This window comes from Gallaecimonas pentaromativorans, from assembly GCF_003751625.1.
Lineage (GTDB): Bacteria > Pseudomonadota > Gammaproteobacteria > Enterobacterales > Gallaecimonadaceae > Gallaecimonas > Gallaecimonas pentaromativorans.
Map to the genome: position 1 here is coordinate 114,721 of NZ_RJUL01000003.1, position 54,867 is coordinate 169,587.

A 54,867-nucleotide genomic window follows, 5' to 3' on the forward strand; every position below is an offset into this window, starting at 1 on the left:
GTGCTGCTGGTGAGCCTGGTCGGTGAAGCCGGCAGCCTGGTTGCTGGAGGCGGCACCGTTAATAACGACGTGACCAATATCACCACCGCCCGTTACGTGCTGGCGGTAGAAGCCAATGGCGGCGAGATAACCTCCAACAGCGAAATGGCCAGCGCCGAAGATGGCATCGACGCCGACAAGCTCTTGGAAGTGGCGGCAGTCATCAAGGTGATGCTGGACAATCCTGATTACAGCCTGCCAGAAGGTTTTGATAATGTGCTGGATTTTGTAGCCGATACCGAAGCCTATAACGACTTTGTACAAGAGGTCACCAGCACCAACCCAGACGACAACGCCCTAACCCAGGCCATGGCCGCCATTATCAGCGATCCGGCCCTGACCACCGCCTTTACCAGCGACAACCTGGCCAGCCACTACTATGTAACCAGCGCCGCTGCACCCGGCTTTTTGGCCAGAGGCGGCGACCTCATCACCCTTGCCAGCGACAACAGCTGCCTCTTTGCCAACGAATACAACACCCAAAGCTGCACCTGGGCCATCAGCGACGGCAAGCTCAACGTCACCTTTGCCACGCCGCTGGAAAACTACGGCTTTTATAACGTTTACGATCTGCTGCCTGCCGCCCAGGCGGATCAGTTCATGGACGAATACGGCACCTCCCAACTGGGTGGCACCCGCTATGACAAAGGCTACAGCTACACCCTGCTGGTGAGCGGTGATGTCATCGACAGCGTCAACGTCGCGGTAACCTATGACATCGTCTACGACGAGGTCTGGATAGGGGGCGAGAAAATCGACCTGCCCAACCTGACCGATGACAGCGACGATTTTCGCCAACTGCTGCGTAACGGCGATGGCTCGGTGCCCATGGACATCGACCAAGACGCCTTGGCCGACGACTGGGCCGTGCCCACCTATTACGACAGCGCCTATGGCCTTACCTACAACGGTGACCTGCTGGTGTTTAACTCCAACGGCACCGCCACTAGCGGCACCGGCCATGCCGACCTCTCGGACCGGGATTTCAGCTGGAGCCTGAGCAGTAATACCGTCACCCTCACCTTTACCGACGGCACCGTGCTTAGCGTCGTCAAACTTGATGAGGAAGGGGAGCTTAACGGCCTGGCCCTGACCACCCGAGATAGCACCGGCAAGGTGCTGGCTTTTAGCTACAACTTTGGTACCTGGAAAGACGAAACCAATCCCTTTACCGCCACCAACGTCCTGACCCCAACGGGCCACCACTGGGCCACCTTTGTTAACGCCTGGGACGCCAGCTACTGGCAGGACGGCGAGCTGGACTACATGGCCATCTCCGCCTTTGGCTGGGAGTTCTATGCCGACGGCACCTCTGACAACCTGCAGTACTACTACGACGGTGGCGATGAAGACGGCGATGGCAACACCAGTGAAGTCATGGACCGCCGCTACTACGGCACCTGGTCCATCGACGAAGACGATGTACTGAACTTCAACCGCTGCTTTATGGCCGGCAACTGCGAGCGCCGCCAGTGGTTGTCACTGCACAACGACGGCGAAGAGCTTATCGTGCTGGAGCGCGCCTATCGCGATGACGGCAACGGCGAGTATTTATCCATACCGCCGCGTCTTAACATCTACCGCGACTGGCAAAACTTGACGGTAGACAGAGCCGTTAGCAGCAATAACCGGGTGGTGGCCTACCCCAGTAGCCGCAGCAAACGCCCCCGCAATTAAGGCGGTAATTGACAAGGCCCCGCCTCGGCGGGGCCTTGTCTTATCAGCGCACAGTCTGCCGCGCTTTTCCTTGCACTCTTAGGCGCCTTGGTCCATGTTGTCTGCCGCCTATGCCCCAGCCGTAACGGGGCTGACCAAAACAAGAGGACCTCCAGGTGAAAAAATCCCTTATCGCCCTGGCCCTGGCCGGCCTGATGGCCGCGCCCGCCTTTAATGCCAGCGCCGACACCGCCAGCAGCAGCTATAACCTGCAAGCCCAGCGCGACAAAATCGTGCCGGTGAAAATGCAGGTCAACACCGCCTTTTTGAACGCCGAGCAAAAGCAGGTGGTCAATAAGCTGATCCAGGCCGCCCAATTGATGAGCGCCATCTATCTGCGCCAGATCAATGAGCAAAACCCGGCCATCCGCGCCGAGATTGCCGCCTCCAACCGCCCGGACAAAGCCCTGCTGCTGAACATGTTCGACGAACATTTCGGCCCCTGGGACAGCCTGGCCGCCGGCCACCCCTTCTTTGGCAACAAGCAAAATTCCCTGGGCGCCGGCTTCTACCCGGCGGACATGACCAAAGAAGAGTTCAACAGCTGGATTGCCAAGCACCCGGAAGATAAAGAAGCCTTTACCAGCCTCTATACCGTGATTCGCCGCGACGGCGACAAGCTGGTGGCCATCCCCTATTCCCAGTACTACAAAGAGTGGCTGGAGCCGGCCGCCAAGCTGCTGGATGAGGCCGCCGCCATCACCAGCAACCAGAGCCTGAAAAACTTCCTGAGCCTGCGGGCCAAGGCCTTCCGTACCGACGATTACTTCGCTTCCGAAATCGCCTGGATGGATCTCAAGGACACCCCTATCGAAGTGGCCATCGGCCCTTACGAGAACTATACCGATGGCCTCTTTGGTTACAAAACCGCCTTTGAAGCCTTCGTGACCATCAAAGATCCGGTGGCCTCCGGCAAGCTCGATCGCTTCAAGAAATACCTGCGCGACATGGAAGCCAACCTGCCGGTACCGGAGCACTACAAGAACTTCAAGCGCGGCTTTGCCTCCCCCATCGCCGTGGCCGACCAAATCCAGGGCGGCGGCGATAACGTACCCGGCGTGCAGACCATCGCCTTCAACCTGCCCAACGACGAGCGGGTCCGCGAAGCCAAAGGCGCCAAGAAGGTGCTGTTGAACAACGTGATGGCTGCCAAGTTCGAGCGCATCATGAAGCCCATGGCCGCCCACATCCTGGTGCCTGAGCAAGCCAAGCTGCTGGACCAAAAATACTTCGGCTACGAGACCCTCTTTCACGAGATGTCCCACTCCCTGGGCCCAGGCTCCATCGTGGTTGACGGCAAGCCCACCACCGTTGCCGCCCAGCTCCAGGAGCTTTATTCCGGCATAGAGGAAGGCAAGGCCGACGTAATGGGCGCCTACAACATCCTGTTTTTGATGAAAAAAGGCGAGCTGCCTGAGAGTGAGAAGAACAACCTGCTGGCCACTTACGCCGCCGGTCTGTTCCGCTCCATGCGCTTTGGCGTGCACGAGGCCCACGGCATCGGCGCCGCTTACCAGTACAGCTACTATGTGGACCACGGCGCTCTGAACCTGCAAAAAGACGGCCTGTACCGCATCGACTTCAAAAAGCTGGAAAGCGCCATCACCGGCCTGGTGCATGACGTAGTGGTGGTGCAAGGCGACGGCAACTACGCCGAAGCCAAGGCTTTCCTCACTCAATACGGCCATATCGACGATGGCGTGCGCCACGTCAATGCCAGCCTTGGTGATGTGCCGGTGGACATCCAGCCCATCTACCCCAGCAAGATTTAAGCTCGCTGATAAAAAAGCCGCCCTCGGGCGGCTTTTTTAATGGCCGATGGCCACCAAGAGCCGCTGGCAGGTCCACACCACGGCCACCAGCGACATCACACTGCCCGCCGCCGGTAAAAAGCGGCGCCGATAACCGGGGTTAAAGCGAAAGAGCAATAGGGGGGGCAGCACCAACAGCACGATAGCCAGCTGCCCCACTTCCACCCCCAAGTTAAAGACTAAGATGGCTGGCAGCCGGGCATCGGCCGGCAGGCCAAGGGCGGCCAAGGCGCCGGCAAAGCCCATACCGTGCAGCAGGCCAAAGCCGGCGGTCATCCACAACACTTGGCGGCACCAGGGCCAAATCAGATTGAGCGCCGCCGCCAGCACCGACACCGCGATGGCCAGCTCCACCCAGGGGCCAGGCAGCAGCTCAACGCCGAGCGCCGTCAAGGTCAGGGTCACCGAATGGGCCAGGGTAAAGGCCGACACTATCCACAGCACCTGGCGCCAAACGCGCTTGCGGTTGGCCTCCACCGCCCAGCCCCGTCCCCGCGCCACCAGCACCGCCGGCAGCAGCAATGCCAGCAAAAACAGCACATGGTCGATACCGGTCCAGATATGCCAAACCCCTTGCAGCAGGTACTCGGCCAACACCCGCCACAACGGCCTTTGGCCAAGGGCCACCTCGCCCTGGCCCGGGCTTATCATGCCCGCCGGGTGCCCAGCCATGGCCAGCAGCAGCTTATGGCCCGGGGTCTTGCTAAAAAGCCGGTAATCCAAAGCAAGCGCGCCAGCCTCTGGGCAATCAAGGCGCAGCGGCAGCCATAAAAACACCTCGTTGAAATGACGCTCGGCCTGCCAGTTGCCTGTAAGGCTCAGGGCGCAGGGCTGCTCGCCTCGGCGAAAACGCAGCCCCTGGCCAACCACTGCCGCCACCGCCGCGCGGTGCTGGGTGACTTCGCCCCAGGTCAGCTGGCCATCGGCGTCGCTGTCAAGGTTAAGGCGGCTGGCCAAATCCATCAGGCTCAGCTCCAGCACCCCTTGGTTGCCGTCCAGGCGCAGAAAAGCGGTGCTGGCCTGGTGGCCCCAGGCTGGCAGGGCCAGCAACAGCAGCAATAACCAGCCTTTCATTGCCCCTCCTCGACCCTGGCCAGCAGGGCTCTGTCTTTGGGTTCTTTAACCTGGCTGAGGTTTTGCTGCGCCCAGTAAAGGGCTGCCTTGGCATCAGGGGCCACCTCCAGGTAGTAACGGGCCAGCACCGCCGCATGCTGGTTGTCCTGGCGCCAACTGAGCCATTGGATGCGATCATCGAGCCGCGCCCGCCAGGGGCCGGCCGGGTCAGCCAGGGTCAGCTCAAGCAGCAAGGCATCGGCCAGGTTATTGATATCCTGCTGCCGAAAATACGCAGCCAGCGCCTGCCCTTGGCCGGTTTCGCGCATGGCCTGGGCCCACAACACCGAGGCCGGTAAGTCGAGCTGCCCGGCAAAGGGCGTCAGCCAATCAAGGGCCGCCTGCGGCGATTTGAGTTGCAGCGCCAGGTCGGCCGCCATGCTGGCCAGCCACAGCCCAATACCGTTCTGGGGCAAAGGAGCCTTGGCCAGCAAGGCCGATAAGCGCCGGTAGCTGTCGGCCAGATCTCCGGCATCGGCCCTGGCTTCCAGCAGGCAAGCGGCACTGATCTCAAGGGCCACCTGCCCCATCAAATGCCGACAGTGGCCCTCGGCGCGCTTAGGCTCGCCGCGCATCAAGGCCAGCCGCGCTGCCAATAGCTGGCCGCTGGGGTCCTCGGGGTGCAGCGCCAGCCAGCGCCCTAAAAAGACCCCGGCCTCCTCCAGCCGATGGCTGTGCTGCAAGAGTCTGGCCTTTTGCCACCAGTACCAGTCGGGCTTGGGCTCGGGTAAGGCGGCAAGGGCCGCATCCAGGCGGTCCATCAAGCGCGGATTGGCGGACAAAAAGGCCTGGTCCATGGCCTCACTGATGGCCGCGCGCGTTGCCGGCAAGGGGCTGGTATCGACCTTTGCCAGCACCTCGTCGGCGGCCGGTATCCAGGCCGCCTTGGCCAGCATCGGCAAGGCGGCCAGCCACCACAGTCTCATTGGCCCCCCTCCAGCAAATCGGCATATTCGGCGGTGTCGGTCACGTCCTGGGTAAAGGCCCGGCCGTTGATGGCCAGGGGCTCGGCATCCATATCCTGCATAAAGGCGGCGCGGGAATAACGGCTAAAAGCCACCTGCTGGGCGGTAATGGTGAGGTTGACGGTGGCGGTGTCGCTTTTGTCGCCGTCGCTGACGGTGAAAGAAAAGCTGTCGCTACCGGTGTAGGTGGCGGCCGGGGTGTAGCTAAAGGCGCCGCTGGCCGACAGGGTCAAGGTGCCGTTGCTGACACCGCTCGCCAGGCTAAAGCTCAGCGAGTCGCCGTTGGCGTCGCTGGCGCTTAGCCTGTCGCTAAGGGTGGTGTCGGCTTCCAGGGTAAAGTTGGCGTCCTGGGCCATGGGGGGCAGGTTGGTCTGACCGTCGCCGTCCGAGCCGCAGCCGGCCAGCACCAAGGTGAGCAGGCAGATAAAACGTTTCATGACAGGCTCCTTAGTTGGGTGAACCGGCAACCGGGGTTTTGAGGTACGGGAACTGGCTGTCAATCATGCTGGCATCCAAAGGCGCGCCATCGGTGAAGGGTACGTTGCCCACCGGGGCATCGTCACTGGTGCAAAGGCCCAAGTCGGTATCCACCCCGCCCACCGGAATGGGGTAGCAAAGACGGCCCATCATTACCCGCAGCGCAATGTCCACCACGTCGTCACCGGGGCGGCGGCCATTGGGGAACCCAGCCAGGTCGTCACCGGCCACGCCAAAGGCCGATTGCTGCGCAGCCGCTTTGGGGGCGATGGCGGTATTGAGGCGCAGCATCTCCGACGGGGTGACGGTGGCCTGCTGGTTGACCCCGGCAAAGCCGGTCAAGAAGGCCGCCACCAGATCGGTTCTTGGCAGGTTGCTGGGGGCCAGGTTGCTGATGCTGGTGCCAAGGGTGCTGTTCACCGCGTCACGGAACAGCAAGTCCAAAATGGCCGGCAAGGTTGGGTTGGTGACATAGGTGGCGAACTGGGCATCGTCTTTGGGTTCGGACGAGGAGAAGCGGTCTTTATCGGCCAGGCCTATCACCAGCTCATTGACCAGGGGGTTGGACAGGCGCGACACCTGTACCAGGGCCCCGCCCTGGACATTGGCTTTGGCGAAGGTGGCAGCAGGATTGAGGATCCGCGCCTGGGGCAGGCTGGCGGTGGTCCAGGCGCCAATCACGCCGTTACCGCTACCGATAATGCAGCTGATGGGCAGCTCCAGGGCCAGGGTAGTGACGTTTTTGTCTTTGAGATCGTCATTGTCGCTGCTTTGGCTGATGCCACCGGGAAAGCCGCCACCGTCACCGGCGCCAGGGGCTGAGTCCCCTTCCACCGGCACATAGTTGACCAAGTCAAAGGTCTCGCCCAGGTTCACCACAAAGGGGTCCTTGCGTTGGCCAACGAAGACCCGGCCACTGCTGGCACAACCGGGCAGGGACACCTCGGCGATATATTGCCGGGCGTACTGGCTGTAGGCGTCAGCCGAGCCAAAGGTTTTAAGGCCAACAAAGTCGTAAGGCTTGGTGAAATCCCCCAACTGGGTGCGGTTGCCGCTGCGCTGGGCACCGGTAACCAGGCTCAGGCTGTAGCTTTCATGGAAGTTAAGGGCGGCGGTGTTGCCGCTGGCCAGGGCGCCCACGTGTTTGAGGGGCACCGCCACCGACTGGTCGCCAATGGGCAGGGTGACGGCGGGGGTGCTTTCGGCAAAGCGGAACTCAAAGGTTAAGTCTTCAACGGCGTCGCCATCGTTATCAATCTTGATGGCGTAGACCGCCTTGGGATCCAGGGTGAAGTAGTTGGGGCCGCCGTAGGCATCTTGCAGCGGAAGGTAGTTGGCAAGCAGGGTGACAAAGCCTTCCCGGCCCGACTCATAACTGCGAAAGACATAAAAATCGGTGGAGTCCAGGGCCGGCATCCGGCTGATGGCCGGGGCTTCGCGGTGGCTGGAGGCCTGGCTGGCGCTTGCCGCCAGGCCCAGAGCCAAAGCGAGTGCAACGGAGCTGACTTTCATGACAGTGTCCTTGTTTGGATGAAGGTTCCTGTCTTAAACGCCCCGGTTGCCGCATCGGATGCATATTTTTTACAACTTTTTCACAACACCACCAGTTGGCTCAGGTAAAGCACCGGCCCTGTGGGTTGGCCTGTGGGAGAGCCGCCCACAGGTTCAAGGCTCACCGCCAATTGCTTGCCACTGTAGGACGATGGCCAGGCCAGGGTGCGGCTGCCCGCCTGCGGCAATAACCCCAACGACAATGGCCCACTGGTGCTGCTGACCAACCACAGCTGGTAATCTTTGTCGGGATTGGCCACCTCACCCAGCGCTTTTACCTGCAATTGCTGGCCTTGGCGTTTCACCGCCCACAAGGGTTGCGATTGACCGCCCTGGATCACCGCCACCTGAGGCGAGAGGGGCGCACCGGGTTTGGCCCATTGCCAAGTCAGCAGCACCGCCAACACGATGGCGGCGGCAGCCATCCACCAACTGGGCCGCGGGGCACTGTTGGCAGCGGGGGCGATTTGGTGCTGCAAGCGCTGCCAAACCCGCTCTGGCGGGGAAAGCTCAGGCACCAGTTCGTAACAGGGCGCCAGCCGCTGCTCCCAGTAAACCAGGGCCTGGCGGGCGCCTTTTTCGCTTACCAGCAGGGTTTCGAAGCGGTCCCTAGCCCGGCCACGCAAGGTGCCCAGGAAGTAGTGCCCCGCCAACAGCTGGATCAGTTCTGGATTTCGGTATCTTTGGTTTGCAGGCATTGTTGTAGTCTCATCAGGCCTCGGCGGATCCAGCTTTTTACTGTGCCCAGGGGCTGGTCCATGCGCTCGGTGATCTCCAGGTGGCTAAAGCCGTGAAAAAACGCCAGCCACAAGCTGCGGCGCTGGCGCTCGGCCAGTTGCCCCAGGCATTCATTGATATGGGCTTTAAGTTCCTGGTGCTGCCATTGCTCGCTTTGCTCCGGCGCGCCGCTGGCTAGCCAGTCTTGCTCTATTGGCACTTCACCATGGCGCTTCTCGGCGCGCAGCGCGTCCAGGCAGCGATACCGGGCAATGGCCATCAGCCAGCTCATCACCGTGCCCAACTCAGGCTGGTAACGTTCTGCCTGGTGCCAGATCTTCAGATAGGTGTCTTGCATCAGATCGTCGGCGCGGGCCCCCGGCCCCACCATGGACACGCAAAGCCCGTAAACCTTGCCAGAGGTGATGCGGTAAAAGTGGGAAAACGCCGCCTTGTCCTTGCGGACGATGCCGGCCATTAACTGCGGCAAACTGGTGTTTTCTTGCATAAGGGTTCCTTGCTGTTGGCCATATGAGCCTAGTTGCCTTCAACTCGAACAACCAACATCTTGATTACAAAAGAATCACCAGGCGGCCTACGGTTAAGACCCAACAATGGTTTACAGCCAGGTAACATTTGAGGGAGCATATCGGCAATCAGCCCTGTCTATCGCCCCATGAACCCAGAACAACTTCGCCAAGAAATCGCCCAGCTGCGCCGGGAAAACGCCCGCTTAAAGCGCCTTGCCGCCGACACCAAGGAAAAGCTCGATGCCGCTCTGGACGGCACTGGCCTGTGCCTTTGGCAGCAGCATGTGCCCAGCGGCAAGCTGGTGATCTTCAACCGCCGCTGGGGCGCCATGCTGGGTTTTGAGCCCAAGGAGCTTAACGCCCACTTTGATGTCTGGCGCGACCGCCTGCACCCGGACGACCGCGACCAGGTGCTGGCCGCCTTTCAAAGCCACCTCGATGGCGACAGCCCCTTTTACCAGGTCATGCACCGGATGCTGGGCAAAGACGGCACCGTCACCTGGGTGCTGGACCGGGGCCGAGTGGTGGAGCGGGATGAAAACGGCAAGCCTCTGCGGGTAATGGGTACCCATATCGACATCACCAAGGAAAAGGAATACGAGCTCAAACTCGCGGAGCTTGCCCATCAAGACCCGCTCACCGGCCTTGCTAACCGCAGCGCCCTGGCCAAGGACTTTGCCAGGCTCAAGGCCGCCGGCCCGCTGTGCCTTGCCTTTATCGACCTTGACGACTTCAAGACGGTGAACGATAACCTCGGCCACCGCAGCGGCGACGAGCTCTTGATACAACTCACCGAGCGGTTACTGGCCTTGCTGCCAGAAGACGTGTGCCTGGGCCGGATAGGAGGCGATGAGTTTGTGATGCTGTTGCCCCTGGACGCCGCCAGCCCCGCCCTTGAAACACTGGCCCAGCACTGCATCGACGCCCTGGAGCCACCTTTTGAGCTGGATAACGGCCAGGCGCGGGTTGGCATGTCCATCGGCATCGAAAGGGTGACGGCGGATGACAGCTTCAACGAAGTGATGGTCAGAGCCGATCTGGCCATGTATCAGGTCAAAAAGGCCGGCAAGCACGGCTTTCAGTGCAACCGCTGAGGCTGGCGATATCCGCCAAAATGCGGCAACAACCACAACCCCAGATTAAGCGTCGCAAGAAAAACAAAGTAAAAACAAAACATTAACAGCTGGCACGGGCATTGCTCTGATACCTTCTTTTTGCGAAAAGGACGTCCCATGAGCCTGCCACTTATCGCCCTCGCTTTAACCCTCACCGCCGAGCCGCCTCTAGAGCTGCGCATGGACCACTTCATTGACAACCTGCGCCAGGACTTTGCGGTGCGCTCAGGCATGGCGGTGGTGATGGTCAAGGGCGATAAGGTGATATACCGGGGCAACTTCGGCTATGCCGACATTGCCGCCCAAAAGGCGGTGACAGACGACACCCGCTTTTATATCGCCTCCATCACCAAACCGCTGTTTACCCTGGCCTGGTTGCAGGCCAAAGGCCCGCAGAGCCTCAACAGCACCCTAGCCGAGCAGTTCCCGGCCATTCCCTTTGCCCCAGCCATTGAGGCAGATAAAGTCACCGTCAAGGAGTTACTGACCCACAGCGCCGGGCTCAGTGGCGACTTGCTGGAAAACGCCGTAGCCATTACCGGCCTGCACGACCAGCCCCGGCGCCGCCAGATGCTGAGCCTGCTGACAGTCAACCCGCAGGCGCCCCGTGGCCAGTTCCAGTACACCAACCTGGGTTACGACATTTTGGGCGAGGCCCTTAGTCCCGACTGGCAGCAGGTGCTCACCGACCAGGTGCTTCGCCCCCTTGGCATGACCCACACCAGCGCCTCGGTACCGGCCGAGGCGGCCCTGCCCTATTCCTTTTTCAGCGCCCAGCGTTACCAGCCCCTTTACCTGAAAAAGACCCAACAGACCCTGCACCCGGCCGGCGGCGTTTTTGCCACCAGCGGCGATATGGCCAAGCTGTTGGCGGCAGAACTTAACCAGGGCCGGATTGATGGCCGCCAGGCCCTGCCGGCCGGCATCATCGCCCTGAGCCAAACCCCGGCGGTCAGCCTTGAGGCAAAAAGAGGCGACTTTGCCCGCACCGCCTACGCCCTTGGCTGGTATGTGGGCCAGTACAAGGGCCATCGCACCTACCACCATTTCGGCAGTTTTGACGGCTTTCGCCCACATCTGTCTTTTATGCCCGGCGCCGGGCTTGGCTTGGTTATTCTCGATAACGAGAGCGAGCTTAACGACAAGCTCACCGACCTTATCGCCGATTACGGCTACGGCCTGATGCTGGGCGAGGCGCACCTCGATGCCCGCCTTGGCCAACGCCAGCAGGCCCTTAAGGCCATGGTCTTTGGCTACCGGCAAAAGCTGCTGGCAAAGGAAGAGGCTTACCGGCAGCGGCCATATCAGTTCAGCCAAGACCCCAGGCGCTACACCGGCCGCTACCACCACCCGCTGGCGGGGGATATCGTCGTTACCGGCTCCCTTGCCAAGGGCTTTCACCTCAGCTGGGGGCCACTGCACTCGGCTGTTACCGCCTATGGCGAGCGCGACAGTATCAGGGTCAAGCTGCGCCCCACCCACCCCCAGGTGGTTCGATTTGAAGTAGCAGATGGCAAGGTCAACGCCCTTTTGCTGGGCGGTATGCGCTTTGAAGCGTTGGCGCTTAACGAATGAGCCCCGGTTTGCCCCCGCTCAAAGCCGGTATGGCGCAATGCCAAGGCGTAAGTAGGCGGTAAGTCTCGCCACCCCAAGATAGGTGCATCAACGCCAACAACAGGATTGTCTCAATGCACCGCTCTTACCTATCCGGCATGACTGCCGGGTTATCGCTGTTGACCCTCGGTTTTATCCAAATGGCCGCTGCCACGCCAAGCACGACGCAAGAGGCAGCAGAGTCTCATTGGAGGCTTGGGATAGGCGCCTCGAGCAAACAAAAGGCCTACAAGGACATCGACCGTAAAAACAGGGTGTTGCCACTGGTTAGCTATGAAAACCGCTATATCCAATTGCAAGGCCCAGAACTCGCCATCAAACTGCCGAAACCAGGGCCAGAGGGCAACAGCCTACTCAAAAACTTGCTGGAAAATGCCATCGAACATGCCCCGCCCCACTCCCAGGTGCAGGTCGCTCTTTTACCACACGAACTTAGCGTGCGTGATTGGGGAGCAGGGGTAGATGAAAGCCAATTGCCGCACCTTTTCGAGCGCTTCTGGCGAGGCGCCCATCGCCGTGACCGCGGCGCTGGCCTTGGCCTTGCCATTTGCCAGGAGATAGCCCTCGCCCACGGTTGGCACCTAGCGGCATCCTGCCAAGAGCCGGGGCTGCTAATAACGTTAACCGTCGCCTAAGCGGTTAGAGAAAAGCACCTCACAAGCAGCCCAAGCCCCGCAGGCTTTCCTCGACCGCCTGGTGCAGCGGCGTGTGCGGCTCAGCGCCCAACAGCGCTTGCAGCTGGCTGTTATCCAGGCGCACCGGTTGCTGCCACAGGTAACGCATTTCATTGAGTTCGCGCAGCGTTTCGTTAAAGAGCCCCAGCGCTGGTACCCATGCCCAGGGAAAACCCGTCATCTTTGGCGCTTTGCCGGTGTAACGGCGCGCCACATCGGCAATGGCATTGGCCATCTGCTTACCATCGCTATCCCAATGCCCTTCAAAATGCAGGTTGGAAAAAGCAGGCAGCTGCTGGCGCTTTACCAGTACCTCAACCATGGCTTTAGCCAGATCAGGCAGATAGGCCCATTGATGGCCGCAGCTACCGGGGTTGACCACCCGGGTCACCGCTTTGCCGGGGCGCACCCATTGGGCAAACCAGTTATTGCCTGCTCGCGGGCCGAAAAAGTCTCCTGCCCGCACCACAATGGCCTGCCCGCCTTCATCGGCAAAGGCTCGGAGCCTCTGTTCCATTGCCACCCGGATAACCCCTTTGCGGGTAAGTGGCTGCTGAGGCGCCGCTTCATCGATCAATGGAAAGCTGTCCGGCCCGTAGTTATAAAGTGTGCCGGGTAGTAACACCGTCGCCTTCTGAGCCTTGGCCGCCGCCAGGGTGTGCTCAAGCATTGGCAGGGCCAGGCCCGCCCAGTTTTTATAGCCCGGCGGATTCACGGCATGCACTATCACCTCGCAGCCCTTGGCGGCCTTGGCAACCGCGCTGGCATCCATGGCATCGCCCAGTAACCAATGCACGGCAGGGTGCTCGCCAACCACTTGCCGCCGGGCCAAAGCGCTGACCTGCCAACCGGTATCAGCCAAGTGACGCGCCACTTCACCGCCAATACCGCCAGTCGCTCCCAGCACCAACACCTTGCTATTGCTCATCATTTTTCTCTCATCAATACGTTCAGCACTAGGCTAACGCCCGGACTGAACAAACAAAATTGACGAAAACAAATGAGCAGCCATACATTAATGCATGGATGAAAATATCAGCTGGGAACGGTATCGCTCCTTTTTGGCGGTGATGCAGCATGGGTCACTTTCAGCCGCGGCCCGTGCATTGGGTAGCACCCAGCCTACCCTCGGCCGCCATGTGGCCGCCCTCGAAAAACAGTTGGGTCTGGTGCTGTTCACCCGTACCCAAGGCGGCTTGGTGGCCAGCAAAGAAGCGGCCGCTTTACTGCCTTACGCCAAGCAAATGGCCAGCACAGCGGCCGCTCTTAATCGCCTGGCAAGCAGTCAAGGTAAGGTGGTGCAGGGAGTGGTGCGTGTTACCGCCAGTGACATTATCGGGGTGGAATGGCTGCCGCCGGTGTTAAGCCGCCTTAATGCACAGCACCCCCGCCTACAGATTGAATTGGACCTTTCCGATCACCCCCAGGATCTGCTGCACCGGGAGGCCGACATTGCCGTGCGCATGTTTCGCCCCACCCAGACACAACTGATCGCCCGCAAGGTCGGCAACATTCCTCTTGGCCTTTACGCCAGCCCCCACTATGTGGCCAGGCGCGGCAAGCCATCGCGAATACAGGACTTGGCGCAGCACGCTCTGGTGGGATTCGACCAAACCACCGGTTTTATCCGCCAAGCGGGTAAAAAACTGGCCGTCACCAGCTATGACCGCGCACGCTTTGCCCTTGCCTGCGACTCCAACGTGGCACAAATGGCGATGATCAAAGCCGGCCTCGGCATTGGCTTTTGCCAGGCTCCCCTCGCCGAGCGATATCATTTGGAGCCGGTACTGGCAGAGCAAATGGGCCTTGCACTGGACATCTGGGTAGTGATGCACGAGGACCTCAAATCCAGCAAAGGCTGCCGCGCCGTGTTTGACGCCCTGGCAGAGGGGCTTGCCGAACCTGGCGATTATTCCTTGTAGTAAACCACCTGGTTGGTAGTAACCAGCAGCTCGCCATCGCTGCTCCAAAGCTCGGCGCTCTGGTCGAAATAACCGTTGTAAAAACGGTGGGCACGGGCTTCACCCAGCAGGTATTGCTCGCCCTGGCGGGCAAGGGTGTTGGCGTCGGCGTGAAAGATAATGTTCATGGACACGGTACCGATCAGGGCCGGGCCCTGGCGGCGCACGAAAAGCCGTGGAAAGAAGATGTCGCTCAGGGCGGCCAGGGCCGGAAAATCCAGCGGTCGTGGCGGGTTGTCCCTGGCCCAGAGCAGGGTGTCGGAGCAATGGGGCAGCCGCGCTTCGGCCTGGGGCATAGGCGCGATACCGCCGCGCACCAGGCGCAGATCGTAATTGGCAAAAAAACCAGGCAGCCCCGGCACCTTGGGCATGGCCGGCACCGACTCACTACGCGGCGCGCCGGGGTAAGGCGTTTGTGGCGCCGACCAGGTTTCGCGGCGCGTGGCAAAGACGGCGGTGGCGGTCAGGGCTACCTGGCCCTGCTGGCTCAGCTCCACGTACCAATGCTGGGTTGAACGGTTGGTGCGCACCGCCTTGGCATCCACCGTAAAGTCGCCGTCGGCCACCGGGGCCAGGAAGTTTACCGTCAGCGCTACCGGTTCGCCCTGGCACTGTGGGTGCTGCAGCACCGCCTTTAGCATCACACCAGCCAGCACGCCGCCAAAGGGGCCGACCATGTTGGCATAAGGCGCGGTGGTTTGGCCCTGGTAATGGCCGTTACTGCCGGTAAGGCGGATGGCGTTATCAAAAGGGTGGCTGAGGGGGCTTGCGGAACTGTCCATGATGGCCTCGGTGAAGGTTCTAAAACTACCGTATTGATAGTCACTCATCCGATGAGTCAAGTCAAACCAGGTAGAGGAATAGCGGACACAAAAAAGGGGCCATCAAGGCCCCTTTTCATTTGTTGGCGTTTAAGGCTGCTGACGGGCTTTTTTCACTTGTTCGGCCGTGACCTTGCCTTGCTGGTCACCAAAATGGGACAGCACGTAGTTGGAGATGGCGGCGATGTCCTTGTCGGAGTAAATCGCGCCAAAGCCCGGCATGAACTGGGTCGCGCCGCCCACTTTGAGCTGGGTACCGTTGAGGATCACCTGCACCAGGGCGTTGCCTTCGGGGTCGTTCACCGCATGGCTGCCTTTAAGGGAAGCGTATTGTGTCTGACGACCGGCACCGTCCCACTGGTGGCAACCGGCGCAGTCCCCTTCAAACAACAGCTTGCCACGGTTGTCGGCGGCCATGGCGGCGTTGGCCGGCAGCACGGCGGTGGCGCCTTTGAGAGTGGCCGGGTCCAGGTTTACCTCGCCGCTGCCTTCACTGGTGCGCGGTGACACGCTGCGAAGGTAGGTGACCAGGGCATGGATGTCGCTCTGGGTCAGGTACTGGAGGCTGTGCTCTACCACTTCGGCCATGGGGCCAGCGGCGGAGCTGCGGCCTGGGGCATGGCCACGGGACAGATAACCGGTCAGTTGGGCGTCGGTCCAATCGCCTAGGCCGTAAGCGTCGTCTGAGGTGGTGTTGTACGCCTTCCAGCCTTCAATCTCGGCGCCGGCCAGGTAGTCATGAGACTTGGTGGCAAAGCCGATATTGCGCGGGGTGTGGCACTCGCCGCAGTGGCCAAGGGCCCCGGCCAGATAGGCGCCTCGGTTCCAGTCTTCGCTCTTGGCCGCATCGGGCTGATAGCGCTTGGCATCGAGGAACACTGCGTTCCAAAACGCCATGCCCCAGCGCTGATTGAAGGGGAACGACAGGGTATTGGCAGGGGTAGCTTGCTTAACCGGCTCCAGGGTCATCAGGTACTTTTTGATGTCCAGCACGTCCTGGCGGCTCATTTGCACATAGGAGGTGTAGGGCATGGCCGGGTACAGACGGCCGTGAGAGCCGACCCCTTCGCGCACAGCGGCCACAAAGGCGTCGTCGCTCCAGTTACCGATGCCGGTTTCCTTGTCCGGGGTCAGGTTGGTGGCGTAGATGGTGCCAAAGGGCAGCGCAAAAGCGCGGCCTCCGGCGTAGGGCTTACCGCCGTCACGGGCGGTGTGGCAGGCCACGCAATCGGCGGCCTTGGCTAAGTACTCGCCGTGGCTCATGGCGCCGTTAAGGTCGGCTGGTACGCCGGCAACCGGCGGCACGGGGTCGGCGCCACGCGGGGCAAAGTGGCCGTAGGCCAACAGCCCGCCAGCCACGACCACCACCATCAATACCGCGCTACCCAGCAGTTTTTTCCATTTCATTGTCAGCTCCTGGGCCTGTTAAAGGTCGACTTCGTTGCCAAGGGGCAACTTGCGTGGGTATTTGCCGGTTAAGGACGCCAGGGCGTTGATCACCGCCGGCACCAGAGGCGGCACGCCGGGCTCGCCGATACCGGTGGGGTGCTCGGTAGAGGGCACGGCGTACACTTCCACCGCCGGCATGGCGTTGATGCGCAGCACCGGGTAGGTGTTGAAGTTGCCCTGCACGATGCGGCCTTTGTCCAAGGTGATCTCTTGGCGCAGGAACGACAGCGCAAAACCAATGCCCCCTTCAACCTGGCTTTCGAGGATGCCCGGGTTAATAACCTGGCCGCAGTCCACGGCGCAGTACACCTTGTCGACGCTGTAGGAGCCGTCGGCTTTGAGGGTGACTTCCGCTACCTGGGCCACGATGGTGTTGAACGACTCGCGGATGGCAATGCCGCGGCTACGGCGGTCACCGTTGATGCCGCTTGCAAGCGGTTTGTCCCACCCGGATTTTTGCGCCACCAAGTCCAGCACCGCCAGCATCTTGGGATGCTCCTTGAGCAAGGCGCGGCGGAACTGATAAGGGTCTTTACCGGCCTTGCGGGCCGCCTCGTCAATCAAGGTTTCCCCCACCACCCCGGTGTGGGTATGGCCCACCGAGCGCATCCATTGCACCGGCAGTTTGGTGCCGGGAATGTGCTGCTCCACCAGCAGGTTGGGCACGGCATAGGGCAGATCGTTGGCCCCTTCCACCAGGTTGTCGTCCACCTTGGTGGTGGGCAGGCCAAAAAAGCTGTCTCCCACCACGCGCCAGCGCCAGCTCACCAGGTTGCCGTCTTTGTCCAGCACCAGGCGGGTGTCGTGTACTGTCATCGGCCGGTATTGCAGGGCGCGCATGTCGTCTTCGCGCATCCACACCAGCTTGATGGGGGCCATGATGTTCTGTTGCTGGGCCACCTTGACGATACGGGCGCCTTCAATCACGTAGTCGCAGCGCGGGTTGGCGCGGCGGCCAAAGCTGCCACCGGCATAGAGCTGGGTGATGCTCACCTTGTCCAGCGCCAGCCCAAGCTCTTTGGCCACGGCGGCGCGATCGGCGGTGTGCCACTGCTCGCCGTTCCACACATGACAGCTGTCACCGTCCTTGTGAATGAGTACGTTCATGGGCTCCATGGGGGCGTGGGCAAGATAAGGCAGCTCGAATACCGCAGCGATTTCCCGGCCGCCGGCCGGCACCGCATCGGGCTGGGTGCCGCGCTCCACCACCTTGGTGCCGGTGGTGGCGCCCAGTTTTTTAAAGTCGCTAAAGAGGGCCTCGGAGCTGACCGGCGCCTTGGTATCTTCTACCCAGGTGATCTCCAGGGCGTCGCGGCCCTGCTTGGCTATCCAGGTGTTTTTGGCCAGTACCGCCACGCCGCCCTGGATGATGTCGTCGCCGGGAATTTCCAGCACCGCCTCAACACCGGCGATGGCCTTGGCCTTGCTGGCATCGACCTTCCCTACCTTGGCAAAGAGTGTCGGGGGGTGGGCGATGACCGCCACCAGCATGCCGGGGACTTTGATGTCCTGGGTGTAGATGGCGCTGCCATTGACCTTGGCGGGGATATCCACCCGAGCCATGCTGTCGCGCTTGCCGATTTTGGTAAAGGCGGCGCTGTCTTTGAGTTTGACGCTGGCCTCATCGGGCAGCGGCAAGGTGCTGGCCAGGGCTACAAAATCGCCATAACCGGCGCTTTTGCCAGAGCCGGCGTGGCTTATCACCCCGTCTTTCACGCTGAGGCTGGCGACATCCACCTTCCAGGTTTTGGCGGCCGCTTGCAGCAGCATCAGCCGGGCCGAGGCGGCCGCTTTACGCATGGTGTCCCAGGCGCCGCGCATGGCGGTGCTGCCGCCGGTGCCTTGCACAACAAAGCCGATGGCGGCCAGAACCGGGTTGGCATAATCCTTCACGTCGGCCGGCGCCGCTTCCACTTTCAGTTGGTCCGGGCGGATATCCAGCTCTTCGGCGGCCAGGGTGGCAATACCGGTGAAGGTGCCCTGGCCCATTTCCAGGTAGCTGGAGATAACAGTCACCAGGCCATCTTTACCGACCCGGATAAAGGCGTTGGGCACAAAACCCAAGGGGCTATCTTGCTCGGCGGCCAACGCCACCGGGCCTTTGAAACTGACCGCCAGGGTCAGGGCGCCAAGCCCTGCCAGGAACTGGCGGCGAGAGACGCTAAAGCTGGCAGCGCCCTCGGCAGGGGTTTCCATCAGATGGTCTTTTTTGATGCTCATGATTTCAGGGCCTCTGCTGCTTTATGGATGGCGGCACGAATGCGCGGATACGCAGCGCAGCGGCAAATGTTGCCGCTCATGGCAGCATCAATATCGGCGTCTGAGGGGTCGGCTTTGTGGCTGAGCAGCGCCATAGCAGACATGATCTGCCCGGACTGGCAGTAACCGCACTGCGGCACCTGTTCTTCTACCCAGGCGGTCTGAATGATTTGGCCAATCTTGTCTTTTTCAGCCGCCTCGATGGTCACCACGTTCTTGCCGACCACGGCGCTCACCGGGGTCACGCAGGAGCGCAGCGGCAAGCCGTCGACATGCACGGTGCAGGCACCGCAAAGGGCCATGCCGCAACCGAACTTGGTGCCGGTAAGGCCAATTTCGTCTCGCAAAAACCACAGCAGCGGCATTTGCGGGTCGCCATCAAAGGCTGCAGGTTGACCGTTGATTGTAAAATTCATCATCTCGCTGACCACCTTGTACTTTTGGAATTAAAACGGAGTTAGCTGTTTGGCATCCAGCTTATTACCAGCCACTGTTGCAGTGACCCTAACCGGTTACAGGTATAAGCCAAGGCGCGGCGTTAATCACCCGTGCCTCGGCTGTAAAAAGAACAGATCCTGAGCAGATACGGCATTGAAGCAGCCAACTGTCCGTGCCAGCAACAGGCAGGCTACACACCTCGGCCATTACGACCCTTAATAATAATATGAAAACCAACTGGTTATCTTGCCGACAACAGACAATGCCGTTATGAGGGAAATTCATTAATCAGTGCACTTAAGGCTTAATACCTTAGCGCAAAAAAATAACCTCATTGTTACTGTCACGGTAACGCCGTGATACCGAAAACAATTAACGATAATTGTTTTCATTTGCGGAGATATTAAAAAGCATTGGCCTGCCAATTAAATAAAGGCCCTTGTGGCAAGGGCTCTGCACTCTCGACTCTCTGCCTGTCAAATACAGCCTAGCTATTTGAAAATACAGATTTTCAAGGCATTATCGGCGGGCATCTTCAAAGGAACCGGTAAATGGAACTTACCCGCCCAGCCTCGTTTACACGCCGTGTTATCCCACTGTCTGCCCTGTTGGGCTCAGGCCTTAGTGCCTTATTTACCCTGGCAAACCTCACCGGCTTTTACTGGGCAAAGGACGAAAAAGACGCCCTCTTCACCCTGGGGCTGAGCCTTGGCTGCGCATCCTGCAGCTACGGTTTTTGGTGGATCCACCGCTACAGTCACCCCAAAAAACGCCCCATCCATGCAGGTTAACCCTATGAACAATAAAAAATGGCTCCCTCTTCTTTTGTGCCTCTTGGCCACCGGCTGCGCCCAACAAAGTACGCCCAAAGCCAGCCCACAAAACCGGCCGCTGGGGCTAACCCCATACCAGACCATCTGGCGAGCAGCCGAGGTGGCGCCAAAGGGCTTTCCCGGCCGCTTCGAGCTCACCGTCAAGGCCGTGGGCATGGTCCATGGCTATTTGTATTTGAACTCCGAGCTGGATTACCGCGACCAGCGCAGCATCAGTATCGAGATCCCGCCCAAAGTGGCCAAGCAGCTGCTGGATAACGGCAAGCTGAGCCCAGAGCCGCTTTTTATTGGTAAAACCTTGCTGGTGGACGGCTTTGCCAGCCGGGTACGCATCGACATTAACCCCGATAAACCCGGCGCCAAAAAGCTCTATTACTACCAGACCCACGTATTGGTGAAAGACCGTCGCCAAATACAGGTGCTGGCCAGCCAATGAAACCGGGGCTGGGGAAGTGGCTGGCGCTCCTTGGTTACCTTGTGGGCAGCGCCGTCCTTTATTTCACCTTTATCTATCAGCTCGGCTTTCCCGACGGTTTTATCTCCGAGCTTGGCCGCCGCCAACGGGCCTGGGCCTGGGGCGTTATTGCTGCCGGCCTGATGGTGATGCTGGCGCCCTGGCTAAGGGGCAGGCAAAGCGGCCACTGGCAAGGCCTGCTGGCCCTTGCCGTGGCGGCAGCCTTGCTGTATTTGCTGCTGCCCATGGCCTGAGGAAAGTTGCTATCATGGCCAGCTGCGTAGCAACCGAGGTTATCCATGAAACGCGAAACGGTGATCCTGCTTCACGGCCTGGCCCGCACCCACAAGTCCATGTGGAAACTGGCAAGAGCCCTGGATAAGGCCGGCTTTCATGTCATCAACCAAGGTTATGATTCCAGGCGAAACGATATTGCCTCCCTGGCCCAGCAGGTACTGCCAGAGGCCCTGAGCCAGGTTAAGGCCGGCCATCGCATCCACGTTGTTACCCACTCCCTTGGCGGCATCTTGCTGCGCCAGTATCTCAAGTACCACCCCATCCCCCTGCTAGGAAGGGTGGTGATGCTGGGCCCGCCCAACCAGGGCTCCCAGGTGGTGGACAAGCTTAAAAAGCTGCCGGGCTACTTTGCCCTTAACGGCCCGGCCGGGATGGAGCTTGGCACCGACGGTATCGTCACCCGCCTGGGGCGGGCCAACTTCGAGCTGGGGGTCATTGCCGGCTCGCGCAGCATCAACCCGTTTTTGTCGATGCTGCTACCCGGTGCCAACGACGGCAAGGTCACGGTGGCCAGCACCCGCCTTAAAGGCATGAAGGCGCATCTGACCCTACCCGTTACCCACCCGATGATGATGCAAAACCCTCAGGTGATAGCGCAGGTGCTGCACTTTCTCCTGTTCGGCAGATTTGATAAATAAAAGACGGACGACAACAAGGATAAACGTCATGCAAAAACCGCCGTTATCGCTGTGGGTGCTGGATCTTTTAGGGTCGATGCTGCTGGCTCTGGGTATTGCCGACCATTTTGGCGACAAATCCTTGGTACCGGCGGCGCTGCAATTTCCGGGCTATGGCATCGTGTTGATGGTGCTAGGGGCGGCCTTGGTGCTGCCTTATATCGTCTGGCTTATCCGCCGCCAGCGCGCCGCCAAATGAGCCGTTCCATCTATGAGGGCTTTGCCACCCTGTACGGGCAGAGGGTCAGTATCAGCCCCTTGGGCAAGGCCGATCTTGTCGCCTTCACCCGCTACCGGGCCGAACCGGCCATTGCCCGTTACCAGGGCTGGCAGGATTACCAGCTGAGCGACGCCGAGGCCCTTTTTGCCGGCCAGTGCGCCCTGCCCTTTCCCCACCCTGACAGCTGGTACCAACTGGCTATTCATGATGCCGGCGGCGAGCTGCTGGGCGATCTGGCGCTCCATTGGCTCACGGCGCAAGAAGCGGAAGTGGGCTTTACCCTGGCTCCGGCCAGCCAAGGCCAAGGCTATGCAAGCGAGGCCCTTAAGCTGCTGCTGGCCTGGCTGTTTGGCCAAGGCTGCCTGAGCGTCACAGCGGCGGTGGATACCCGCAACGTCCCCTCTTACCGGCTGCTAGAGCGCTGCGGCTTTACCCGCACCAGTTGCCATAAGGATGCCGCCTTTTTCAAAGGCGAGTGGTACAGCGAGTATCACTACCGGCTTGAGCGCCACCACTGGCAGGGCGCGGGTGATAAAACTTCACATAAAACTTAACAATTTACTTGTAAGCAGTCTTTTTACTGCGTTTAAAATAGCGCCTTCTTATTCCACGGAAGGCTGCCATGTCCTTTACCGCCCCTGTTGTCCTTAGCGGGCAGAAAGTCCAGCTTGAACCTCTTGCCAGCGAGCACCTTGACGGGCTGCAACAAGCGGCACAAGACGGTGAAGTCTGGCGCCTTTGGTACACCCGGGTGCCGCACCCCGCTGAAATGGGCGCTGAGATCGCCCGCCGCCTTGCCCTGCACCAGGCCGGTACCATGTTGCCCTTTGCCCTGCGCCGCCAAGACAACGGCGAGCTTTGCGGCATGACCACCCTGATGAATATCGATACCCAGAACCACAGGGTAGAGATAGGCTCGACCTGGCTTGCCGCCAGCGCCCAAAGCACCGGCATCAACAGTGAAGCCAAGTTGCTGCTGCTCGGCCACGCCTTTGACACCCTGGGCTGCATTGCCGTGGAATTTCGCACCCATTTTATGAACCACAAATCTCGGGCCGCCATCAGCCGCCTGGGGGCCAAGCAGGACGGCATACTGCGCAACCACCAGTTGATGCCGGATGGCAGCTACCGAGACACCGTGGTGTTCTCCATTATCCAAAGCGAATGGCCGGCGGTGCGCCGCAACCTCCATCACTTGCTGGGACGCCGCCTTGAAGATAGTTAAAACGGACCCGCTGAGCCCCATTGCTACCGAACTGATGGCCGAGCTCAGCGAAGTGCTGGCCACCATTACCGGCAGCAGCGGCACCAATTCCTTTGATGTTACCGACATCAAGCATCCCGACGCCCTCTTTGCCCTGGCTTTTGATGACACCGGCCGCCCCATCGGCTGCGGCGCCCTGCGCCCCTTAGAGCACGGCATAGGTGAGCTTAAGCGCATGTATGCCCGCAGCGGCACCCAAGGGGTGGGCCGCGCGCTGCTGGCCTTTTTGGAAGAGCGCGCCAGGGAGCTTGGCTATCGCCAGCTGTGGCTCGAGACCCGCAAGGTCAACCAGCGGGCGGTGAATTTCTACCAAAGCAGGGGCTATCAGGTCATCAACAACTACGGCCGCTACCAGGGCCGAGACGACGCCATCTGCTTTGCCAAAGACATCCGCCTATCCATCAAAAAACAAACACCTTAGGAGTACGCAATGAAACAAGGACGTTTACTGGCACTGGCCATGCTTATGGCTAGCTCAGCCATGGCCGCCCCAACCCCCGAACAAGCCTCACCCAATGCCAACCCCGCCAAAGTCTGGCTCGAAGAGGGGCAACTGCACTACGCAGGGGTGATGGGCAGTGAAGCCGTAACCCAACTTGCCAAGCTTTATGAAACCACCACGCCAAAGCCCGACACCTTGGTGATAAGCAGCGGCGGCGGTGATGTGAAGACGGGCATAGCGCTAGGCGAGTGGGTTTTTGACAACCATTTGTCGGTACAAATCGACCGGGGCTGCGCATCTTCCTGCGCCAACTACGTGTTCCCGGCAGGCAAGCGCAAAATCATTCCTAAAACAGCCGTACTGATGTTTCACGGCGGCATATCCAAGACCGAGTGGGGGCCGATGCTGGCCGATGTCCATTTTCCAGAGGGTATATCCGAGCAACAAAAAGCGGCGGCCCTGGAAGATATCAAAAAGAGGCTTGCTGATGACGCCCCAAAGCAAGCGGCCTTCTTTAAAAAGATCGGTGTTAACGAGGCCCTTACCTGTTACGGCCACCATAAACCCTACATCGAGACGATGGAGAGTGATGACCACTATGTTGGCTGGCGCTACGACGTAGCCACCCTGGCCCGTTTTGGGGTAACCAATGTCGAGGTACTCAACCCACCCTGGCAGCCCAAAGCCCTGAGAGATGGCGCCTTGGTTTACACCATCCACCTTGATCCCAACCAAGGCGAACCCTCGCCCGATAACCTGACTTGCGCAGCACGGTAGACCTTTAATGAAAAAATGGATTTTCGCACTATTTTCCCTGGTTATATGCAGCCAAGCCCTGGCGGTAGACACCGCCACCATGACTGACGAGCAGTATGACCAGTGGGCCCAAGGCGTCTGGAACAAACTGGACCGCCAAACCGGCACCATCACCTTGCCAAACGGCGTGGCCACCCTAGAGGTGCCCGATAACTTCTATTACCTCTCCCCCAAAGATGCCGAAACGGTGCTGGTGGATGTGTGGGGTAACCCGCCGTCTCAAACCCTGGGCCAGGGTATGTTGTTCCCGGCCGGTACCACGCCCTTTGACGACGATAGCTGGGGCGTCACCATCGACTACGAGCAAGACGGTTATGTCTCTGACAGCGACGCGGCCGACATCGACTACGACGATCTGCTTGGCAGCATGAAAAAAGACGTGGCCGATGAAAGCGCCCAGCGCGAGAAAAACGGCTACGGCGCCGTTGCCCTGGTGGGCTGGGCTGAGAAGCCCTACTACGATGCGGTGAGCCACAAGCTTTACTGGGCCAAGGAAATGAATTTTGACCACAGCGACACCAACACCCTGAACTTCAATATTCGGGTGCTGGGCCGCAAAGGGGTACTGGTGCTCAACTTTATCGCCGGCATGGACCAAAAAGCGGAGATCGACCGTAACCTCGACACCGTACTGGCCATGGCCAACTTCGATGAAGGCGCCCGTTACCAGGACTTCAACCCCGAGTTCGACAAAGTGGCGGCCTACGGTATCGGCGGCCTGATCGCCGGCACCGTGCTTACCAAAACCGGCTTTTTCGCCGCCGCCCTGTTGCTGGCGAAAAAGTTCGGCGTGTTCCTGCTGGCAGGCCTTGCCTGGCTGGGCAAGAAGATGTTCGGCAAGAAAAACGCCACCAGCGAATAACCTCCAAGCCCGCTGCTGCGGGCTTTTTTATACCCGCCTTTTTCCCGCACCGCTCCGGCCGTCCTTAACAGACAGCCACTAATTGTGCCCATGTTCAGGCCAGGCGCCTTAGGCTTGGCACACTATTCATGCAAAAGGAGCGTCGCATGCCACAATCCCCCTTACTGCCCATGACGGGCCTGCTCTGTGCCCTGGCCCTGGCGGGCTGCGCCTCAGCCCCCGAAACGCCTGTCTCCACCCTTGATGCCAGCAAAAGCGTCACCCTCACCGGCGAACTAAGCTACCGAGCTCGCATAGCCCTGCCGCCTCAGGCCTACGCGCTGGTGGTGGTGCGTGACAGCGCCGGCCAAGTGGCCGCCCAAAGCCAGTGGCGCCTCGGCGGCAAGCAGGTGCCGCTGCCCTTCACTGTAACTTTGCCCGCCCACAGCCAAGGGCCTTATCGCCTAGAAGGGAGTATTTTCGTCAGTGGCCGCCCGGCCTGGGTTGCCGAGCCCAAAAGCCTGACGCCCCTTGCCAACCAAGAAAACCTGGGGACACTTGAGTTGCAGGCGGCGCCCCCCGGCGCCTTTGCCAGCCAACTGCAATGTGGCAGCCATCAGGTGCAGGTGAGCTTTACCCCCACCCAGATGCAAATGACGGTGGATAACACCCGCTACGCCATGGCCCAGGTGCGCGCCGCCTCCGGCGCCCGCTATGAAGCCACAGACCAGCCCGGCACCGTGCTTTGGAACAAGGGCAGCGACAACTGGGTCACAGTCAAGGGTAAAGCCCTGCCCGAGTGCCAGAGCGTGGGCGAGGCCAACACACTGGCCCTGACCGACCAAAGCTGGCAAGTCGATAGCGTGAACGGCCAGCAGGTGCTGGATAACAGCGAGGTCAGCGTCACTTTCGGCAGCGACGGCCGGGTGCTGGGCAAGGCGTCATGCAACGCCTTTTTTGGCAGTTACGATGTCAGCGGCGATCGTCTCACCCTTCATGGCCTGGCCAGCACCCAAAAGGCCTGTGTGCCGGCGCTGATGACCCAGGAGCAGCAGTTCTTGCAAGCCCTGGGGGACGCCCAGCATTTTGCCTTTACCAACAGCGGCGAGTTGCTGCTCTACGGCCCAAACGGCGCCAGCATCAAAGCCGAGCTGAAAAAAGAGTGAAAAAAAGGCCCGCACTTGGCGGGCCTTTTTTGTGGGCGGCTTACTTGCCTGCGTACAGGGCGCGGGGGCGAATAAGGCGCGGGTCCTGGTTGAACTCGTAGAAGTGCGCGGCCCAGCCCACGACCCGGGAACAGGCAAAGAGGGCGGTGAAGAAGCGCTCTTCAATGCCAAGGGCCAGATAGACGGCGCCCTTGTAGAACTCCAGGTTGGCGTAAATTTCTTTGTCTTTCTTGGCAAATTCCACCTGGCAGGCTTCTTCTACCGCCACCAGGGTCTCCATCAGCTCTTGGTACTGGGTGCCTTCACAGAAGTGGCGGGCCATGGGCTTGAGGATGCCGGCGCGGGGGTCGAGGCGGCGATATTCGCGGTGGCCCATACCCATGATCTTGACCTTGTTGGCCAGGGCGTCGCTAACCCAGGCCGCCGCTTTGTCGGGGCTGCCGATGCTGCGGGCCATCATCACTGCCGCTTCGTCGGCGCCGCCGTGGAGCGGGCCTGACAGGGCGCCAAGGCTGCCACCCACACTGGCGGTGAGATTGGCCTTGGTGGAGGCCACGACGCGGCCAGCAAAGGTGCCGGCGTTGAAGCTGTGGTCCATTTGCAGGATTTGTACGGTTTCAAGGGCGCGCACCGCGTGGGCGCTGGGCTGCTCGCGGTTGAAGGCGTACAGCAGTTTTTCACAAAACCCAAGGCCCTCTGGCAGCTCAACCACGGCGCCAAACTGGCAGAGGTTATGCCAGGTGCGCACCACAGCCGATTGCTTGGCCGCCAGGACCATGGCCGCTTCCAAGTGAGCGGGAATAAAATCGGGCAACGGCTGGCGCGCCTTAGTGTCGGTAATGGGGGCCAGGGCTTGGAGCACCGCCATGGGGTGCAGGTTGCGGCCCAGTTGCTCCAGTACCCGAAGCTCTACCGGGCTCAGTTCTGATTCGCTGGCAAGCCAAGCGTCAAGGGTCTTGGCCTCGGTTTCGCTCAGTTCGGTGTCGGCCAGTACCAGGGCGATAACGGCGGCCAGGGATTGTTTGCTCAGCTCGTTGATGTCTTTGCCGCGGTAGCTCAGGCGGCCGATGTCGCCTTCCACGTTGGAAATGGCTGTTTTGCCAACCAGCACCCCTTCAAGGCCAATGTTGATTTCGTCTGTCATAGGGTCCTCGCACGATGTTTTATGGGTCTACTTATCGGAGTGCCGATATTAAAGGCCCTCTAAAGTTGTTAATCTAATCAAACTAAATAACCATTCGATTAGGCAAACTTATCATGCGATTGGAAACCGGCGAGCTGCGCACCTTCCACACCCTGGCCCGCACCGGCGGATTCAGGGCCGCGTCCAAGGAGCTTTTTTTGACTCAGTCGGCGGTCAGCCAATCGATAAAACAGCTCGAGGCCAAGCTCGGCCAGCCGCTGGTTACCCGCGACCGGCCCATCAAGCTCACCGCCGCCGGGCGCCGCCTGTACCGCTACGCCGACGACGTATTGCGCCAAGAGCAGCTGGTGCTGGGGGACCTGGCTCGCCTGGCCCGGGGCGCCAATCAGCAGCTGAGCGTGGCCATCGACAGCACCAACAACCGCTTTGCCGGCCCCGATCTAATCGCCCAATTTTCCAAACAGTGGCCGGAGACCCGCCTTCGGATCATCGAGCAGCCGTCGCGGGATATTGTGCAATCGGTGATGAGCGGCGAGGTGGAGCTGGGCCTTGGCCCCTTCGAAACGCGGATGCGCCAGTTCGAGACCATCGCCATTTACGAAGAAACCCGGCGGCTTTTGATAAGCCCGCGCCACCCGCTGCACCAAGAGGTGATGACCCCGGCCCAGCTGCGCCAGTTGCCGTTGGTGGTGTCGTCCCTCGATGAGCCAGACCAGCGCCCCTACCCGGATAAACTGCGTGACCGCTTCCAGATGATCTGGCAGATCTCCAGCCTTAACCTGCGCCTTAACCTTATCGACCGGGGCCTGGCGGTGGGCTACATCTCCGACAAGGTCACCATGGAGCTGCCCCAGGTGCAGCACTTGCGCGCCTTGGAAGAATTCGACTTTGCCGCCATCCAGCGCCAAGTGGGCTTGTTCTTTCGAAAAGGCCGGGATCTGAGCCCGGCGGCGCTGGATTTTATCGGCGTGTGCAAGGATTACTGGCAGCCCTGAGCCGGGCCGCCGCTGGGTTAGTCCTTATGAGGGTATGGCAGCTTGATATGGCCGTAGCGGATCACCAGCACCGTGGCCGCCAGGATAAAACCGGCCCCCGCCACCGAAAGAATGCGCCAGTTGTCCATCTCCTTCATATCGAGGATGAGGTAACGGGCCAGGGCCACAATGGCAATATAAAGGGGCATGCGGATGGGCAATTTACCCGACTCGAGATACAGCGACACCATCGCCAGCACTTCAAGGTAGATAAACAGCAGCAGCAAGTCGGCCAGGGTAACGGCCCGGGCATCGACCATCAGCCACACCTCGGAGACGATCAGGATAAGGGTGGCTAACGCCACAATTAACAGAACCAAATCCTGCACCAATGCCAGGCTGTCTTTCCCCCAGGTTTGCAAGCGGTTCATACGCAGTCCTTATCTTGAAAAAGGTGACGTCTTCACCCTACTGGCAGCTTGAGGCACAATCAATCGATGTTCGCTAAAGTTGCCGGTTAAAGCCGTCGCTCCTTACTCTTCGTTGCCATGAAAACAGGTGTATCGTGAATAACCTCAAGCGCCGCCAGCAATTACGCCACCCGCTTCGTCACCCTATCCCGGTTTTAGTGCGCCATCGCAGCCTTCGCCGCAGTGATGTACATGTGGTGGAAGGCTTGCTTTTGGATGCCAGCGAGCAAGGCATGGGGGTGTTGGTGATGGAGCCGGTAGAGCTGGCCAGCCGCTGCACCATCGAGGTCTGCGACGAGGACAAACCGTCGCGGTTTCGCGGCGAAATTTGCTATGCCACCAAGACCGAATACGGCATCCGCTTAGGCATCGAGCTGGACGACGACGGCAGCGCCCGCTTTTTGGGATATCTGGGCGAGATCAGCGCAGAGCTCGAATAAGCCACTACACTGGGTCATAAAACTGCCTGTAACGGGAAAGCTGATGACCCATAAGTTTCGCCAGCAGCAGCGCCGCGCCCTTTTTACTCCCCTCCCCGTCCTCTTAATAAACGGCGACCATACCGCCGAGGGCATGCTCTTTGACGCCGGAGAAATGAGCATGGGGGTGGTAGTGATGGACGGCTACGACCAACCCAGCCGCACCTGCACCATCGAGATTTGCGACGAAACCAGCCCTTGCTGCTTCAAGGGCGAGCTTTGCTACATCTCTGACACCGACTACGGCACCCGCCTTGGCATCGTGCTCTTTGACGACAACGACCAGCCCCTGCTCGATTACCTCGACACCATCGGCGCCACCTTGCGATAAAAAAGCCCGCATCAGCGGGCTTTTTTATTTGCGGCTCAAATGGACCGTGATCTCTTCGCGGTCATAGTAAAGATGCTTGGCCGCTAGGCGATAAGGCACACCGGCTTTATCCAGGCGCTCGTAAATCAGCTCCAGGCATTCTTCAACGGTGTGAAAACGGCGTTTTACCGGCAATTTGAGGTTGAAGATGGCCTCGATACACCATTCGTCGATAAACCAGTCGCACATCAGGTTGGCCACCCTCTTGGGGCTTTCAATCATGTCGCACACCAACCAGTGCACGTTGTGCTTTTTGGGCAGCCATCTAAAGCCGTCATCACGGATGTGTTTCACCTGCCCGGTATCGAGCAGTTTCTGGTCCATGGGGCCGTTGTCGATGGCAGTGACCATCATACCCTTTTGCACCAGCTGATAGGTCCAGCCACCGGGAGCGGCGCCCAGGTCCACGGCGTTCATCCCCGACTCCAGGCGTTTTTCCCGCTGGGTTTTCGACAAGAAATAATGGAAGGCTTCTTCCAGTTTCAGGGTCGAGCGGCTGGGGGCGTCCTTGGGAAACTTCAGGCGCATGATCCCCATCAGGTGCGGGTAATGGTTCTTGGGCTGGGAGTAGCCGATAAAGGCGCTGTCGGTACCGGTAAAGCAGACGTGGAGCACCGGTTTGTCGCTGCTGTCTTTGGCGGTGAGCTTGCCGGCCTTTTTGAAGAAGGCCTTCATCGGCGTGGCGATGGAGCGGCAAAGGCGGTTGAGCTCTTTACCCTCGTTGGTGTCGAGGCTCTCCACCCACAGCTGGCCGCATTCGGGCAGATCTTCGGCCGCCGCCATGTACAGGGGGTTTAGGCGATCGTCGGTAGACATCTCCAGCACCTGGGGCGCTACCCGGATCATCTGGCGAGCAAAGATAAGCTTGTTGACCGGCAGTTGGTTGAGCAGCTTGGCGCTGTCGCCCGGCTCGTAGCACTCGAACAGCACATAGCCGGTGTTGCCCTTCACGCGGGCAAAACCGTACACCTCGCGCTCGGCGGCGCGAACCTCGATTTCCTGAGCGCATTCCCCTTCAAAGCCGGGGCGGCAGTAGAGCAAAAGGTGCTTCACACATTCTCCTTGAGGGCGGCCACCAGCAAAGCCAGCCAGCCCAGGATCAAACAAAGGCCCCCAAGGGGAGTAATGGGACCGAAAAACTTGATGCCGGTCAGTCCCAGCAAATAGAGGCTGCCGGAAAACAACAGCACCCCGGCCGCCATCAGCCAGCCGGCAGCGCTGAGCCAAGGGCTGGTCATGCGTCCGGCCAGGACCACTAGGCCCATCATGGCCAGGGCGTGAATAAGCTGATAGCGCACCCCGGTTTCCATTACCGCCAGCATCTCGGCGCTCAGGACTTTTTTAAGACCGTGGGCGGCAAAGGCCCCCATGGCAACACCGGTGGCGCCATACAGGGCGCTCAGCATGAGAATAATGCGCATCAGCAGTGCTCCTTGATAAAACGCAGCATGGCGGCAACGGCCTCGGCCAGGTTACCGGCCTCGGTATGGCCGCTGCGCTTACGGGGTTTGAAGCTGTGGTCGCCATCGGCCAAAAACTGCAGCTCGGTGCCCAGTTTATAGCCGGCCACCTCATCGCGGGCGCCAAAGGTATCCCGCTCCCCCTGCAGGATCAAGGCCGGCACCGGACAATTTTCAATGGGCGCCAGGCGCAGCTTGTCGGGCTTGCCGGGGGGATGAAAGGGATAACCCAGGGCCATTACCCCCTTAACCTGCTGACCAGCCTCAAAAAGCTCGGCGGCAAGGGTCATCGCCACCCGGGCGCCGAGGGATTTGCCTGCCAAAAACAGCGGCTCGCCCTGGCAATGCTCGGCCATGGCCTCAACCAGCACCGGCATCTTATCCGGGGGCCTAGGCTTACCGGCGGCAATGGCCTTTTGCATGTAGGGAAAATCAAAGGTCACCACCTCTACCCCACCCGCTTCAAGGCCGGCTTTTATGCTTTGCATAAAGGGGTGATGCTGCCCGGCGCCGCTGCCGTGGGCCAACACCAGCTTAGCCCGTGACATGCACGTCCTCCGGCAGCAGCTTTTCTTCCTCGACCTTCACCAACGACAAGATCCAGTCGCGAAAGGCCGCTATCTTGCCCTGCTCGGCCTGGGACTGCTGGCACACCAGGAAATAGGCGTTGGGGGAGCGCAGCACTTCTTTGAAGGGGCTGATAAGGCGCCCGGCGGTGATGTCGGGCTCGGCCAGCACCGAGTGGGCCAGCGCCACCCCTTGGCCGTACATGGCCGCCTGCAACACCATGGCCGAGTGGGAGAAGATCGGCCCCTGGTTAACCTTGATAAGGTGCGACAGCCCCAGGTGCTTGACCCAGGTTTGCCAGGCTTTGCGGCTACCGTCATGCAAGAGGGTGTGGTTGGCCAAGTCTTCCGGCTTTTCCAAAGGTTTGGTACCGGCCAGCAGCAAGGGGCTGCACACCGGGATAAGGTACTCGGTTTGCAGCCTGTCGGCCCTCAGCCCCGGCCAATAGCCGCGGCCGTAGTAAATGGCGATGTCCACATCGTCGGTCAGGCCGCCTTCTTCGGTCTCGGTGGCCTTGATGCGCACGTCGATATCCGGGTGCGCCTCGGAAAAGCGCGCCAGCCTCGGCACCATCCACTGAATGGCGTAGCTGGGCTGCATGGCCACCGTCAGGGTACCTTTGGCGCTACGGGCCAGCACCCGGGCCGTGGCTTCGGCCAGGCTCGAGAAAATATCCTTGATGTCCAGGTAGTAGCTCTGGCCTTCTTCGGTGAGCAGCAAGGAGCGGTTGCGCCGCTTAAATAGCTTCAGGCCAAGATGGTCTTCAAGGGTCTTGATCTGGTGGCTGATGGCCGCCTGGGTGACAAAAAGTTCTTCGGCAGCCCGGGTAAAACTCAGGTGCCTGGCGGCGGCTTCAAAGGCCTTGAGCGCGTTGAGGGGAGGCAGTTGACGGGCCATGGTTGCTGTCCTGGCAATTCATAAATTTTTCTAATGCTTGGGTATTATATTTCATCGTTTGAAAAACCACCAACCGAAAACTATATTGGCGCCACTTTCTGGGGCAATTACTTTGAAAACGAGCAGTTAGGAAAACGCTTCGTTGTGCCATTCAAAGTGCTCCAGGCCCTTCTCGGATTGAAGCTTTTTTGAGGTGAATTATGTTTGCGGGATTGATTGCCGCCACCGCCTTGACCCTGATGCCGGTGGAAAAACCTGAACCTGTTGCCCCCGTGGCCCTGCCTGTTGCCGAACTGGCGCTGAGCATCAACAAGGCGGTTGCCGCCATTGATGTGCAAAACCAGGAACCGGCCCAGAGCCCAAGCGTTGAAGTGGCCAAGGCCGATGTGGCCAGCCCTTTGACCAGCGCCCAATAATACCCCTAAGGTGTTTGATAAAGCCCGGCAATGCCGGGCTTTTTTATTGGCTGGTGGCCAGGCTTTGCGAGGTAAAGGCCGGGTAGCTCTGGGGCCGCGCAGCATTGAGGTTCTCAAGAAAATTGCTGTCTTTTAAGGGAATGGTGGCCGAGCCGTAATCGAAGCTGTTGAGCCGCTGGCGCAGTTGCTGGTTACCGATGCCGTCCCCTTGCAGGCTGTACCAGCTGATGATGTCGGGGGTGACAAAGTAGCCGTAGCCGTTTTCTGCCAGCTCGCCGCTTTTGGCAAAGCGCATGGCATGGGTGAGCAGGCCGTCCTTGTGGTAGACGAACTTCAGGTGCCCGCCTTGCTGATCAAGGGTGCTGGCCGGGGCGGTATTGAGACTGCCATGGGCGCTGTAACTGCCGTGGGTCACCACGCCGTTGGTGGTCCAGATGGCTACATGCTCCCAGTCATGGCGGTGGCCGCTTTGAATGCCGCTGATTATCTGGTCTTTTAAAAAATAAAGGGCAAAGAAGTGGCCGCAATACCGATTGGCGCCACTGTCGATGCAGGCATAGCGATGCAAGGTGTTGGACAGGCTTAAAAAGTTGCCGGCCCGGCAAGCGCCGGTGAGGCTGCCGCTGGGATTAAGGCCGCCGTTTTGCTGGCCGCTGCGGCTGATGCCGGCGCTTGGCAGGCAGCCGTCGCCGTCAAAGTCGAACACCGGGGCAATAGACAGCACATCGGCGCCGCTGGGCAGGGCCTGGTCGAGGCGAGGGAAATCGTCGGCCTGGGCCGCAGTGGCCAGCAGCAAACCGGCCAAAAGCAGTGGTTTCATGGTTCCTCCAATGGATAGTCCTTAAGGGCAACAGCTGGCGAGGATTTCGCCAGCTGTTGGGAGGAGACCTTAGCAACCCTCTTGAGGCGCTTTGATGACCTTTTAATAAGACTTTGATGACCAAAATCTTTTAGAACTGGTAGCGATACCCCAGGCGCCAGTTGCGGCCACGGCCGGCCTGGTAGTTGTCGTCGCTGGCCAGGGTCTGGGCCAGGTAGTCGATGTATTGCTTGTCCAGCAGGTTGTCGACCCCGAGTGACCATTGCTGGCGGCCGATATCGTAGCCCAGCGACAGGTTGACCAGGGTGTAGCCGTCAAAGCGGCTGGTGGTGACGCCGCTGCCACTTTTGAAATCCTTGCTGAAGTAATGGCTGGCAGAAAGGCGCCAGTCGAGCTCGGCAAGAGTGCTGTCAAAATACACCGTCAAGCTGTCTGGGCTGACATTGGCCGCATCCAAGTCGGCGTCTACGTCACCGTCGCCGTTGCTGTCGTAGCGGCCATCCAGTTGGCTGTACACCACACCCAGGGTGCTCTGCTCGCCAACATAAAGCCCCAGATCGGCGGAGAAGCCGTGCACTTCAGTGGCTTCTCGTTTGACTTCAAGGACGCCGTCGCTGCCGGCCACCAGCCGCGAGCCCAGATCCGAGTCGTTCTTCCACAGGCTCACCTGGCCATGGCCCCAGTCGCCCTGGTAGGCCAGGCCCAGCTCGCGGTTGTCGGTGATGATGGGTTTGAGCACCAGGTAGTTGGCGATACTAACCCCAGGCTCGCTGACACCACGGGTCACCCGGCCCACATCCGGCATGGAAAAGCCCTGGCTGTAGCTGGCAAAGAGCCGCCACTGGGGGTCAATCTGCCAACTGGCGCCGACGTTCTTCATGGTCTCGCTAAAGCTCGGGGTGCCCCCTTTGACCTGATAAGCGCCGTAGCTGTAGAGGGTTTGGTAATCGGGGATATGCAAATCCACCTTTTCGTGGCGCAGGCCGCCGGTCAGCAGTACCGGGCCCAACTGCCAATCCAGTTGCAGGTAGGGCGCCAGGTTGTCGTAGCGGTTTTGCGGCACCCAGGTCCGGCCGGAGCGGGCCAGGTCTTGGTCGGTTTTATCCCGGTAGAGATCCAGGCCGTAAACCAGTTTTACCGGCAGCTCCAGCAGCGCGTCCTTGACCATGGTCAGCTTAAGGCCGGTCTTTTGGGAGTTGATGCGGGACTGATCGTAATAATCCGGGCCCAGGGCCGGATCTTGATAGGTGGCGTAGCTGCCGCCGCCAAAAAGCCCTTCGAAATCCTGGTAAAAAAGCTGCGCGTGGAGCTGCTGGCCCCAAAAGATATCGCCATGACGATAATCGAGGCTGTAGGTGGCCACCTTGTTGTGGGCCGGCTTGCCGCCGTTATCGCCCCGCACGCTGCTGCTGGGGGTGTTGCTGGCCACATCGCCCGGCACCGCGACAAAGTCGCCGCGGTTTTTCAGCTCAAAGGCGTTGAGGCTAAAGGTAAGCTGCTGGTTGGCGTCAAACTGATGCACCACCTTGGTAAAAAGGTCGGCCGAGTGGCTATCCATCAGATCGCCCTGGGTGGGGTTGGTGCCCAGGGTGCGGCCGTCGGCGTCGTAGAAAAGGCCACGGTCGCGGTATTCCAAGCCCATCAGCAGCCGGGTGTTGCCCAGCACTTTGGCGCCGGTCAGGCCGGCGTTGTAGCCCATACCCTTGCCGTTGAAGCTGTCGCTGCTGTCCAGCCCACCATGGAGGCTCAGGCCGTCTTCGCTGGGGGTTTTGGTGACAATGTTGATGATGCCGCCGCTGGCACCCAGGCCATGAAGGGCGTTGGCGCCCTGGATAACCTCGATACGCTCAATCATGGAGATATCGATGGTGTGGGCGTCGCGGCTGCCGTCGCGCAGCGGGTTCGATTGCGGCACGCCGTCAATCATGTACAGCGGCTGGCGGCCGCGCAGCGACTCGCCCCGGCTCGATAGCTGCTGGCTGGGGGGCGAAAAGCCCGGCACCAGTTGCGCGAGGATAGAGGAGAGATCGTCGTTCACCCGGCTCTGGCGCTTGAGATCCTCGGCGCTGATGATGGTCACCATATTGGGGATGGACGAAACCGGTTTGTCGCCACGGCTGGCGGTGACCACCAGGTGCTCGGTGTCGTCCTGGGTATCGGCGAAAAGCGGGGCGTGAAAAGCAAAAACAACAAGTAGGGCCAGGCTGGATTTACGCATCGTCAGTTGAGTGCCTTGGGGAAAAACACGCAAATGGTAACGATTATCAGAAACAATTCAATCTAAATAAGCAACGATAACGCAAACAAAAAGGAGGCCGCAGCCTCCCTTGGGGATCAGCCCTGGGTGTCCAGGGGCTCGAAGGATTTCACCAACTCGTCCACCGCCTTCATCTGTTTGAGGTAAGCCTCAAGCTTGGCCAGCGGCAAGGCACTTGGGCCGTCGCACAGGGCTTTGTCCGGGTCAGGGTGGGCTTCGATAAAGAGCCCGGCCAGGCCCAGGGCCATGCCGCTTCGGGCCAGCTCGGCTGCCTGGGCACGGCGACCATCGGCGCTGTCACTGCGGCCGCCTGGGCGCTGCAGGGCGTGGGTGGCATCGAAAATAACCGGCACCTTGAAGTGCTTCATTTCGTCCATGCCCAGCATGTCCACCACCAGGTTGTTGTAGCCAAAGCTGCTGCCCCGCTCGCACAGCATCACCCGCTGGTTGCCGGCCTCGTCGAATTTCTTGAGGATGTGGCGCATCTCGTGGGGTGCCAGGAACTGCGGTTTTTTAACGTTGATGATGGCGCCGGTCTTGGCCATGGCCACCACTAAATCGGTCTGGCGGGCCAAAAAGGCGGGCAGTTGGATAACGTCGCACACCTCGGCCACCGGCGCGGCCTGGTGCGGCTCATGGACGTCGGTAATGAGCGGTACGTTAAAGGTCTTTTTGATCTCTTCAAAGATCTTCAGGCCTTCGTCGAGCCCAGGGCCACGGTAGGAATTGATGGACGAGCGGTTGGCCTTGTCAAAGCTCGCCTTGAACACAAAGGGAATACCCAGGCGGCCGGTGACGTCCACGTAATATTCGCAGATGCGCAAAGCCAGGTCCCGCGATTCGAGCACATTCATGCCCCCGAACAGGGTAAAGGGCTTGTGGTTGCCGACTTCAAAACCACCCAGTTGGATGTTCTCTTGCATGGTCATTCCTTACAACGAAACAAAGTGCATCAGCTGGCCACAGAGCCAAGCCATATAGGTACCCAGGGCATAACCCAGTACCGCCAGCAACACCCCCACCGGCGCCAGTGAGGGATGAAAAGCCGAAGCCACCACCGGGGCCGACGCGGCGCCCCCGACATTGGCCTGCGAGCCCACCGCCATGTAAAAAAGCGGCGCCTTGATAAGGCGGGCGACAATCAGCATCAGGGCGGCGTGGAACGCCATCCAGATGCCGCCAATCACAAAATAAACGGGGGTGTCGGCAATGGCCAGCACGTCCATCTTCATGCCGATGGTGGCCACCAGAATATACAAAAACGCCGAGGCCACCTTGGAGGCCCCTGCCCCTTCGAGCTTACGGGCGCGGGTAAAAGACAGCCCCAGGCCGATGGTGGTGGCGGTGACAATCATCCAGAAGAAATCCGAATGCAGGCTGTAGCGCTCACCCCAAGGCACGTTTTGCACCATCCAGGGGGTCACCACATCGGCCACCCAGTGGGAAAGGCCGGTAGCGCCAAAGGCCACCGCTACAATCAGCATCAAATCGTTCATGCTGGGAATGCGGGCATGTTCGGCCTCGAAGGCCTCCACCTTTTTGCGCAGCAGCTGAATGCCACGGGTGTCGGCGCCGGTTTTGGCGTCGATTTCATCGGCCTTGGAGGCCATATACAGCAGCACCGCCATCCAGATATTGGCGACAATCACGTCCACCGTCACCATCACCGAGAAGATGCCGTCACCCACGCCGTAGACTTCCTTCATGGCCGCCTGGTTGGCGCCGCCGCCTATCCAGGAACCGGCGATGGTGGTCATGCCGCGCCATACCGCGTCGGCACCATCACCACCGCCCACATCCTGCGGGTCAAAAAGCCCCATCACCATCAAGGCGAAGGGTCCGCCCAGCACGATGCCCAAGGTGCCCACCAAAAACATGGTAACCGCCTTGGGGCCAAGGCCGAGGATGGCTTTAAAGTCGATGGACATGCACAGCAGCACCAGGCAGGCCGGCAGCAGGTAGCGCGAGGCCACGAAATACAGCTTGGAATGCTCGCCGCTGATAATGCCGGCACTGTTAAACAACGAGGGCAGGAAATAACACAGCAGCAGGGCGGGAACGTACTTGTAGAAGGCCTTGAAATAACGGTTTTGGGAATGGCTGGTGTAGAACACCGCCCCCAATAACACCGCCAATAACCCCAGAACCGTCGCATCATTTTGCAAGAGCGGCGTCTGCATTCATCTCTCCTTTGAATTTCAGTGCAGGGTGGCGCTGTCCGTTGGCAGGGCCTTCATTTTATTTTTCAGCAGGGCGCAGGCCGGGTCGTCCGGGCAATGTTCCACAAAATAGCGCAGATCGTCCCTGGCCGGGGCCACGCAGTTCAGCTCCGCCAGCAGATAGCCGCGGTCACGGATAAGGTAAGGGTCATTGGGGGTCATTTCCACCATGGCCTGGGTCACTTTAACCGCTTCCATCAACCGGCCGTCGCGGGTCAGCGCGCCCTTGGTGGCTTTAAGAAGGCGAAGCAGCAGCCCTTGGTTGTCCAGCGGCTCGGTGTGCTGGTGCTTGAGCCGCTGCCAGTTGCCTCTAAGGCCACGCAGCCACAGCTCCAGCTCGGCCATGGGGTGCCAAAAGCCGCTTAAAGGGTCAAAGAAGGCGCCGGGGCGCGTGGGGCTGGTAAGCAGCAGGTAGCCAGGGAAATCGATGGCATCAAGGGCAATGCCCTGGCCCTCGGCCAAGTAAAGCAGTAGCAGGCCAAGGGCAGTGGCGCTGCCGCGGCGCTCGCGGATAACCGAGGTCAACAAGCAGCCCTGGCTGGTGAAATGGCTGTTGTCGCCGTGAAAGGCGAGCTCTTGGTAGAAAAAATCCAGCAGGGCGTCCAGGGGCTGGCCCTTGGTTTGCTGGCCAAGGCGCAGGCTGAGCTGGTCGCGCCAGCTTAGAAGGCAGCCTTCGAAGGCCCGCACGTCGGTTTGCGACAATTCGCCCGCCAGATGCAGGGCGGTCATCACCGGTTTGGCGCCGCGCGCACCCAGGCGCGCTTTGAGGTCGGCAGACAGCATCAACTGAACACCAGCGGGGTTTTGGTGATGGCAAGCTTGGCGTTAAACAGCACCCAGCCATAGGCGCCGGCCAGGGCAAAGACCCGCATCAGCTTGCCGCGCTGGCGTTGCAGCGCCACGACGCCTAGCAGGATGTAGGCCACCAGGCCCAGCAGCTTCTCGGTAACCCAGGGGCTTTGGAAGGGGTAGCTCGACAGCACCACACAAAGGCCGACGGCCGAGAGCAACAGCAAGGTGTCAAACACCCTTGGCAAGACTTTCAGTACCTTGGCCTGACGCCAGTCCTGGCGGTTACGAAAGTCCATGGCAAAGCGGATGGTCAGCAACAACAGGCTGGCAAAAATGGAGAGTTCATGGACGTGTTTCAGGGCTGGGTACAAAAACGCCATCAAGGACAGGCCTTTACAAAAAGTAAGCGGCCATTATACCCCAACAGGGCCTTAGTTGTCTCGCCACTGCCCCAGGGTCACCCGCTCCTGGCCGCCCAGGTCGCGCTCGCTGCGCACCGCGCCAAAGCCTCGTTGTTGCATCAGCTCGCGCACCCGCGCTCCTTGGTCGTAGCCGTGCTCCACCATCAGCCAGCCGGGGGCTTGGAGGTAAGCGGGCGCTTGCTCGATGATGTATTTGAGGTCGGCAAGGCCGGCCTCTTCGGCAATAAGCGCCGACAGCGGCTCAAAGCGCACGTCCCCCTGGCCAAGGTGCGGGTCTATGGGGTCGATGTAGGGCGGGTTGGAGACGATCAGCCCGAAGCGTTCTGCGCGCACCGGCATAAACCAGCTGCCTTCTCGCACCGTCACCGCCACCTGGTGGCGGGCGACATTGCGTTTGGCAAGCTCTGCCGCTTCTTTAACGGCATCCACCGCAATGCCCTGCCAGCCGGGGCGCTGGGCGGCAAGAGCGATGGCGATGGCGCCGGTGCCGGTGCCAAGGTCTAAAAACCGCAGCGGCTGCGCCGGCAGCGCCAGGGCCAAATCCACCAGGGTTTCGGTGTCGGGCCTTGGGATAAGGGTATGGGGGTTGACCTCCAGGGCCAGCCCGTAAAACTCCTGCTCGCCAAGGATATGGGCCACCGGCTCGCCCCCTTGGCGCCGGGCAATAAAGGCCTCGAACAGCGCCCGTTCGGCGGTGCTTAGGGGCCGCTCGCCAAAGGCCAGCAAGGTGGTGCGGCTGACCTTGGCGGCGTGCATCAACAGCAGCCGGGCGTCGATATCAGGCGATTCGCCGCCGGCAAGGGCGCCTCGGCCCCAGCGCAGAGCCTCTAACAGGGTCATGCCTGGCCCTGGGCCAGGGCGGCCAGCAAGTCGGCCTGGTGTTCTTGCATCAAGGGCTCAATCAGCAAGTCCAGGCCCCCTTCCATCACTTCTTCGAGGCGATAGAGGGTGAGGTTGATGCGGTGGTCGGTGACCCGGCTTTGCGGGTAGTTGTAGGTGCGAATGCGCTCGGAGCGGTCCCCTGAGCCCACCAAAGAGCGGCGGGTTGCCTCTTCGGCCACCCGCCGTTTTTCGTCTTCCATGGCTTGAATGCGGGACGCCAGCACCGACATGGCCTTGGCCTTGTTCTTGTGCTGGGAGCGCTCGTCCTGGCACTCCACCACCACCCCGGTGGGGATGTGGGTAATGCGCACCGCCGAGTCGGTTCGGTTAACGTGCTGGCCACCGGCGCCGGAGGCGCGGTAGGTGTCGATACGCAGATCAGCGGTGCTGATATTGACCGCTTCGGCCTCCGGCACTTCGGGCAAAATGGCCACGGTACAGGCCGAGGTGTGGATACGGCCCTGGGATTCGGTGGCCGGCACGCGCTGCACTCGGTGGCCGCCGGACTCGAACTTGAAGCGGCCAAAAACGCCGTCGCCGCTGACCAGGGCAATCACTTCTTTAAAGCCGCCGTGCTCGCCGTCGTTGCTGGACACCACTTCCACCCGCCAGCGGCGCGCTTCGCAGTAGCGGCTGTACATGCGGAACATGTCGCCGGCAAAAATGGCCGCCTCGTCGCCACCGGCGCCGGCGCGAATTTCCAGGTACACGTTGCGCTCGTCGTTGGGGTCTTTGGGCAGCAGCAGAATTTGCAGCTCGTGCTCCAGCACCTCGATGCGCTCCTTGGCGCCCGCCACTTCTTCCTGAGCCATTTCTTTGAGTTCGGCGTCGTCGCCGTCGAGCATTTCGCGGGCCACCGCCAGGTCGTCCTGGGCGCTTTTAAAGCGGCCAAAGCAGCTGGTGACTTCTTCGAGTTGGCCAAATTCCCTGGACAGGGCCTGAAAGCGCTTTTGATCGCTAATCACAGCCGGTTCAGACAACAGCGCCTGCACTTCTTCAAAACGTTCTTGCAGGCTTTCCAGCTTTGCCAGTATCGATGGGTTCATGGAGTCTCTCGGTTGTCCAGGCCCAGCACACCGGCAATGGTGTCCAGCCTGGCCTGGTCGCCCTCACGGCCTGCATCGGACAAGGCTTTGGTGGGGGCATGGATCAATCGGTTGGTAAGCTGGGCCGACAGCCGCTCAAGCACCTGGGCGGCATCGGCGCCGCCGGCCAGTTGCGCCTGGGCTTTTTGTAGCAGGTCCTGGCGGATGCCCTCGGCCTGCTGGCGATAATCGCGGATATGGTCCACCGCCGAGAGGCCGTTGATCCAGGTAGCAAAGGCCTGGACCTGCTCTAGCACCATGGCCTCGGCCTGGGCGGCGGCGGCTTCGCGCTTGGCGCGGTTTTCATCGATGATCTGCTGAAGGTCATCAACGGTGTACAAAAAGGCGTCGTCCAGCTCGGACACTTCGCTTTCGATATCCCGGGGTACTGCCAAATCCACAAAGAACATCGGTTTGTGGCGCCGCGCTTTTAAGGCCCGCTCCACCATGCCTTTGCCGATGATGGGCAAGGGGCTGGCGGTGGACCCTATCACGATATCGGCCTCATGCAGGCTGTCGGGCAGGGCTTCTAAGGTAATGGCGCTGGCCGCTACCTTGCCGGCCAGTTCCTGGGCCCGAGCCAGGGTGCGGTTGGCCACGGTGAGGTTGTCCACCCCTTGCTCTTTGAGGTGAGTGGCCACCAGTTCGATGGTTTCGCCGGCGCCAATCAGCATTACCTTGGTGTCGGCCAGGGTCGGGAAGATGTGTTTGGCAAGGCTGACCGCCGCATAGGCCACCGACACCGCGTTGGCGCCTATCTCGGTTTTGGTACGCACCTCTTTGGCCACCCGAAAGCCGTGCTGAAAGAGCTTGTCGAGCAGCTGGTTGACGGTACCGGCCTGGCGGGCCTGGCTGTAGGCCTGCTTGAGCTGGCCGAGAATTTGCGGCTCGCCCAGCACCATCGAATCGAGGCCACAGGCCACCCGCAACAGGTGGGTGATGGCCTGGTCGTTCTGGTAGACGTACAGATAGGGATTGAGCTCGTCGTCAGACAGCTCATGAAATTGGGCCAGCCAGTGGCGCACCGATTGCTCGTCATCGCTTTGGCAAAAAATCTCGGTGCGGTTGCAGGTAGAGAGCACCACCGCCTCGGCCATGCCGGGCAGCGCTGGCAGCTGCGCCAGGGCACGGGGCAGCGAGTCGGGCCCGAAGGCGACTTTTTCGCGCAGCGCCACAGGGGCTGTTGTGTGATTCAGGCCGATAGCCAGTAAGGTCATGAAACGGCGGGTCTCTGGAAATTGGCGAGGCAATTCTACTGAAATTTATAAGGCCATGGAAACCACAGTGCGGCCACCGCTATACTGGCGCCCTATGAAAAAGACATTACTGCTTGTTTTAGCGACCCTTTGGCTCAGTGCCTGCGTCAGCTTCCCTAAAGGCCAATGGCCCAGTCCCAACCGGCCGCTGGTCAACTATGCGGTGCTGGGCAAGGTGGCCATTATTACCCCCGACAAGCGTGATTCTGCCAACCTTTACTGGCAACAGCAGAAACAGACTTTTAACCTCAAGCTCACCAGTTTCCTGGGCACCTCGGTGCTGTCCATGGAAGGGGAGCCCGGTCAGGTCAGCCTCACCAACAGCGAAGGCACCTTCAAAGATACCGATGCCCAGTATCTGTTATATCAATTGACCGGCTGGCAGCTGCCGGTCAACGACTTCCCCCAATGGCTCAAGGGCCAGAGCGGCGAGCGCGGCATGATAGTCAAAAAAGACAGCAAGGGCCGCATCGACACCCTGAAAAGCGAAGGCTGGACCATCCACTACCTGCGCTGGACCCAAGCCGGCGGCCGCGACCTCCCGGCCATGCTGGATATGAGCAAAGACAACATCAAAATCAAATTGCAGATCAACGAATGGCAACCCCGTTAAGCCTGCCGGCGCCGGCCAAACTGAACCTCTTTTTGTTCATTACCGGCCGCCGCCCCGACGGCTACCACGAGCTGCAGACCTTGTTCCAATTTGTCGATTTCGGTGACGAGCTGCACTTTACCCCAAGAGAGGACGGCGCTATCCGGCTGCTGACCGAATTCGAAGGTGTACCGGCCGAGAGCAACCTTATCGTCAAGGCCGCGCGCCTTCTTAAAGAAAAAACCGGCTGCCCCCTTGGCGCCGATATCCGCATCGACAAACGCCTGCCCATGGGCGGCGGTTTGGGGGGCGGTTCGTCCAACGCTGCCACCACCCTGGTGGGCCTTAATCGCTTGTGGGGCTGCGACATCAGCCTCGATACCCTGGCCCAGTGGGGGTTGACCCTCGGCGCCGATGTGCCGATTTTTGTGCGGGGCAAAGCCGCCTTTGCCGAAGGGGTGGGAGAAATTTTTACCGACGCCAATCCGCCCGAATCTTGGTACCTGGTGGTGGTGCCGCCGGTCAGCGTTAATACCGGTTTAGTGTTTCAAGCTGATGACTTAAAAAGGGATACCCCCAAGCGCCCCATCGCCGAGATCCAGCCCGCAGATTGGGCAAACGATTGCGAACCGACGGTTTTTAAGCACTACGGCGTTATTGAAAAGGTTTTTTCGTGGTTGCTAGAATACGCGCCGGCAAGAATGACCGGGACCGGCTGCTGCGTTTTTGCGCGCTTCGACTCTCAAGTCGCCGCCGTAGCTACCCAATCTCTGCTGCCACCGCAATGGCAGAGCTTTGTTGCCAAGGGTGTGAACCGCTCACCGCTGCATGAGCGGCTTGCAGTCTGCGACTGATTTGCAGGGCCGGTATATCCGGTCAAAACTGAACACACAATGCCCCTGAGGTCCTTACCGTGCCTGACATCAAGCTTTTCGCTGGTAATGCTACCCCCGAACTGGCGAAAAAGATCGCCGAACGCCTGTATATCCCCCTGGGAGATGCCGTTGTCACCCGCTTTAGCGATGGCGAGATCAGCGTTCAGATCAACGATCACGTCCGTGGCCTGGATGTCTTTATCATCCAATCTACCTGCGCCCCCACCAACGACAACCTGATGGAACTGGTGGTGATGGTCGACGCCCTGCGTCGCGCCTCTGCCGGCCGTATCACTGCCGTTATCCCCTACTTCGGTTATGCCCGCCAGGACCGCCGCGTGCGCTCCGCCCGGGTACCGATCACCGCCAAGGTAGTGGCCGACTTCCTGTCCAACGTGGGCGTGGACCGGGTACTGACGGTGGATCTGCACGCCGAGCAGATCCAGGGCTTCTTCGATGTGCCGGTAGACAACGTCTTCGGCACGCCGGTGCTGCTTGAGCACATGAAAGCCCAGAACTTTGAAAAACCCATCGTAGTGAGCCCCGATATCGGCGGTGTGGTACGTGCCCGCGCCGTGGCCAAGCTTTTGAACGACACCGACCTTGCCATCATCGACAAACGTCGTCCCCGTGCCAACGAAGCCCAGGTGATGAACATCATCGGTGACGTGCAAGGCCGCGACTGCATCATCGTTGACGACATGATCGACACCGGCGGCACCCTGTGCAAAGCCGCAGAAGCCCTGAAAAACCACGGTGCCCGCAGCGTCTTTGCCTACGCCACCCACCCGGTTTTCTCCGGCAACGCCCCTCAGAACATCACCGACTCGGTGATTGATCAGGTGATCGTGACCGACACCGTGCCGCTGTCTGGCGCCATGAAAGCCTGCGGCAAGGTCACCCAGCTGACCCTGTCTGGCATGCTGGCCGAGGCCATTCGCCGGGTGTCCAACGAAGAGTCCATCTCGGCAATGTTCGAATAAATAAGCACTTTGTGCGTGACAAAGCCCGCTTCGGCGGGCTTTTTTTATGCCTCGGCGTCGTACCGCCGGTTTGGCGGGATACCCCGCGGTTTCAAAGTGTTGGCATTTCTGCTCCAATGCCAAAAGCCCCGGTTATCTAGGAGTGACAATGAAAACCCCCGCTATGGGTGCCCTGGTACTGGCCGCCGCCAGTTTGCAGGCCGCCGCCGCTACCGCCCCGCAATTTGATATGGCCGAATATCGCCAGAACGTAAAAACCCTGGCCTCTGATGAATTTGAAGGCCGTGCGCCGCTTTCCGAAGGGGAAACCAAAACCATCAATTACCTCAAAGGGGCCTTTATCAAGGCTGGCCTTAAGCCCGGGTATTTTGGTGATTACTTCCAGCCGGTAGAGCTGGGCCGCATTACCGCCAGCCAGGATATGACCTTAAAAGTCGGCGACATGCAGTTTGCCCCCGGCAGCGATTTTGTGGCGGTCACCCAGCGCTTTACCAAGCAGACCAAGCTGGATAATTCCGATCTGGTTTTTGTCGGTTACGGCATCCACGCTCCCGAGCTTGGCTGGGACGACTACAAAGGCGTCGACGTAAAAGGCAAAACCGTGGTGGTGCTGGTCAATGATCCGGGCTTTGCCACCCAGGACCCCGAGGTCTTTCGTGGCAACACCATGACCTACTACGGGCGCTGGACCTACAAATACGAAGAGGCCATGCGCCAAGGCGCCGCCGGGGCCCTTATCGTTCATGAAACCAAGCCGGCCGCCTACCCCTGGGGCGTAGTGGAAAGTGGCGCCGTGGGCGCCAAATTCACCCTGGTGGACGACACCGACAACGCCGGTAAGCTGGCGGTGCGCGGCTGGCTGCAAAAAGCCACTGCCGAGAAGATCTTAAAGGCCGCCGGCGAGGATTACGCCAAGCTCAAGGCCGCCGCTGCCAAACCGGGCTTTAAAGCGGTGGATCTGCACCTGCCAGCCAACCTCACCCTCAATAACGACCTCAAGCGCGGCACCTCCCACAACGTGGTGGGGATGATCCCCGGCGCCAAATACCCCGACGAGTACGTGGTTATTTCTGCCCACTGGGACCACCTGGGCCGTAACCCCAACCTCAAGGGCGACCAGATCTACAACGGCGCTGTGGACAACGCCACTGGTGTGGCTGCCCTGGTGAGCCTGGCCGACGCCTTTAAAGGCACCCACCCGGAGCGCTCCATCATCTTTACCGCCTTTACCGGCGAAGAGCAGGGCCTGCTGGGCGCCACCGCCTTTGCCGCCAAGCCGCCGGCGCCTACCAAAGACATGGTGGCGCTGCTGAACATGGACGGCATGAATGTCTCCGGCAAGGTGGATTACGCGCTGCTGTTTGGCCGTGGCCAAAACGAGTTGGAAGAGTACCTGGCCGCTGGCGCCAAGGCCCAGCACCGCCACATCAAGGACGACCCCAAACCGCAGGATGGTTACTACTTCCGCTCTGACCACTTCGCCCTGGCCCACAAGGGGGTACCGGGCCTGCTGTTCATGAGCCTGGGTGCCAACAGCCCCGACTACATCGCCAAGCGCTACCACAAGCCGGCCGATGAGTACTCCCCCAACTGGGATTTGAGCGGCACCCAAGAGGACATGACCTTGCTGTACGGCATTGCCGACAAGCTGGCCAACAGCCGCGACTGGCCCAAGTGGTACCAGGGTTCGGAGTTCAAAGCCGCCCGCGAGAAAGACAAAGAGTAAAGAAAATCAAGGCCCTGCATGCAGGGCCTTTTTTTATTGGCCGCATTTGGTTCAGGCTTTGGCCAATCAGTTTCTGGCACATTAGCGACTATTGTTTTTACTGCAAGGACCACCCATGAAGACAATGACTGCCCTATCCGTCGGCCTGGCCCTGCTTGCAAGCCAGGCGGCCTTGGCCGACCCGTTCAGCTTCGCCGCCCTCAAGGGAGAGGCCCGTAGCCTGGCCGACCACCCCTATCAGGCACCAGCAGACAAACTGCCCAAGGCGGTGGCCGACCTTAACTGGGACCAGCATCAGTCCATTGTCTTCAAGCACGACCAGGCCCTTTGGAGCAAACTGCCCAGCCATTTTCGGGCCGAGTTCTTCCACCTTGGCATGTACGCCAAAACCCCGGTACAGCTTTATGAGGTGGTGGACGGCGAAGCCCGCGCCATCAACTACGACAAGCATTTTTTCGATTACGGTAAATCCGGCCTCGACCACGCCAAGCTCCCCAAAAACCTCGGCTTTGCCGGGTTTCGCCTCCACAGCCTTACCGACTGGCAGCGAGACATCATCTCCTTTTTGGGGGCCAGCTATTTCCGGGCTGTGGGCTCAAGCATGCAGTACGGCCTCTCGGCCCGCGGCCTGGCGGTAGATACCGCCCTGCCCCGCCCGGAAGAGTTTCCCACCTTCACCCGCTTTTATCTGGTACGCCCCCAAGGCAGTGACGACACCGCCGAGGTCTATGCGCTGATGGACTCAAAAAGCGTGTCCGGCGCCTACCACTTCACCATCACCCCCGGCGAACCGCTGGTGATGCACGTGGACGCCGCCATCTACCCGCGCGCCGAGATTGAGCGCCTGGGCATAGCGCCGCTCACCAGCATGTTCCAGGTAGGTGAGAACGATCATCGCGCCAGCTGGGACTGGCGCCCCGAGATCCACGACTCCGATGGCCTGTCCATGTGGCGCGGCAACGGCGAGTGGGTATGGCGGCCTTTGACCAACCCGGCCAGCCTACACTTCAACACCTTTACCGACGACAACCCCAAGGGCTTTGGCCTGTTGCAGCGTGACCGCAACTTCGACCACTACCAGGACGACGGGGTCTTTTATGAAAAACGCCCCAGCCTCTGGATTGAGCCGGTGGGCAACTGGGGCAAGGGCACCGTCGATTTGACCGAGATCCCCACCATCGACGAGACCTTCGACAACATCGTGGCGTTCTGGCAACCTGCCCAGCCGGTCAAACCCGGCCAGGAGCTGCTGTACAGCTACAACATGTACTGGGGCGAGCGGATGCCGCACACTCCGCACCTGGCCCATGTCAAAGAAACCCGCACCGGTATCGGCGGCGTGGTAGGCCAGAAGCGCGACCATTACAGCCACCGCTTCGTGGTGGATTTTGAAGGGGACATCTTCAACATGATGCCGCTGAACGCGCCCTCGGAAATCAAAGCCGATGTCAGCGTGTCACGGGGCAAGGTTGAGCTGGTGTCGGTGCGGCCCATCGCCGGCCACAAAGGCTATCGGGCCCGCTTTGATGTGGTGCCAGACGACAGCACCGCCCCTATCGACATGCGCCTTTATCTGAAAAAGGGCAACAAGGCCCTAAGCGAGACTTGGCTCTATCAATGGACACCGCCACCGGTAGCCGAGCGCGATCTGAGCACCCCCAACCTCAACCAATAACAAGACGCCCTGCATTGCAGGGCGTTTTTCGTTAGAGGCTGGTAAGCAGGTAGCCGTTGAGGCTCAGTACCACCGCCACACAAAGCCAGCCCACCACCTGGGTTAGCGGCCGGTTGACCCATTGGCCCATCAGCGCCTTGTTGTTGGTAAAGCGCAGCAGCGGCACCAGAGCCAAGGCAATACCGAAACTCAGTACCACCTGGCTGGCAATAAGGATGCGGGTTGGGTCCCAGCCCAGGGCTATCACCGCCAGTGCCGGCAACATGGTGATAAAGCGGCGCAGCCACAGGGGAATGGTGAAATGCATAAAGCCTTGCATCACCACCTGCCCGGCCATGGTGCCCACCACGGTGGAAGACAAACCGGCGGCAATCAGACTCAGAGCAAAAATGGTGGCCGCCGCATCGCCCAGTAACGGCTCAAGCATGGTGTGGGCCTGCTCAATCTCGGCAATACCCTGGTGGCCGCTAAAGTGGAAAGTCGCGGCTGCCACCGCCACCATGGCCAGGTTCACAAAGCCTGCCACCACCATGGCCACCGCCACATCCCAGCGGGTCGCCTTGAGGCTGCTGGCTGGGTCGACATGGCTATAGCGGCGCTGGGTTAGCGCCGAGTGCAGGTAAATCACATGAGGCATGACGGTGGCGCCAAGGATACCGGCCGCCAGATACAGGGCCTCGCTGTTTTGCAGGCCGGGAATAAGCGCCCCTTTAAGCAGCGGGCCGGCCGCCGGTTTGGAAAGGAACAGCTCGATAATAAAAGCCGCCGCCACCGCCAGTAGCAAGCCGCCAATGACCCTCTCCAGCATCGGCTGGCCACGCACCATCAGCAGTGCCCAGGTCACGGCGCCGGTCAAAAGCGCCCCTTCCATCAAGCTGATGCCCAAAAGCAACTTAAAGCCAATGGCCGCCCCCACGAATTCGGCCAAGTCGGTGGCCATGGCAATGATCTCGGCCTGCCCCCAGTAAAACCACACCAGGCCCTTGTTGGGCAGGGTATCGCGCAGGTGCTCCGCGAGGTTCTTACCGGTCACTACCCCCAGCTTTGCCGACAACCATTGAATGAGCATCGCCATTAGGTTGGCCCACACCACGACCCACAGCAGGCTGTAGCCAAACTGGGCACCGGCCTGAATATTGGTGGCAAAGTTACCGGGGTCGATATAACCAATGGCGGCGATAAAGGCAGGCCCAAGCATGGACACGCGCAGCCTTCTTTTGGCTGGGCTAAGAGCACCTTCTGGCATGAGCTGGTCCATGGTTGACTCCAAATACGGGAATAGGGGCAGAGTAGCCTTTATTGATAATAATTATCAAATGCAACTTGCCGATTAACCCTATCGACGTTGTGATTATCACATGCCCTCGGCGCCAGCGAACCTGACCTTAGGTATATAAGGGGGCAGAATTCCCAGTGCCATTTATATTGAAGTAACAACAAGATACCCCTGCGGCTTAGGTGATATGCAGATTGACCTTATCGCGTCGCTTTTTTCACTGGCCGTGTTGCTGATCTTGATGGGCCTGTGGATGCTGGCGGCAAGCTTTACCCGGGACGAAGCCCATCGCCAACAGATGCGGCTGTGGGCCCTGGCCAATCTGGTCATGGGTATCGCTTATGGGCTGTTTTCCTCACGCCTCACCCTGCCTCTAGGCTGGACCCTGGTAGTGGCCAATTTCCTGCTGGCCCTGGCCTATGGTGCATACGCTGTGGCCCTTGCCAGCCTCTTTGGCCAGCGCCACTATCTGTTGATAAAGATACTGTCCATTAGCCTTGGCACCTTTGCCCTTTACTATTTTGAAATCATTCGCAGCGACGACAGCTACCGGATCCTGCTGCTGGCAGGGCTGACCTTGGTGGTGTGGACACTGGCACTGCTGCACTGCATTGGCGCCTGGCGACAACAGCATTCCCCTCATGTGATCTTCATGACCCTGACCCTGGCGTCCTTGATACTGGTGAGCCTGACACGGCTGCTGGCGGCCTGGTACAGCAGTGATTTTGGCTATCAAACACTGCCGGACTTCTCGGCCATCATCAAAACCACCACCTTCGTGCTGATTTTGGCGCCACCACTGCTGACGGTGGGGTTTTTCATGATCTGCGCCGATTACACCCAGCAGCGCTTTAAAACCCTGGCCAACCTTGATTCGCTGACCGGCATCAACAACAGACGCGCCACCCTAGCCCTGGCCGAACAGGCGCTAGCTAACCAGCACCGCCATGGAGGCGACCTCTGCTGCGTGATGATGGATATCGACCACTTTAAAAACGTGAACGACAACCACGGCCACGCCGTGGGGGACGAAGTGCTGAAAAAGCTGACCGCCCTGATGCAGGGGCGCATTCGCAGAGGGGATATTTTTGGCCGTTTAGGTGGTGAGGAGTTTGCATTGTTCTTACCCAATGCCGACGAGGCCCAGGCTGCCAAGCTGGCCGATACATTGCGTCAAGCCATTGCCGATACCCACATAACAACCACCAAAGGTGGCGCTTTGCAGGTTACCGTCTCTTTTGGCGTTGCTCAGCGCCGGCACCGTGACGAGCCACTATCGCAATTGCTCAGTCGTGCTGACAGCGCACTCTACGAGGCCAAGCACCAAGGTCGTAACCGGGTGGTGGTGATGTAAAGCTAGAGAAAGCTGTCGGCGGGCAAACGCTCGGCCTGGGCAATGCCGATACGCATCACATCCTTCCAGGAAAGTACCCCCAGCAACTGGCCATCGCCATCCACCACCGGCAGGCAGCTGTAGTGGTTTTCCAGCAGCAATTTGGCGGCAGAGACGAGATCTTGCTCCGGCATCAGGGTGGGCACCTGGCGGGTCATCACCTGATGGGCGGGCTTTTTCAGCAACTCCCTATCCACATTGCGCTCGGCGGGAGTGTTCAAAAAAGGTGTGGTGTTGGCCTGGTAATCCACCAAGGACACAAAACCGGCAAAGCGGTTGTCTTCGTCCAGCACCGGCAGGTGGAAGAAGGGGCGCTGGGCGAAGATATCGCCAATCTCCTTGAGCGCGGTATCCATGTAAACGTGCACCACACGGGTGGTCATGGCTTGGGCAACTTTCATCGAATACCTCCAACACAAGGCGGGCGCCGCCTACTGACTATATAGGTGACCTTTGAGAAAAGGTTAACCCTATCACTATTCCCAGCACCGCCAGCGCCGCCAGATAACCCACCGGCGCCAAGGGATGCCAGGCCACCAGCAATGACACCAGTATCGGGGTAAAGCCGCCGAAGATGGCGTAAGCCAGGTTGTAGGAGAACGACAAGCCGGTAAAGCGCACTTCGGGCGGGAAGGCACTGACCGCAATGGCCGGAATTACCCCGGTTATCCCCACCCCCAGCCCCGCCAGCAGGTAAAGCTCCCGCAGCCACTGGGGATGGGTTGGCAGCAGCCACATCATCAGCCCATAGCTTGCCACCAGCAGCAGGCTCCAAAAGGCCAGCACCCGGCCCCGGCCAAAACGGTCACTTAAAGCGCCGCTCAGCACCGCCCCTACCATGACCGCAAAGGTAGAAAGGGCATTGGCTTCAAAGGCCGCCACGGCGCTTATCCCGGCCTGGGCCTGAATTAGGGTTGGGGTCATCAGTACCACCACCACCACGGCCCCGGTGAGGATCCAGGTAACAGCCATGGCCAGCAGGATGCTGCGCTTGTGGTTTTTCAGCAATACCTTGACCGGCATCTCGGCAGCCAGGGCGCGGCGACGCTGCATCTGGGCAAACACCGGTGTCTCATGCAGGTACTGGCGCAGGTAAACCGCCAGCAGCCCAAACAGGCCACCGACAATAAAAGGCACCCGCCAGCCCCAGTCCAGCAGCACGTCGGCCAGGTGGCTGTTGATAAAAACGCTCATCAAGGAGCCCAGCAAAATGCCCCCCACCAGCCCCGCCGAAAGGCTGCCGCAGGCCAGGCCCACATGGTGTTTTTTGACGTGTTCGGAGACAAATACCCAGGCCCCCGGCACCTCGCCGCCCACCGCCGCTCCTTGCAACATGCGCATCAGCACCAGGGCAATGGCAGCGCCATAGCCCCAGCTTTGGTAGGTAGGTAGCAGGCCAATCAACAAGGTGGGCACCGACATCAAAAAGATGGACAAGGTGAACATCTTCTTGCGGCCCAGCAGATCGCCAAAATGGGCCATGATGATGCCACCCAGCGGCCGGGCCAGATAACCGGCGGCAAAGATGCCAAAGGTTTGGAGCTGGCGCAGCCACTCGGGCATGTCCGGCGGGAAGAACAGCTGGCCAATGGCCTTGGCAAAGAACACAAAGATGATGAAGTCGTAAAACTCCAGCGCCCCACCAAGGGCCGATAAGGTCAGCACCTTGACATCACTTCGGGATAACGCGCGGTCGGTTGCCATCAAGACTCCGCAAACTAAGGCAAGTTACTGGACGCTAACAGATTTTTGGAAAGTCGTCAGTGTTGTCCGGCCAGTGTCGCCAAGGGGCTTGTGAAGGGCGCCAAGGCTTAGCACAATGGGACTCGACTTTTGCAAGGAAGCCGCAATGAGCTTACCCCTATCCGTTACCCTGGGACGCACCCCAAGCGACCTGGCCTACCTGGACATCGACTCCGCCCTTTGCCAGGCGCGGGTGTTTTTGCAAGGGGCCCAGTTGGTGCACTTTCAGCCCAAAGGGCTCAAGCCGTTATTGTGGCTCTCACCCCTTGAAGATTTTGCCCGTGGCCGCGCCATTCGTGGCGGGGTGCCGGTGTGCTGGCCCTGGTTTGGCAACAACAAACCAGCCGCCGAGGCCCCGGCCCACGGCTATGCCCGCACCAGCGAGTGGCAGTTGGTGGACGTGGAAGACCAGGACGGTGAAATTGTGATTGAGCTGGCCCTGCCCGCCGGCGCCGTACCCGAAGCCTACTGGCCCCATGCCAGCGAGCTGACCATGGTGATGGTGCTGGGTAAAAGGGCGCGGTTGGTGCTCAGCACCGACAACACCGGTACCGCCCCTTTTACCTTCACCCAGGCGCTGCACAGCTACTTTGCGGTGCCCGACATCAACCAGGTGTCGGTGCGCGGCCTGGCCGGCAGCCATTATCTTGAATTTGACGAAGGCCCCTTCGAGCAACAAGGCCCGGCCGTTGTCCGCCAGGAAGTGGACCGCATGTACAGCGTGGAAAAACCCCTTCAGCACATCGACACCGGCGAGGGGCTGATAGCGGTGGCCCGCGAAGGCAGCCGCAGCCTGGTGCTGTGGAATCCCTGGGTCGAAAAGGCCAAGGCCCTGGCCCAGTTCCCGGACGACGGCTTTAAAACCATGGTGTGCCTGGAGGCGGCCAATATCCAAGCCGACGCCGTGACCCTGGCCCCAGGCGAGCGCCACAGCCTGGTAACCGAGTTTTACTGGGCCAGCTCTCAGGACTAAACCCGCTACCCGGGCCTGTGGCCCGGGTATATCATCTTGTGCTAAAGGCGATTAAGGTGTTCGTTTTGCCGAGGTAACCTGCCGCCAGGCTCTCCTCTTATAATGCCGCAGGTGACGGAGACCCCATGCGCGAATTACAGCAACTGCTTGAACAACAAGGCCTGTTACTGGTCTTTCTCAATGTCCTGCTGGAGCAGCTGGGGCTGCCTATTCCTGCCTTTCCGCTGCTTATTCTGGTTGGCGCCCTGGCCATGCAAGGGCTTATCAGCCTGCCAGAAGCCTTGGCCCTGGCGGTGCTGGCCTGCGTGATAGCGGACAGCGTCTGGAACCTTGCCGGGCGCCGCCATGGCAGCAAGCTGCTGCGCACCATCTGTAAGCTGTCGTTGTCTCAAGACACCTGTATTCGCTCCGGCCTCAATGTCTACGCCAGCACCGGCCCCAAGGCGCTGCTGGTGTCCCGTTTTCTGCCCGGCGCCGGCGCACTCTTTACCGCCATGGCCGGTATGCACCGTACTTCCTGGCTGGTGTTTTGGGCCTATACCGGCATGGGCGCCCTGATCTGGGCCGGCACCGGCCTTTTTATCGGCCTGGTATTTAGCGATACCGTCGGCGACGTGCTGGCCTGGCTCAGCCAATACGGCAGCATCGGCTTTGCGGTAGTGCTGGGCGCGCTGGCGCTCTTTATCGGTTTTAAATTTGTAAAGCGGCGCCTACTGGTACGGCGCACCGCCAAGGTACCCCGCATTACGGTTCAAGAGCTGGCCGAGCGCCACCACAGTGGCCAAAGCCCGCTGGTGCTAGATGTCCGCTCCATGACTCCCACCATGGAAGAGGGCATTCCCGGCGCCCTGGCGGTATCAC

General features: G+C 60.1%; 58 protein-coding genes (2 of these 58 cut by a window edge). 29 read left to right on the forward strand and 29 right to left on the reverse strand.

The annotated features are described in order from the left end of the window. Positions 1 to 1,716: the 3' portion of an Ig-like domain-containing protein gene (locus EDC28_RS06070; RefSeq protein WP_050657384.1), read on the forward strand. It extends 546 nt beyond the left edge of the window; 1,716 of the gene's 2,262 nt are visible here — the last part of the coding sequence; its start codon lies off the left edge, out of view; its stop codon occupies positions 1,714 to 1,716. 155 nt (positions 1,717 to 1,871) lie between these two features. Further along, positions 1,872 to 3,527 carry a dipeptidyl-peptidase 3 family protein gene (locus EDC28_RS06075; protein WP_244946550.1) on the forward strand — a complete coding sequence of 552 codons (1,656 nt, stop codon included), beginning with the start codon at positions 1,872 to 1,874 and terminating at the stop codon, positions 3,525 to 3,527. A 36-nt stretch (positions 3,528 to 3,563) separates the two neighbouring features. On the opposite strand, the gene EDC28_RS06080 is transcribed toward EDC28_RS06075, so the two are convergent. From EDC28_RS06080 to EDC28_RS06105, 6 genes are all read right to left on the reverse strand, one after another. Continuing rightward, positions 3,564 to 4,640, reverse strand: a complete 1,077-nt coding sequence (locus tag EDC28_RS06080) for a HupE/UreJ family protein (protein ID WP_123421004.1) — start codon at positions 4,638 to 4,640, stop codon at positions 3,564 to 3,566. Next, a complete protein-coding gene (locus tag EDC28_RS06085; RefSeq protein WP_123421005.1) occupies positions 4,637 to 5,605 on the reverse strand; it encodes a tetratricopeptide repeat protein in 969 nt (322 codons plus the stop codon). The genes EDC28_RS06080 and EDC28_RS06085 overlap by 4 nt, the downstream gene beginning before the upstream one ends. Continuing rightward, complete coding sequence (locus EDC28_RS06090; protein WP_123421006.1) at positions 5,602 to 6,081, reverse strand: Ig-like domain-containing protein; 480 nt, start codon at positions 6,079 to 6,081, stop codon at positions 5,602 to 5,604. Before EDC28_RS06090 ends, EDC28_RS06085 begins: the two co-directional genes overlap by 4 nt. A gap of 10 nt (positions 6,082 to 6,091) precedes the next feature. After that, positions 6,092 to 7,633, reverse strand: a complete 1,542-nt coding sequence (locus EDC28_RS06095; protein ID WP_123421007.1) for a DUF4331 domain-containing protein — start codon at positions 7,631 to 7,633, stop codon at positions 6,092 to 6,094. Positions 7,634 to 7,713: 80 nt separating this feature from the next. After that, positions 7,714 to 8,370 (reverse strand): anti-sigma factor, encoded by a 657-nt coding sequence (locus EDC28_RS06100; protein ID WP_123421008.1) that lies wholly within the window; start codon positions 8,368 to 8,370, stop codon positions 7,714 to 7,716. Next, positions 8,334 to 8,897 (reverse strand): RNA polymerase sigma factor, encoded by a 564-nt coding sequence (locus EDC28_RS06105; protein ID WP_050657377.1) that lies wholly within the window; start codon positions 8,895 to 8,897, stop codon positions 8,334 to 8,336. The genes EDC28_RS06100 and EDC28_RS06105 overlap by 37 nt, the downstream gene beginning before the upstream one ends. Positions 8,898 to 9,065: 168 nt before the next feature. Here EDC28_RS06105 and EDC28_RS06110 point away from each other — a divergent pair, with 168 nt between their 5' ends. From EDC28_RS06110 to EDC28_RS20440, 3 genes are all read left to right on the forward strand, one after another. Further along, entirely contained in the window at positions 9,066 to 10,013 is a 948-nt protein-coding gene (locus EDC28_RS06110) for a sensor domain-containing diguanylate cyclase (RefSeq protein ID WP_123421009.1), read from the forward strand. Between the two features lie 138 nt (positions 10,014 to 10,151). After that, on the forward strand, positions 10,152 to 11,609 hold the full coding sequence (locus EDC28_RS06115; RefSeq protein ID WP_123421010.1) for a serine hydrolase domain-containing protein: 1,458 nt from the start codon (positions 10,152 to 10,154) through the stop codon (positions 11,607 to 11,609). A gap of 113 nt (positions 11,610 to 11,722) precedes the next feature. Then, the gene (locus EDC28_RS20440) at positions 11,723 to 12,283 is read left to right on the forward strand and encodes an ATP-binding protein (protein WP_123421011.1); all 561 of its coding nucleotides are present in this window, start codon (positions 11,723 to 11,725) and stop codon (positions 12,281 to 12,283) included. 19 nt (positions 12,284 to 12,302) lie between these two features. Here EDC28_RS20440 and EDC28_RS06125 read toward each other — a convergent pair whose 3' ends face one another. Next, positions 12,303 to 13,253 carry an NAD-dependent epimerase/dehydratase family protein gene (locus EDC28_RS06125; RefSeq protein WP_123421012.1) on the reverse strand — a complete coding sequence of 317 codons (951 nt, stop codon included), beginning with the start codon at positions 13,251 to 13,253 and terminating at the stop codon, positions 12,303 to 12,305. A 91-nt stretch (positions 13,254 to 13,344) separates the two neighbouring features. Here EDC28_RS06125 and EDC28_RS06130 point away from each other — a divergent pair, with 91 nt between their 5' ends. Next, positions 13,345 to 14,244 carry a LysR family transcriptional regulator gene (locus EDC28_RS06130; RefSeq protein ID WP_123421013.1) on the forward strand — a complete coding sequence of 300 codons (900 nt, stop codon included), beginning with the start codon at positions 13,345 to 13,347 and terminating at the stop codon, positions 14,242 to 14,244. Here EDC28_RS06130 and EDC28_RS06135 read toward each other — a convergent pair. The 4 genes from EDC28_RS06135 to EDC28_RS06150 form a co-directional block, all read right to left on the reverse strand. Further along, a complete protein-coding gene (locus EDC28_RS06135; RefSeq protein WP_123421235.1) occupies positions 14,232 to 15,065 on the reverse strand; it encodes an acyl-CoA thioesterase in 834 nt (277 codons plus the stop codon). The genes EDC28_RS06130 and EDC28_RS06135 overlap by 13 nt on opposite strands. 129 nt (positions 15,066 to 15,194) lie before the next feature. Further along, positions 15,195 to 16,511: a cytochrome c gene (locus EDC28_RS06140; protein ID WP_123421014.1), complete on the reverse strand. Its 1,317-nt coding sequence runs from the start codon at positions 16,509 to 16,511 to the stop codon at positions 15,195 to 15,197. Between the two features lie 18 nt (positions 16,512 to 16,529). After that, positions 16,530 to 18,773: a xanthine dehydrogenase family protein molybdopterin-binding subunit gene (locus tag EDC28_RS06145; protein ID WP_123421015.1), complete on the reverse strand. Its 2,244-nt coding sequence runs from the start codon at positions 18,771 to 18,773 to the stop codon at positions 16,530 to 16,532. After that, complete coding sequence (locus tag EDC28_RS06150) at positions 18,770 to 19,231, reverse strand: (2Fe-2S)-binding protein (protein ID WP_050657371.1); 462 nt, start codon at positions 19,229 to 19,231, stop codon at positions 18,770 to 18,772. Before EDC28_RS06150 ends, EDC28_RS06145 begins: the two co-directional genes overlap by 4 nt. A 570-nt stretch (positions 19,232 to 19,801) precedes the next feature. Between EDC28_RS06150 and EDC28_RS06155 the strand changes: the two genes are divergently transcribed. The 11 genes from EDC28_RS06155 to EDC28_RS06205 all read left to right on the forward strand — a co-directional run bounded on the left by EDC28_RS06155 (position 19,802) and on the right by EDC28_RS06205 (position 26,260). Then, complete coding sequence (locus EDC28_RS06155) at positions 19,802 to 20,041, forward strand: hypothetical protein (protein ID WP_123421016.1); 240 nt, start codon at positions 19,802 to 19,804, stop codon at positions 20,039 to 20,041. Between the two features lie 4 nt (positions 20,042 to 20,045). Continuing rightward, a complete protein-coding gene (locus EDC28_RS06160) occupies positions 20,046 to 20,519 on the forward strand; it encodes a hypothetical protein (RefSeq protein WP_123421017.1) in 474 nt (157 codons plus the stop codon). Further along, positions 20,516 to 20,791: a hypothetical protein gene (locus tag EDC28_RS06165; protein ID WP_050657368.1), complete on the forward strand. Its 276-nt coding sequence runs from the start codon at positions 20,516 to 20,518 to the stop codon at positions 20,789 to 20,791. Before EDC28_RS06160 ends, EDC28_RS06165 begins: the two co-directional genes overlap by 4 nt. Before the next feature lie 45 nt (positions 20,792 to 20,836). Then, complete coding sequence (locus EDC28_RS06170) at positions 20,837 to 21,472, forward strand: alpha/beta fold hydrolase (RefSeq protein ID WP_050657367.1); 636 nt, start codon at positions 20,837 to 20,839, stop codon at positions 21,470 to 21,472. 28 nt (positions 21,473 to 21,500) lie between these two features. Then, on the forward strand, positions 21,501 to 21,710 hold the full coding sequence (locus EDC28_RS06175) for a hypothetical protein (RefSeq protein WP_050657366.1): 210 nt from the start codon (positions 21,501 to 21,503) through the stop codon (positions 21,708 to 21,710). After that, positions 21,707 to 22,285, forward strand: a complete 579-nt coding sequence (locus EDC28_RS06180; protein ID WP_123421018.1) for a GNAT family N-acetyltransferase — start codon at positions 21,707 to 21,709, stop codon at positions 22,283 to 22,285. The genes EDC28_RS06175 and EDC28_RS06180 overlap by 4 nt, the downstream gene beginning before the upstream one ends. Before the next feature lie 68 nt (positions 22,286 to 22,353). After that, a complete protein-coding gene (locus tag EDC28_RS06185; protein ID WP_123421019.1) occupies positions 22,354 to 22,956 on the forward strand; it encodes a GNAT family N-acetyltransferase in 603 nt (200 codons plus the stop codon). Positions 22,957 to 22,990: 34 nt separating this feature from the next. Beyond that, the gene (locus EDC28_RS06190) at positions 22,991 to 23,416 is read left to right on the forward strand and encodes a GNAT family N-acetyltransferase (RefSeq protein ID WP_336391512.1); all 426 of its coding nucleotides are present in this window, start codon (positions 22,991 to 22,993) and stop codon (positions 23,414 to 23,416) included. A gap of 9 nt (positions 23,417 to 23,425) precedes the next feature. Then, a complete protein-coding gene (locus EDC28_RS06195; RefSeq protein ID WP_123421021.1) occupies positions 23,426 to 24,214 on the forward strand; it encodes a Clp protease/crotonase-like domain-containing protein in 789 nt (262 codons plus the stop codon). Between the two features lie 7 nt (positions 24,215 to 24,221). Beyond that, positions 24,222 to 25,115, forward strand: coding sequence for a DUF2167 domain-containing protein (locus EDC28_RS06200; RefSeq protein WP_123421022.1), 894 nt, complete (start codon positions 24,222 to 24,224; stop codon positions 25,113 to 25,115). 146 nt (positions 25,116 to 25,261) lie between these two features. Next, positions 25,262 to 26,260, forward strand: a complete 999-nt coding sequence (locus tag EDC28_RS06205; protein WP_170164046.1) for an META domain-containing protein — start codon at positions 25,262 to 25,264, stop codon at positions 26,258 to 26,260. 40 nt (positions 26,261 to 26,300) lie between these two features. On the opposite strand, the gene EDC28_RS06210 is transcribed toward EDC28_RS06205, so the two are convergent. Then, entirely contained in the window at positions 26,301 to 27,404 is a 1,104-nt protein-coding gene (locus EDC28_RS06210) for a citrate/2-methylcitrate synthase (RefSeq protein WP_050657360.1), read from the reverse strand. Positions 27,405 to 27,517: 113 nt separating this feature from the next. Here EDC28_RS06210 and EDC28_RS06215 point away from each other — a divergent pair, with 113 nt between their 5' ends. Then, a complete protein-coding gene (locus EDC28_RS06215; protein ID WP_050657359.1) occupies positions 27,518 to 28,399 on the forward strand; it encodes a LysR family transcriptional regulator in 882 nt (293 codons plus the stop codon). Positions 28,400 to 28,416: 17 nt separating this feature from the next. Here the strand turns inward: EDC28_RS06215 and EDC28_RS06220 are convergent, their stop codons facing one another. Then, positions 28,417 to 28,809, reverse strand: coding sequence for a phosphate-starvation-inducible protein PsiE (locus tag EDC28_RS06220; protein ID WP_083445700.1), 393 nt, complete (start codon positions 28,807 to 28,809; stop codon positions 28,417 to 28,419). A 134-nt stretch (positions 28,810 to 28,943) separates the two neighbouring features. Between EDC28_RS06220 and EDC28_RS06225 the strand changes: the two genes are divergently transcribed. Continuing rightward, a complete protein-coding gene (locus EDC28_RS06225) occupies positions 28,944 to 29,288 on the forward strand; it encodes a PilZ domain-containing protein (RefSeq protein ID WP_050657357.1) in 345 nt (114 codons plus the stop codon). Positions 29,289 to 29,331: 43 nt separating this feature from the next. Then, positions 29,332 to 29,658 (forward strand): hypothetical protein, encoded by a 327-nt coding sequence (locus tag EDC28_RS06230; RefSeq protein ID WP_050657356.1) that lies wholly within the window; start codon positions 29,332 to 29,334, stop codon positions 29,656 to 29,658. A gap of 24 nt (positions 29,659 to 29,682) precedes the next feature. Here the strand turns inward: EDC28_RS06230 and rlmM are convergent, their stop codons facing one another. The 4 genes from rlmM to EDC28_RS06250 are packed head-to-tail and all read right to left on the reverse strand — an operon-like array spanning position 29,683 to position 32,621. Then, complete coding sequence (rlmM, locus tag EDC28_RS06235) at positions 29,683 to 30,750, reverse strand: 23S rRNA (cytidine(2498)-2'-O)-methyltransferase RlmM (protein WP_123421024.1); 1,068 nt, start codon at positions 30,748 to 30,750, stop codon at positions 29,683 to 29,685. Further along, positions 30,747 to 31,118: a DUF423 domain-containing protein gene (locus EDC28_RS06240; protein ID WP_336391506.1), complete on the reverse strand. Its 372-nt coding sequence runs from the start codon at positions 31,116 to 31,118 to the stop codon at positions 30,747 to 30,749. Before EDC28_RS06240 ends, rlmM begins: the two co-directional genes overlap by 4 nt. Beyond that, positions 31,118 to 31,705 carry an alpha/beta family hydrolase gene (locus EDC28_RS06245; protein WP_050657353.1) on the reverse strand — a complete coding sequence of 196 codons (588 nt, stop codon included), beginning with the start codon at positions 31,703 to 31,705 and terminating at the stop codon, positions 31,118 to 31,120. Before EDC28_RS06245 ends, EDC28_RS06240 begins: the two co-directional genes overlap by 1 nt. After that, entirely contained in the window at positions 31,692 to 32,621 is a 930-nt protein-coding gene (locus EDC28_RS06250; RefSeq protein WP_050657352.1) for a transcriptional regulator GcvA, read from the reverse strand. The genes EDC28_RS06245 and EDC28_RS06250 overlap by 14 nt, the downstream gene beginning before the upstream one ends. Before the next feature lie 200 nt (positions 32,622 to 32,821). Here EDC28_RS06250 and EDC28_RS06255 point away from each other — a divergent pair, with 200 nt between their 5' ends. Then, positions 32,822 to 33,037 (forward strand): hypothetical protein, encoded by a 216-nt coding sequence (locus tag EDC28_RS06255; protein WP_050657351.1) that lies wholly within the window; start codon positions 32,822 to 32,824, stop codon positions 33,035 to 33,037. Between the two features lie 43 nt (positions 33,038 to 33,080). Here the strand turns inward: EDC28_RS06255 and EDC28_RS06260 are convergent, their stop codons facing one another. From EDC28_RS06260 to hemA, 9 genes are all read right to left on the reverse strand, one after another. Beyond that, positions 33,081 to 33,857 (reverse strand): NPP1 family protein, encoded by a 777-nt coding sequence (locus EDC28_RS06260; protein ID WP_050657350.1) that lies wholly within the window; start codon positions 33,855 to 33,857, stop codon positions 33,081 to 33,083. A gap of 130 nt (positions 33,858 to 33,987) precedes the next feature. Then, entirely contained in the window at positions 33,988 to 36,075 is a 2,088-nt protein-coding gene (locus EDC28_RS06265; RefSeq protein WP_123421025.1) for a TonB-dependent receptor, read from the reverse strand. A gap of 116 nt (positions 36,076 to 36,191) precedes the next feature. Next, positions 36,192 to 37,037: a 3-deoxy-8-phosphooctulonate synthase gene (gene kdsA, locus EDC28_RS06270; RefSeq protein ID WP_050657348.1), complete on the reverse strand. Its 846-nt coding sequence runs from the start codon at positions 37,035 to 37,037 to the stop codon at positions 36,192 to 36,194. Positions 37,038 to 37,046: 9 nt separating this feature from the next. After that, entirely contained in the window at positions 37,047 to 38,294 is a 1,248-nt protein-coding gene (locus EDC28_RS06275) for a DUF819 family protein (RefSeq protein ID WP_123421026.1), read from the reverse strand. Between the two features lie 18 nt (positions 38,295 to 38,312). After that, on the reverse strand, positions 38,313 to 39,116 hold the full coding sequence (locus tag EDC28_RS06280) for a transglutaminase family protein (RefSeq protein ID WP_123421027.1): 804 nt from the start codon (positions 39,114 to 39,116) through the stop codon (positions 38,313 to 38,315). Continuing rightward, positions 39,116 to 39,505, reverse strand: coding sequence for a SirB2 family protein (locus EDC28_RS06285; protein ID WP_050657345.1), 390 nt, complete (start codon positions 39,503 to 39,505; stop codon positions 39,116 to 39,118). Before EDC28_RS06285 ends, EDC28_RS06280 begins: the two co-directional genes overlap by 1 nt. A 51-nt stretch (positions 39,506 to 39,556) precedes the next feature. Next, positions 39,557 to 40,387 (reverse strand): peptide chain release factor N(5)-glutamine methyltransferase, encoded by an 831-nt coding sequence (gene prmC / locus EDC28_RS06290; RefSeq protein WP_123421028.1) that lies wholly within the window; start codon positions 40,385 to 40,387, stop codon positions 39,557 to 39,559. Next, positions 40,384 to 41,475: a peptide chain release factor 1 gene (gene prfA, locus EDC28_RS06295; protein ID WP_050657343.1), complete on the reverse strand. Its 1,092-nt coding sequence runs from the start codon at positions 41,473 to 41,475 to the stop codon at positions 40,384 to 40,386. The genes prmC and prfA overlap by 4 nt, the downstream gene beginning before the upstream one ends. Next, a complete protein-coding gene (hemA, locus tag EDC28_RS06300; protein ID WP_050657342.1) occupies positions 41,472 to 42,731 on the reverse strand; it encodes a glutamyl-tRNA reductase in 1,260 nt (419 codons plus the stop codon). Before hemA ends, prfA begins: the two co-directional genes overlap by 4 nt. A 94-nt stretch (positions 42,732 to 42,825) precedes the next feature. Between hemA and lolB the strand changes: the two genes are divergently transcribed. The 5 genes from lolB to EDC28_RS06325 all read left to right on the forward strand — a co-directional run bounded on the left by lolB (position 42,826) and on the right by EDC28_RS06325 (position 48,621). Further along, positions 42,826 to 43,383, forward strand: coding sequence for a lipoprotein insertase outer membrane protein LolB (lolB, locus tag EDC28_RS06305; RefSeq protein WP_170164047.1), 558 nt, complete (start codon positions 42,826 to 42,828; stop codon positions 43,381 to 43,383). Continuing rightward, positions 43,368 to 44,216 (forward strand): 4-(cytidine 5'-diphospho)-2-C-methyl-D-erythritol kinase, encoded by an 849-nt coding sequence (gene ispE, locus EDC28_RS06310; protein ID WP_123421030.1) that lies wholly within the window; start codon positions 43,368 to 43,370, stop codon positions 44,214 to 44,216. Before lolB ends, ispE begins: the two co-directional genes overlap by 16 nt. A 59-nt stretch (positions 44,217 to 44,275) precedes the next feature. After that, on the forward strand, positions 44,276 to 45,220 hold the full coding sequence (locus EDC28_RS06315; RefSeq protein WP_050657339.1) for a ribose-phosphate pyrophosphokinase: 945 nt from the start codon (positions 44,276 to 44,278) through the stop codon (positions 45,218 to 45,220). A gap of 148 nt (positions 45,221 to 45,368) precedes the next feature. Further along, positions 45,369 to 46,946: a M28 family metallopeptidase gene (locus EDC28_RS06320; protein ID WP_123421031.1), complete on the forward strand. Its 1,578-nt coding sequence runs from the start codon at positions 45,369 to 45,371 to the stop codon at positions 46,944 to 46,946. 115 nt (positions 46,947 to 47,061) lie between these two features. After that, positions 47,062 to 48,621, forward strand: coding sequence for an OpgD/OpgG family glucan biosynthesis protein (locus EDC28_RS06325; RefSeq protein ID WP_123421032.1), 1,560 nt, complete (start codon positions 47,062 to 47,064; stop codon positions 48,619 to 48,621). Between the two features lie 31 nt (positions 48,622 to 48,652). On the opposite strand, the gene EDC28_RS06330 is transcribed toward EDC28_RS06325, so the two are convergent. After that, positions 48,653 to 49,879 carry an Nramp family divalent metal transporter gene (locus tag EDC28_RS06330; protein WP_050657336.1) on the reverse strand — a complete coding sequence of 409 codons (1,227 nt, stop codon included), beginning with the start codon at positions 49,877 to 49,879 and terminating at the stop codon, positions 48,653 to 48,655. A 205-nt stretch (positions 49,880 to 50,084) separates the two neighbouring features. On the opposite strand from EDC28_RS06330, the gene EDC28_RS06335 reads away from it, so the two are divergent. Then, positions 50,085 to 51,251 (forward strand): GGDEF domain-containing protein, encoded by a 1,167-nt coding sequence (locus tag EDC28_RS06335; protein WP_123421033.1) that lies wholly within the window; start codon positions 50,085 to 50,087, stop codon positions 51,249 to 51,251. 2 nt (positions 51,252 to 51,253) lie between these two features. On the opposite strand, the gene EDC28_RS06340 is transcribed toward EDC28_RS06335, so the two are convergent. Both EDC28_RS06340 and EDC28_RS06345 read right to left on the reverse strand, forming a co-directional pair. Next, the gene (locus EDC28_RS06340; protein ID WP_050657334.1) at positions 51,254 to 51,691 is read right to left on the reverse strand and encodes a CBS domain-containing protein; all 438 of its coding nucleotides are present in this window, start codon (positions 51,689 to 51,691) and stop codon (positions 51,254 to 51,256) included. 37 nt (positions 51,692 to 51,728) lie between these two features. Next, a complete protein-coding gene (locus EDC28_RS06345; RefSeq protein WP_050657333.1) occupies positions 51,729 to 52,994 on the reverse strand; it encodes an MFS transporter in 1,266 nt (421 codons plus the stop codon). A gap of 145 nt (positions 52,995 to 53,139) precedes the next feature. Between EDC28_RS06345 and EDC28_RS06350 the strand changes: the two genes are divergently transcribed. Both EDC28_RS06350 and EDC28_RS06355 read left to right on the forward strand, forming a co-directional pair. Then, complete coding sequence (locus tag EDC28_RS06350) at positions 53,140 to 54,006, forward strand: D-hexose-6-phosphate mutarotase (RefSeq protein ID WP_123421034.1); 867 nt, start codon at positions 53,140 to 53,142, stop codon at positions 54,004 to 54,006. A gap of 125 nt (positions 54,007 to 54,131) precedes the next feature. Then, on the forward strand, positions 54,132 to 54,867 hold the 5' portion of the coding sequence (locus EDC28_RS06355) for a VTT domain-containing protein (RefSeq protein ID WP_050657331.1). It continues 215 nt past the right edge of the window; the window shows 736 of its 951 coding nt (coding positions 1–736); the start codon lies at positions 54,132 to 54,134; its stop codon lies off the right edge, out of view.

Bases quoted from the DNA above. Each gene is read 5' to 3' on its own strand.
- EDC28_RS06280 (WP_123421027.1), bottom strand. From the start codon at position 39,116: ATGCTGTCTGCCGACCTCAAAGCGCGCCTGGGTGCGCGCGGCGCCAAA.
- EDC28_RS06250 (WP_050657352.1), bottom strand. From the start codon at position 32,621: ATGGCCCGTCAACTGCCTCCCCTCAACGCGCTCAAGGCCTTTGAAGCC.
- EDC28_RS06190 (WP_336391512.1), top strand. From the start codon at position 22,991: ATGGCCGAGCTCAGCGAAGTGCTGGCCACCATTACCGGCAGCAGCGGC.
- EDC28_RS06220 (WP_083445700.1), bottom strand. From the start codon at position 28,809: ATGAACCGCTTGCAAACCTGGGGGAAAGACAGCCTGGCATTGGTGCAG.
- EDC28_RS06345 (WP_050657333.1), bottom strand. From the start codon at position 52,994: ATGGCAACCGACCGCGCGTTATCCCGAAGTGATGTCAAGGTGCTGACC.
- EDC28_RS06165 (WP_050657368.1), top strand. From the start codon at position 20,516: ATGAAACCGGGGCTGGGGAAGTGGCTGGCGCTCCTTGGTTACCTTGTG.
- EDC28_RS06230 (WP_050657356.1), top strand. From the start codon at position 29,332: ATGACCCATAAGTTTCGCCAGCAGCAGCGCCGCGCCCTTTTTACTCCC.
- EDC28_RS06350 (WP_123421034.1), top strand. From the start codon at position 53,140: ATGAGCTTACCCCTATCCGTTACCCTGGGACGCACCCCAAGCGACCTG.
- EDC28_RS06210 (WP_050657360.1), bottom strand. From the start codon at position 27,404: ATGACAGACGAAATCAACATTGGCCTTGAAGGGGTGCTGGTTGGCAAA.
- EDC28_RS06175 (WP_050657366.1), top strand. From the start codon at position 21,501: ATGCAAAAACCGCCGTTATCGCTGTGGGTGCTGGATCTTTTAGGGTCG.
- EDC28_RS06130 (WP_123421013.1), top strand. From the start codon at position 13,345: ATGGATGAAAATATCAGCTGGGAACGGTATCGCTCCTTTTTGGCGGTG.
- EDC28_RS06145 (WP_123421015.1), bottom strand. From the start codon at position 18,773: ATGAGCATCAAAAAAGACCATCTGATGGAAACCCCTGCCGAGGGCGCT.
- EDC28_RS06335 (WP_123421033.1), top strand. From the start codon at position 50,085: ATGCAGATTGACCTTATCGCGTCGCTTTTTTCACTGGCCGTGTTGCTG.
- EDC28_RS06135 (WP_123421235.1), bottom strand. From the start codon at position 15,065: ATGGACAGTTCCGCAAGCCCCCTCAGCCACCCTTTTGATAACGCCATC.
- EDC28_RS06140 (WP_123421014.1), bottom strand. From the start codon at position 16,511: ATGAAATGGAAAAAACTGCTGGGTAGCGCGGTATTGATGGTGGTGGTC.
- EDC28_RS06180 (WP_123421018.1), top strand. From the start codon at position 21,707: ATGAGCCGTTCCATCTATGAGGGCTTTGCCACCCTGTACGGGCAGAGG.
- EDC28_RS06095 (WP_123421007.1), bottom strand. From the start codon at position 7,633: ATGAAAGTCAGCTCCGTTGCACTCGCTTTGGCTCTGGGCCTGGCGGCA.
- EDC28_RS06215 (WP_050657359.1), top strand. From the start codon at position 27,518: ATGCGATTGGAAACCGGCGAGCTGCGCACCTTCCACACCCTGGCCCGC.
- EDC28_RS06080 (WP_123421004.1), bottom strand. From the start codon at position 4,640: ATGAAAGGCTGGTTATTGCTGCTGTTGCTGGCCCTGCCAGCCTGGGGC.
- EDC28_RS06115 (WP_123421010.1), top strand. From the start codon at position 10,152: ATGAGCCTGCCACTTATCGCCCTCGCTTTAACCCTCACCGCCGAGCCG.
- EDC28_RS06200 (WP_123421022.1), top strand. From the start codon at position 24,222: ATGAAAAAATGGATTTTCGCACTATTTTCCCTGGTTATATGCAGCCAA.
- EDC28_RS06195 (WP_123421021.1), top strand. From the start codon at position 23,426: ATGAAACAAGGACGTTTACTGGCACTGGCCATGCTTATGGCTAGCTCA.
- EDC28_RS06105 (WP_050657377.1), bottom strand. From the start codon at position 8,897: ATGCAAGAAAACACCAGTTTGCCGCAGTTAATGGCCGGCATCGTCCGC.
- EDC28_RS06205 (WP_170164046.1), top strand. From the start codon at position 25,262: ATGCCACAATCCCCCTTACTGCCCATGACGGGCCTGCTCTGTGCCCTG.
- EDC28_RS06090 (WP_123421006.1), bottom strand. From the start codon at position 6,081: ATGAAACGTTTTATCTGCCTGCTCACCTTGGTGCTGGCCGGCTGCGGC.
- EDC28_RS06185 (WP_123421019.1), top strand. From the start codon at position 22,354: ATGTCCTTTACCGCCCCTGTTGTCCTTAGCGGGCAGAAAGTCCAGCTT.
- EDC28_RS06255 (WP_050657351.1), top strand. From the start codon at position 32,822: ATGTTTGCGGGATTGATTGCCGCCACCGCCTTGACCCTGATGCCGGTG.
- EDC28_RS06265 (WP_123421025.1), bottom strand. From the start codon at position 36,075: ATGCGTAAATCCAGCCTGGCCCTACTTGTTGTTTTTGCTTTTCACGCC.
- EDC28_RS06160 (WP_123421017.1), top strand. From the start codon at position 20,046: ATGAACAATAAAAAATGGCTCCCTCTTCTTTTGTGCCTCTTGGCCACC.
- lolB (WP_170164047.1), top strand. From the start codon at position 42,826: ATGAAAAAGACATTACTGCTTGTTTTAGCGACCCTTTGGCTCAGTGCC.
- EDC28_RS06100 (WP_123421008.1), bottom strand. From the start codon at position 8,370: ATGCCTGCAAACCAAAGATACCGAAATCCAGAACTGATCCAGCTGTTG.
- EDC28_RS06260 (WP_050657350.1), bottom strand. From the start codon at position 33,857: ATGAAACCACTGCTTTTGGCCGGTTTGCTGCTGGCCACTGCGGCCCAG.
- prfA (WP_050657343.1), bottom strand. From the start codon at position 41,475: ATGAACCCATCGATACTGGCAAAGCTGGAAAGCCTGCAAGAACGTTTT.
- ispE (WP_123421030.1), top strand. From the start codon at position 43,368: ATGGCAACCCCGTTAAGCCTGCCGGCGCCGGCCAAACTGAACCTCTTT.
- EDC28_RS20440 (WP_123421011.1), top strand. From the start codon at position 11,723: ATGCACCGCTCTTACCTATCCGGCATGACTGCCGGGTTATCGCTGTTG.
- hemA (WP_050657342.1), bottom strand. From the start codon at position 42,731: ATGACCTTACTGGCTATCGGCCTGAATCACACAACAGCCCCTGTGGCG.
- EDC28_RS06285 (WP_050657345.1), bottom strand. From the start codon at position 39,505: ATGGCGTTTTTGTACCCAGCCCTGAAACACGTCCATGAACTCTCCATT.
- EDC28_RS06125 (WP_123421012.1), bottom strand. From the start codon at position 13,253: ATGATGAGCAATAGCAAGGTGTTGGTGCTGGGAGCGACTGGCGGTATT.
- EDC28_RS06340 (WP_050657334.1), bottom strand. From the start codon at position 51,691: ATGAAAGTTGCCCAAGCCATGACCACCCGTGTGGTGCACGTTTACATG.
- EDC28_RS06245 (WP_050657353.1), bottom strand. From the start codon at position 31,705: ATGTCACGGGCTAAGCTGGTGTTGGCCCACGGCAGCGGCGCCGGGCAG.
- EDC28_RS06085 (WP_123421005.1), bottom strand. From the start codon at position 5,605: ATGAGACTGTGGTGGCTGGCCGCCTTGCCGATGCTGGCCAAGGCGGCC.
- prmC (WP_123421028.1), bottom strand. From the start codon at position 40,387: ATGACCCTGTTAGAGGCTCTGCGCTGGGGCCGAGGCGCCCTTGCCGGC.
- EDC28_RS06330 (WP_050657336.1), bottom strand. From the start codon at position 49,879: ATGGACCAGCTCATGCCAGAAGGTGCTCTTAGCCCAGCCAAAAGAAGG.
- EDC28_RS06320 (WP_123421031.1), top strand. From the start codon at position 45,369: ATGAAAACCCCCGCTATGGGTGCCCTGGTACTGGCCGCCGCCAGTTTG.
- EDC28_RS06150 (WP_050657371.1), bottom strand. From the start codon at position 19,231: ATGATGAATTTTACAATCAACGGTCAACCTGCAGCCTTTGATGGCGAC.
- EDC28_RS06275 (WP_123421026.1), bottom strand. From the start codon at position 38,294: ATGCAGACGCCGCTCTTGCAAAATGATGCGACGGTTCTGGGGTTATTG.
- EDC28_RS06110 (WP_123421009.1), top strand. From the start codon at position 9,066: ATGAACCCAGAACAACTTCGCCAAGAAATCGCCCAGCTGCGCCGGGAA.
- EDC28_RS06240 (WP_336391506.1), bottom strand. From the start codon at position 31,118: ATGCGCATTATTCTCATGCTGAGCGCCCTGTATGGCGCCACCGGTGTT.
- EDC28_RS06325 (WP_123421032.1), top strand. From the start codon at position 47,062: ATGAAGACAATGACTGCCCTATCCGTCGGCCTGGCCCTGCTTGCAAGC.
- kdsA (WP_050657348.1), bottom strand. From the start codon at position 37,037: ATGCAAGAGAACATCCAACTGGGTGGTTTTGAAGTCGGCAACCACAAG.
- EDC28_RS06155 (WP_123421016.1), top strand. From the start codon at position 19,802: ATGGAACTTACCCGCCCAGCCTCGTTTACACGCCGTGTTATCCCACTG.
- EDC28_RS06170 (WP_050657367.1), top strand. From the start codon at position 20,837: ATGAAACGCGAAACGGTGATCCTGCTTCACGGCCTGGCCCGCACCCAC.